Origin of the sequence: Bradyrhizobium algeriense (assembly GCF_003062295.1) — a bacterium.
GTDB lineage: Bacteria > Pseudomonadota > Alphaproteobacteria > Rhizobiales > Xanthobacteraceae > Bradyrhizobium > Bradyrhizobium algeriense.
The window spans coordinates 1-52719 of the sequence record NZ_PYCN01000035.1 but is presented as its reverse complement, the minus strand read 5'-3'; the positions used below and the strand labels follow the sequence as shown (position 1 = coordinate 52719).

Sequence of the window (52719 nt, the reverse complement as noted above, 5' to 3'; positions counted from 1 at the left end):
AACTCGTAAAACAGTGCCGCCTGGTCGACCTGCCGAGGACCCATCATCGATTCAAATCTCCACCCACTAAGGGGAAATGAATCAGCGATCTCCTTCGGCTTCAACAGCCGAGTTTTTCAACAAAATCAGCGCAGAGCGGACCTCGCAAGCCGCCCGGCAGATTTATGGGTTCACGGCCCAGGGACTCATTAGCGCGCAGCCAAATTGGGATGGAAGCGAGTTTGACGAACGCGAGATAATTGGCGGCGAGTTTGTCATATCGGGTGCGCCGATGCCGTGAATTTACTTCCGCTTTCGGCAGCACAACTAATATCGCCGGACTTGCTGCGGACGTCGACGGTCGTCAGCGCCCCTTGCAACCATGCCTACGAGCGTTTGGACGGGCTGCGCCACTGCATGCCGCAAGACAGCGGCGGCCCGCCGCGAAAGGCGAGTCTTAGAACAATGGCGCCCGGGCTTCTGCAACCCCTATGGTCCTGGTTGGATGCATGCTCGGCATGGCCAATGGCCCCATGCGGGCAACCACCTCGTTCGGCACCCCGTAGACCTGTATCACGTGGTCGATTTTGTTGAGACCGCAGGCCTCGCGCTGCACGACGAAGAGCCAAAGCGCATACCCCGCCTGTTCGACGAGACCATCGCGGATTTTTCGATCCGAATTGGCCGTCCGCGGGCATGCGGCAAGTGCCGTCAGCGCAGCCTCAAGCCGCTGTCCAAGCCGCGCGAGCGCTGAGACCCTCTCCTCGGCGATTTCGTATTCGAGAGCCGCGTATCCGAAACGAAGCGGATGCATAGCCGCACTCCGAAAAATGGCCTGCCAATTATCTCTTATATTATTATTCGGCAGGGAGCCGTTCAAGACATAATGCTTTTGCTCATTCCTGGCGCGCGCATTTGCCAACTCTGACGTGCCGCCGTGTTCGGGTCAGAACACGTCGATCGTCGGGAAACGGGGCTCCCCGGTGATGCAATCCCAAAGGTAAACTGCAAGGCCGACGTCGCCGGTCCAAAGCGAATACCGTCCGCGGCCAACGGCCAGCTGAGAGCCGCGATACTGGACGATGGCCGTCATGGCGAACTGGCGTGCGCGATCGAGCCAAATCGGGTCGTTCGTGCGGCGGTAGAGCTTGAGGAACGCGTAGCCATTCCCGCCCGTGCCGTGGCAGAGGTTCGAGCCCTTGGTAAGCGGTCCGGCGGCCCAGCTGAAGCGACCGCCATCCAAAAGAAGTGCGTCAAATTCAGGGGTAGCAAACGGCGCATCCGCAAAGGTCGTCACCATGCCAGGCGCGCCGTGACAATGCTGACACATCTTTGGCGGTGTCTCGCGTTTGCTTCTCGCGCCCCACGTCGTACCAACTTCGGACCGCCACGCATTCGCTGCAAGGGTCTTCGGCACAAACTCCGCCACCTGCGCCTGCTGCGCCGGCGTCAACCAATCCCACCCGCGCAATAACGGAATAACGTTGCCGGCGAAGCCGTGAACAGGCCCGAGAAAACGGTCGCGCTGGCCATAGAGATCCTGTGTCCATAGCGGGCCTTGCGGCGTGTCCTCCAGATCGGCCAGCAGCAGGGCCGCCTGCACCTCGAATAGCCGGCGCCATCGCGTTTCCTGGGTCACCTCGGCCATGTGGATGGCGGCCAGCATGGACCCGGGCATGCCCCACATCAGCTCCCGGATCGGCAGTCCATTATTTGCTTCTGCGCGCGCATGCACCAGATCAGCCAGGCTCGGTGTGGGCGCCAGGCGCATGGCGAGAAGTGCCGCCCCCATGTCGCCACGGAGCAATGAGCCATGTTTCGCGTAATCGGCCGACGAACTGGCTTCGAAATCGGTGATGGTCCGCTCCAGAAGCTTCGGGAGCACAGGTCGAAAGTCTGCAGCGACGCTGACAGCACCGATGCGATGCAAATAATCCAGCGCCCAGATGACGCCGGCCGCGCCCTTGTAGAAACTGGGGTCACCGTCTTCCTCCCGTTCGCCACTGGGGTGACCCGGCCAGAATGTGTCGAGATCGAAATTGGCGATGGCATCGGTCGCGATTTCTTCGATCGCAGCCCGGACCGCCAATTTACTCCAGGCGTCCTGTGCAAGCGCACGATGACGACCGCGGACAATCATGCCTGAGGGCCTCCTGAGCGCGATCCATCTTGTTCTTCGGACGAGGGAGTCAAGGATCGCTGCATTAAATGCAACGTATCCAAAAGCGCTGCGCGCGGCAGACAGCGGCAACCGCAATCATTCGCAGCGTTCCCGCGGGCACGCGACCTCCCATGTCTGATTTGGGTACGCGCCCTAGCAGCCGCGGCAGATGCTCTTGATCTTGCGGTCGAGCGCCGCGTTTTCCTTGCTCAGCGGGTCGTTCGGATCGTTCAGGTTCTTCTCGCTGGGCACATCGCTGGCGCGTGGCTGGCGATGACCGACCGGCGCCTGCGGTATCGGCTTGTCCGGGTTCTTCGTCACCGTCGACGATCCACCTTGCGCAAGGGCCTGCGGGCCGCTGCCGATCAGAAGCATCAGAGCCGCCATCGACAGGATTGTTTTTCGCATCTTGGTTCTCCCGCTTTCTGTTTCTTCCTATCGCACTGGCGCGTCGATCGTTGCGCAATTGCGGCGTCCCTGGGCGGCGCAGTCCTGCGCCTTTCGTACATCGGCCATGGTGCCGAGCAACCAGATTCCGGCGGCCACCAGCACCACGAAGAAGCCGAGCATCACGGCGTTCTCGATGCCGCGATGGCCCTCATCTTCCGACGGCTCCCGCTTCTCCTCGCCGTCCTCCGTCATCACGGGTCACGGCTTTGGTGGATAGAGGTGAACGTCGCCGCAATAGTCAACGATACGATACTGCGTTTCCGAGGATAGATCACTTTCCCTGGAACTTGCATGCGACAAATAATTCGGGCCAATCGGCGCCTTTCCGTGGCCGCCGGGAATATCGAGCACATAATCCGGCTGGCACAAGCCGGAGACACGGCCTCGCAAACGGCGCATCAGTTCCTGGCCTTCTGCAATCGTAGTGCGCAGATGCGCGGTTCCCGGCGCCAGATCGCCATGATGCAGGTAATACGGTTTGATTCGATTTTCGACAAAAGCCCGCATCAGCGCTTCCAGGACTCTAGCATCGTCATTGACGCCGCGGAGCAGCACCGTCTGGCTGACCAGGGGAATGCCGGCATCCGCCAGCCGCGCGCAGGCCAGGCGCGCCTCATCAGACAATTCGCGCGGATGATTGGCATGAACGGCGATCCAGGTCGTCGCGCCGCCAACGCGCAACGCTTTGATCATGTCGCCATCGATACGCGCCGCCGCCGCCACGGGCACGCGGGTATGGATGCGGACGATTCTGACGTGATCGATGGCGGCGAGGTCCGTCATGATCTCGGCCAAACGCCGTGGCGACAACATCAACGGATCGCCGCCGGTCAGGATGACTTCCCAGATTTCCGTGTGCCCACGAATATAGTCCAGCGCGTCTCGATAGGCCGCCTCCGACAGCGCCGTCGCTTTGCCCGGCCCGACCATCTCGCGACGAAAGCAGAACCGGCAATACACCGCGCAGACATGCACCAGCTTGAACAGCACGCGGTCGGGATAGCGGTGGACGATGCCGGGGACGGGCGAATGCGCGTCGTCGCCGATCGGATCGGCGTTTTCGCTTGATCCGCTCACCAGCTCCAGCGCGCTCGGAATGAATTGCCGCGCAATTGGGTCGTCTGGGTTTTCAGTGTCGATCAGGCCGGCGATATCAGGCGTTACGGCGATCGCATAGCGCGCGGCGACCCGCTCGAGGTCGGCGAGATCGGTAGCCTTCGCCAACCCGCGCTCGACGAGTTCGGCGGGCTGCCGCAGCGTTGCCGCCCATTTCGGATCTATCCTGTTCATGTCTCTCCTGCCGGTGGCGTCCACACCACCTGGTCGACCCGCAGCGCGCCTGCCGCCAGCATCACCAGCCGGTCGAAACCGAGGGCTACGCCGCTCGACGGCGGCACCGCGGCAACCGCTGCGAGAAAATCCTCGTCCAGCGGATAGCGCTCGCCGTAGCGCCGCTCCTTCTCGTCCATCGCAGCGGCGAAACGGCTGCGCTGTTCGGCGGCGTCGGTCAATTCGCCAAACCCATTGGCGAGTTCGACGCCACAGGCATAGACCTCAAACCGTTCGGCGACCCTCGGATCAGCCGCCTTCGTCCGCGCCAGCGCCGCCTCCGGCGCTGGATATTCGAACAAGACGGTCAAACGCCCCTGCCCCAAATTCGGTTCGACATGCTCGACCAGCACCTTGCTGAAAATGTCCGACCAGGTGTCATCATCGGTGATCCGCACCCGCGTGCTCGCGGCCGCCGCAAGCGCCGCGCGATCGCCCTCGCCATTGTTGATCGTGGCCAAAAGATCGATTCCGGCAAAACGCTCGAAGGCCGCCGCCACCGTCAACAGTTCCGGCTCAGTGAAGGGATCGGCCGTTCGGCCCCGGAACGAAAACCGGCCGATTCCGGTCGCCTGTGCCGCATGTGCGATCACGACGACGGTGTCGGCCATGACAGCGTCATAGCTTGCGTCGGCGCGGTACCATTCCAGCATCGTGAATTCGGGCAGATGCAGATCGCCGCGCTCGCGGTCGCGGAACACGCGCGCGAACTCGAATATCCTAGTCTCACCGGCGGCGAGCAGTTTTTTGGCGGCGAACTCCGGCGACGTCCGCAAATAACGCGTCGCGCGGGTGCCGTCGTTGCCGGTGATTTCGGTTCGGGGGGCATGCAGATGCGTCTCGTTGCCCGGCGAGACCTGGAGGATGCCGGTCTCGACCTCGGTAAAACCCTGTTCGTCGAACCAGGCCCGCACTGACCGCGTGATCGCGCCTCGCGCCATCAGGAACGGCTTCCGATCGGCGTGCCGCGCAGGCGACCACCATGGCGAAGGCTGGTCGATCCCGACCATCAGCAACGATCCTTGCTGAGCCACGGAGCGACCTCCGCAGCGCCTAAACCGGCATTCAAGGAATCGGAAAATACCATTGAAATCGTTCGACTTTCTCTGTGATGCCCCCTCAAGACGGCAACCTCCCGCGCTTCATCCATCCTGTCATGGCGAAACCCGCTCACCTTGTCCATTCCGCTCGATGGAGGGGCCCCGAGCGCTGATCCTTCTGGCCGGTTCCGCAGTCCAATGGCGAGAATTTACAACAGGATACGAGCATGTTGGTTGGGAAGAACTGCAATTCTTTTGTTAGTCGGCCTTCGTCGCGGTGGCGTCAGCGAGCGCGGATAGTCCCGACCGAAAATTCAAGCCTTTGACGGAAGAGACCTTCACCTCTCCAGAGAGCGCCGACCACAACGCCAAGGCGCCCTCAAACGCGCGATCAGACCAGCCGTAAACCCCCGGCGAAACCGGGTCGCTTGCAGCCTCCGGCGGGCATCGAAACGGTAGTAAAACGGCTGGCATCGACGGGCAAAATCAGTATGTTGCAGCCCGAAACCGCCCGATCGGCCCCGCGGACGCCCATGTCCGGATTCGCCGAAGGCCAGAAATTCAGGAAAACAGCTTTGAAAGTCATCGCCAGTTCTATTCGCAAGGGCAACATTATCGAGCAGGACGGCCGGCTTTACGTCGTCCTCACCGCCGAAAACATCCATCCCGGCAAGGGAACTCCGGTCAGCCAGATCGAAATGCGCCGCATTGGCGATGGCGTGAAGATTTCGGAACGCTACAAGACCACCGACCAGGTCGAGAAGGCGACCGTCGAGGATCACAATTTCAATTATCTGTACGAAGATGCCGACGGCTTCCATTTCATGAATGCCGAGACTTACGACCAGGTCCAGGTTTCCAAGGAAATCGTCGGTTCGTCCGCGCCCTATCTGCAGGAGAACATGACCGTGAAGCTGTCGCTCCACGACATGAATCCGGTCGCGATCCAGCTCCCGCAGCGCGCGACGCTGGAAGTCGTGGATACCGAGCCGGTCACCAAGGGTCAGACCGCGTCTTCCTCCTACAAACCTGCTATCCTCTCCAACGGCGTTCGCACCGCGGTGCCGCCGCACATTGGAACGGGAACGCGGATCGTGGTCATGACCGAGGATGGCTCTTACGTCGAGCGCGCGAAGGATTAATACCGCGCACTGGAAGTAAGGGGCACGCCGGGGGGCGATGCATTGAATACGATGGCTGTCCGCTTGCTCAGGCGTTGGCTGGCAGCCATTTGTTTGCTCCCGGCCGGACTCACCGCAGCCGCCGCCGAGTTCCGGACGCCGTCGATCACGGCCGTCCGCGTCGAATGGCGGGCGGTTGTCGATCGGCTCCGCACCGAGATCGCCACCCAACCGGCGATCGCTTCCCGATTTACGTTCGCCGGCCAGCGGCGTGTGCCGGCATGGGATCCGCGCTCGACGCCCGCGCTGGTGCAACTGAACGCCATCAACGCAAGCCTGTTCGCCGGGATTGGACGCAGTCCAGTGCCGGTGCTGTTGCCGTTCGATACCGCAGGCTATCTCGAAGGCGAGGCCAACGGCACACAGCTGCCGCTGTCGCGCTACCAGGCCGATTTCCGCCCCGCCGACCTGTTCCACGCCGGCCCTTCCGGCTACGACGCGGTGTTTTCGCTGCAGCCCGGCGCAGGCGGCGGTCTGCCGTCGCGAATCTTCGCCAGGCCGGTCGAAGTGCAGATTACCGGCTCGATCCTCGTCTACGATCTCGCCGATCCGCGCGGCGGCAGGGGCGAGCCTGTCAAGGCGCTGGCGTCGCAGTTCCCCGACATGCGCCGCTTCATCCGTGAAGGCTATGTGCGCTACGCTTTCACGCGCTTCGGCGTGCCCTATGTGGTGTCGATCCAGTGTCTCGATTCAACGCCGCGGGCGCGCCGGCTGGCCTGCCGCGAGGCCTATCCCATTGCCGAGCGTTTTCTGAAAGCCTTGCGCATCGCGGGCGGACAACCGGCGCGGCCACGCCACGACATTTCGTCCGACATCGTTGAACGGCCGACCGCGGTTTCGCCCGACTTCACCTATTACCCGGGCGGCGACATCATCGCCCGTAGCAGCGCGCGTCGGCGCGGCGGACGCGCCGATTTCGCCGCCTATTCGCAAATCCGTTTTCCGCTCGCGAAAGCCCCGACCGCCGTCCGCTCGCAATCCTTCGGCAGCAAAAAGTCCGAGGGGGGCCGCGGCGTCTATCCGTGGCGGGACAATTTTTGCGAAGCCCGCAGCTTCCAGGTCGGGCAATGCTCCGCCGGCTTCGGGCATCAGGGTCAGGACATCCGACCCGCGCCCTGCCCGCCGAACAGCAACAGCGAAAGCAGTTGCCATCCGAGGAAGCAGGCCGTCGTGGCCGTCCGCGACGGCATCGTGATCCGCTCACTGAAGCAGCAGGCGGCGACGCTGCAGATCAACACCCGCAACGAGCACATCCGCTTTCGCTACATGCACATGAACCCGTCAGCCATGGATGCGGACGGCATTCTCAACGGGCGCCGGGTCGCCGAGGGCGAAAAGATCGGCGTGGTCTCCAACTATCTCGATTTCCCGAACGGCACCTCGTACCATCTCCACTTCGACATACAGGTGTTCACGCGCGACGGCTGGATCTGGGTCAACCCCTACACCACCCTGATCGCGTCCTATGAACGGCTGATCCGCGGCCGCGGCCGCGAGATCGGCACCGATCCTCCGGCGGTCGCAGCGGTAGCCCACGCTTTGCCCGAGGACGTCCTTCGTCACAACGCACGGGAAGGCAGCGAGAATTGATGATTAGGCAATCAACTCGGCGTCGCGAGATGCAGCCAAATTTGATCGAGATATTACTGAGGCATTAACCCGCCACGTATATCATCGCAGCCGGTTTGAAACGTAAAGCTGTGGTTCCTTCGCAATATGCTCTCCACCTTCAGCTGGTTCTTTCTATCTTTTAGCGGCCGATCGAGTCGCCAGGAGTTCTGGCTCGGCTACATCGGCTCGATCGCGGTATTGGCTGTGCTGATCCGGACATTGCCGAATCTTGTCTTGCCCAGTCCCTTCTACTATTTGCCCGGGCCCGGCAATGAGCTGGACTTTCTACTGAAATTGTCAACCGCCATCGCCCTCTTCATTGTGATTTGGCCACTGACTGCAATTTTCGTGAAGCGATTGCACGATTTCAACGTCTCGGGCTGGTGGCTGGTCGCCATGGCGGCGATCCCCCCAATTTCCAAAATGACGAACATAAATCTGGCAATTCTTCACCTCGTCGTTGTCGCCGTCCTGGGTTTCATTCCGGGAGCGCGGGGAAACAATCGGTTTGGCGTCGATCCGGTCGTTCGCGCGGGAATCTAGCAGGACACGGTTCCCACCGGCTCAGACCGTCCCCGGCCGCGCCGGCGGCGTCCAGCGAAACGCGACGCCGAACCTGTTCCAGACATTGATCGACGCCACCACCGACGTGAGATAGGCGAGCTCCTTCTCCGAAAACTCGGTGCTCGCTTGCGCAGCACGCCAGTGCTCACGGATGCAAGGCGGCCCGATTGTTCAAGGACTCGCAATGAGCAACGGCTGCACGTTTGCTCCGCCTGCCATCAGGGGATTCGACGGCTCGAAGTGCTCGCGCAGTTCTCGCTTCCGGACGAGCGCGCGCGCAACAACAAAGGCTTCCTTCAGGCTTCTGGCTTGCCGGAGCGCAACGTTGAAAAAGGCATCGCCGAAATAGGTCCACTTGGCCTTGTCCTGGCAGCCGAACGATGGATGGTCGGCATCGGCCGCGGTGATGACCAGGACATCGGGGTTAGCAAGACGAGGGATAAAGACGCCGGAATAGCAGGCCGAGATGACCACCACCTTGTGTCGCACGCGCGTCCGCGCCAACATATCGGCGAGATTGGCCGGCGTGAGCGTTTGCGTGAGTCGCCCCGCTTTGACTGCAAGACCGTCGCGGGAGCCATGCGAGGTCAGAATCAAGAACAGAACGTCGTTCTCGGCGTCCATCCCATTGGCTGCCGCTTGCAACGACATGGCCAGGGCCTCGATCGTTGCGCCGCCGCCTTTCTTCGAATTGTATTGCACGTTGACTGGGCCGCTCCCGAAACGGCCCGCCACGACCTGTGCTGCGCCGGTCGCCTCGCGTCTGAACACGCCTTGATCGCCGAAAAGGCCAAAGGACACCACGCTCACCCTGGGAGCGTCCTCAACCGCGTGCGACGGCGAAACCGACGGCACGACCGTCAGGACGAGCGCGATGAGCGGTGCGCCGAGCCGGCTGATCCAGGAGTTGGACGTCATTGCGAACCTTGTCTCGTCATGGCTACAATAGCATAGCAGCCCAGTCCGCAACACGCGCTGTTGGCCAACTATCTGGCCTTCATCAAACTTACACCAATCAGCATCCTGTTCGGCGGCGCTGGTGAGTCCGCGTCCTGAATTCTATGACGCTGCCGCGTCCACGGCCTGTTTCCGCGCCGGAGGTGTCCAACGAAAGGCGGCGCCGAACCTGTTCCAGACATTGATCGACGCCACCGCCGACGTGAGATAGGCGAGTTCCTTCTCCGAGAACTCGGCGCTCGCCTCTGCATAGACCTCGTCGCTGACGCCCTCGCTGAGCAAGGTCAGCGCCTCGGTCCATGCCAGTGCCGCACGCTCGCGGGCCGAGAATTGCGGCGCCTCGCGCCAGACCACCACGAGATTGAGTTTATCAGTGGGCACGCCGAGCTTCTCGCTTTCCAGGATGTGATACTGCACGCAGAAGGCGCAGCCGTTGATCTGCGAGGCGCGCAGCTTGATCAGTTCGAGCAGTTGCTTGTCGATGCCGGCCTTGCCCGCGACCTGGCTCAGCGCCAGCACGGCCTCGTAGGCGTCCGGCGTCAGCGACATGAAGTCTCTGTATTCTTTGCGGGCGTGTGACATCTCTTGTGCCTCATGTTATCAGTGCTCTGATTTATTATAAGAGCACTGACATGCTGCGCAAGGCACCACGGGACACGGCGGCGCGATCGCAAAATGCTCCGGCGAAAAATCCACAGCGGGCGCCAAAACCGGTAGCCGGGAGCGCCGGCCGACGGTCGCGGCAAACATCCGCCGGCAACCCCGCCCCGTTGATGCTTCGTCCGCCGCCGCCCGGCGAAGGCAAACGCGGCGAGCAAGGCTACCTCGCCTACCTGCTGCGCCAGGCCCAGGCCGCGACGCGGCTCGCAATGGAGCGGTCGCTGGCCGACCTCGGCGTAACCCCGCCGCAATTCGTCGTACTGACCATGCTCAAGGCCTATCCCGGCCTGTCCGGCGCCGAGCTTGCGCGGGTGGCAATGCTGACGCCGCAGACGGTTGGCGTCATCATCCGCAATCTCGAGCGCGACGACGCCATCAAGAAGACCCCGCACCCCGTTCATGGCCGGGCGCTGCAGTGGACGGTGACGCGGCGGGGTGCTGCCTTGCTCGACAGGTGCAAGCGACACGCGCAAGTGATCGAGCAACGGCTGACGGCCGGGCTGTCTGCGAGGGACCAGACCATGATCCGCCGCTGGCTCGCCAAAATCGCCGCGGATTTGTGAGGGAATCGCCGGTTCCCGCGGCGTCATGGCTTTTGGCACCGGCCCGCCGCGCCGCTAGACTGCCGGCATGAAACAGCCCGATTCCCCTGATGCCCCGACCCGCCGTGCCGTGCTGAAGGCCGGCATCGGCGCAGGCACCCTGCTCGCCACACCGCTTGCCGCGCTTGCAGCCCCACCCGGCTTCGACCAATGGCGCGACAATTTTCGCACGCGCGTACTTGCAAAAGGCATTTCGGACGCGACCTGGACGCGGGTGATGGGCCGCATCGAGCCCGACATGAGCGTGTTCCGGCAGATGCAGAAGCAGCCGGAGTTCCACGAGCAGATCTGGCAATACATCAATCGCCGCGCCTCGGACTGGCGCATCATCAACGGCCGTGAAGCCCTGAAGAAGCACGAGGCGCTGTTCGCGCGGATCGAGCAGGATTTTGGCGTCGAGCGAGGCACGCTGCTGGCGCTGTGGGGCGTTGAATCAGCCTATGGCGATCCCCTGGTGCAGCAGAACCATATGCGCCCGATTTTTCCGGCGCTTGCGGCGCTGGCCTGGAACGAACCGCGCCGCCGCGCCTATTGGGAAACCGAGCTGATCAACGCGCTGAAAATCGTCGATCGCGGCTGGGGCACGCCGGCGGAAATGCGCGGCTCCTGGGCCGGCGCGATGGGCCATACGCAGTGGATGCCCGAAGTCTGGCTCAATGTCGGCATGGACTACGACAAGGACGGCCGCGTCTCGCCGTTCGGCAAGCCCGACGACGCGCTCGGCTCCAGCGCGCGCTATCTGCTCAACCGCGGCAAGTATCATCGCGGCGAACACTGGGGCTATGAAGTCCGCAGTTCCGGAGGGTCTTCGAGCGGCAGCCGGACCTACGCAGCATGGGCCAGCGCCGGCGTCACGCGCGCCGATGGCAAGCCGTTCCCGCAGCCGAACGCATCCGCGCAGATGTGGGTGCCGGTCGCCGGCGGTCCTTCGTTCCTGTTGGGCCCGAATTTCTATTCGGTGAAGAGCTACAATCCATCGATGAACTACGCGCTGGCGATCTGCCATCTCGGCGACCGCATTCTGGGCGCGCCGCCTTTCATCCAGCCCTTCCCCGGCTCCGAACGCGCGCTGACGCTTCCCGAAGTGCAGGAGCTGCAGACGCGATTGACAAAAGCCGGCTTCGACACCGGTGGCACCGACGGCCGCGTCGGGAACGACACCATGAAGGCGGTGAAGGACTATCAAACCAAGATGGGATTGCTGCCGGCTGACGGTTACGGCGGACTGAAGGTGCTGGCGCGGTTGAGGCAGGGCGGGTAAACCGCTTGCCGCGCCTCCGCCAGCCGGTCGACCAGTTCATCAACGGCGCCTTCCGCCGCCGCAATCGACGCCTGCAATCGATCGCCGCCGAACTCGTCATACTCGATTGCAACGCTGTGGAACGCGGTGACGCCTAGAAAGGCGAAGACATCGCGGATAGCACCCTCCACATGATTGATATGAGCGATGCGGCCGCCCGGATCGTACCCGTAATCGCCGCGGGAACCGAGCAGGATGAGACGCTTGTCCATCCCCGCCAGCAGTGGCGTATAGGGATCGTCAGGCCGTGAACGATCAAAACCGAACGTGCGCCCGACCCGCACGACGTTGTCGATATAAGCCTTGAACTGTGCGGGCATCCCGAAATTGTACATCGGCACGCCGGCCACGACCAAATCGGCTGCGATCAGCTCGTTGATGAGCGCATCGCTTTCGGCCAGCGCCTCGTTCATCCAGGGCTCACGTTGGTCGGGCTTGGTGAAGGCGGCGCCGATCCATTTTTCGGCGACCGGATGCGGCGGTGATTGGCCGACATCGCGACTGATCAGAACATCATTCGGCCGCTGTTGCAGCCAACGGCGAGTAAACCGCTCGGTGAGCCTGCGCGTATGCGATCCGCGCGAACTTCGGTCTGAGGCTTGGGAACGCGCGCTGGAATCAATTCGTAATAGCTTCATGACATATCTCCGTTCATCTGTTAGCGGCTTAGATCGGCGCAGCGGGCCGCATTGACAAACGCAAATTACTCAGCCTATGGATGAGCTAAATTCATCTATAGGCCATAGCAATGCGACGTCTGCCTCCATTGATTGGCCTGCGCGCGTTCGAGGCCGCCGCGCGACATCTGAGCTTCAAGCGCGCGGCGCACGAACTGCACGTCACGCCGACGGCGATCAGTCATCAGGTGCGGCAGCTGGAGGAAGCGATCGGCGTAAGCTTGTTCGAACGGCGCACGCGCCAGGTGCTGCTCACGGCGGAGGGGCAAATATTGCTGCCGGTTCTCCGCGACGGCTTCGATTCCTTTGCGCGCGTTATCGATGGCTTGAGCCGCACGCGGCGGCGCACCGTGGTGACGCTCTCCGCGACACCTGCTTTCGCGGCCAAGTGGCTGGTGCCGCGCATCGCGGCATTTCGCAAGGCACGACCAGACATCGATCTCACGTTGCTCGCGACGCTGGAAGCCGTCGACCTCGGTTCGGGCGTCGCTGATCTCGCCCTGCGCTATGGCCCCGGACCCTACCCCGATCTGGTCGCTGAGACCCTTACCGTCGATCGCTTTGCGCCGGTCGTAAGTCCGCGCCTCGGTATCAAGAAAACGAGCGACCTGCGGTCAGCGACCTTGCTGCATTTCGACTGGTATCGTCGCGATCCCGGCAATCCGACCTGGCGTCGCTGGATGAAAATTGCCGGCATTGACGGCATCGATGCGCGGGCGGGCCTGCGCTTCAGCGATGAGACCCATGCGATCCAGGCGACGGTCGCCGGCGCCGGGATCGCGCTGCATAGCCTGCTGCTTGTCTCCGACGAACTGGCGCAGGGCACGTTGGAGGTCCCGTTCGGACCGGAGCTTGAAGGCTTCTCCTTGCACCTGGTCCGCGGCCGCGACAGGCCGCTGAGCGAACCGATCGAGGCCGTGCAGGCTTGGTTGCGGGCGCAATTCACCGCAGCGCCCCGATAGTGCTCTGACGCGTATCACACCGAAGAAGCGGATTTCGCCACCCTCACGCCCTCCGCGCCACCCCGCCCGCATTCATCCCGCCATCGATGACGAGCTCGGTTCCGGTCACATAGCGCGAGGCATCCGAGGCGAGATACAAAACTCCCTGCGCGATCTCTTCAGCGTGGCCGGCACGCCCGAGCGGTGTCACCATCTTCGCACGCTCCTCGGGATCGATCGGCGCGTTCTGCCCGCTGCCTGTGGCTCCCGCCGGAATCTTGCCCCAGATCGGCGTGTCGATGATTCCGGGATGCACCGAGTTGACGCGGATGCCGTCGCCAAACGTAGCGCACTCCATCGCGATCGACTTGGCGAACAGCCGGACACCGCCCTTGGTCGCGGAGTAACCGGAAAGACCGGCCGCGCCGCGCAACCCCGCCAGCGACGACATCATGATGACGGAGCCGCCGCCGGTCTTGCGCATCGCCGGCAGGCAATGCTTCACGGATAAAAATACGCCGTCGAGATTGACCGCGTTCTGCCGCCGCCAATCCGCCAGCGACATCTCGGTGATCGTCGGAACGGAGATTCCGATGCCGGCGTTGGAGACCAGCACGTCCAGCCGCCCGTAGCGCTTCATCACGTCAGCCACGACCTCGATCCAGCGTTCCTCGCTGGTGACGTCGTGATGCCAAAAGCTCGCCTCTCCACCCGCCTTCTTGATCCGCGCTACGACCTCGGGACCTTTCAAATCGTCGACGTCGGTTACGGCAATCGAGGCGCCTTTGCGCGCCAGCAACTCGCAAACCGCTTCGCCAATGCCGGACGCACCGCCGGTCACCAGCGCGACCTTGCCCTGAACCTGCCCTGTCATTTCTTCTCCCGTTTGTTGTTCTTGGTTGTTCGAATTACCTGATCAAGGCGGGTCCCGGATCCGGCACTGCGACGTCGGTCACGCGCAACTGCACGCGTTCCGAGCCCTGAAAGCGATCGACCGCGAGCGAGCCTGCTACATGCAGCGGCTGGCCGCGGTTCTGCGTCAGCGCGTGGCCGAGCTTCTGCCCGACCGAGCGAAACGCAATGCCGTTGACGATGGCGCCGTCGCCGGACTTGAAGCGCAGGCGCAGATGCGCTTGCCCCACTTCGTCGGCATAGACCAGCTGATGCGCCGGCAGCGCGATCACGGGCTCCGGATTGGCCGCCCCGAACGGCCCGGCGCGGTTCAGCATCGTCGCGAATTCCACGGTCACACTGCGCGCGCTCACCGCGCCGTCGATGAACAGCTCGTGCTCGTGACGGGAATTGGCGACGTCCTCGGCCAGCGCGCTTTCCATGAAGGCACGAAATTCCGCAAGCTTCTCCTTGCGCAGCGTCACGCCCGCGGCCATGGCGTGGCCGCCGCCCTTCATCAAGAGCCGCTCCTTCACCGCCTGCCGCACCGCCTTGCCGAGATCGACGCCTGAGATCGAGCGGCCCGAGCCGGTGCCGATGCCGCCCGGCTCCAGCGCAATCGCAAAGGCGGGACGTGCAAACTTCTCCTTCAGCCGCGAAGCAACCAGGCCGACGATGCCGGGATGCCAGCCCTCGGCGGCGGTCACGATCACCGCGCCCTTGTCTTCGAGCCCGAGCGAAGCCAGCGCTTCGGCCTCGGCTTGCGCCTCCGCCGCCTGCTCGATGATGCGGCGCTCGCTGTTGAGCCGGTCGAGTTCGGCTGCGATCCGCGCGGCCTCCGAGATGTCGCCTTCCAGCAGCAGCCGCACCCCGAGATCGGCGCGGCCGATGCGACCGCCGGCATTGATGCGCGGCCCCAGCATGAATCCGAGGTGCCAGGCTTCCGGCGGCCCGTTCAGCCGCGCCACATCCATCAGCGCGGTATGGCCGATATGGTCGCGGCGGCGCATCGCGATCAGGCCCTTGGCGACGAAGGCGCGGTTGAGCCCGGTCAGGGGCGCGACGTCGGCGACGGTGCCGAGCGCCACATGGTGCAGCATGCCGAGCAGATCCGGCTCCGGCCGCTCGGCATTCCAGAAGCCGCGGCTACGCAATTCCCGGTTCACCGCCACCAGCGTAATCAGCACCAGGCCGACGGCAGCGAGATGACCGAGGCCGGAGAGATCGTCAGGCCGGTTCGGGTTCACCAGCGCATCGACCTCGGGCAATTCGTCGCCGGTCTGGTGGTGGTCGATGACGACCACGGACATGCCGAGCTTCCGTGCTTCCGCCAGCGGCTCGAGGCTAGTAGTGCCGCAATCGACGGTGACGAGCAGCGTCGCGCCTTTGCCGGCGAGCCCTCGCACCGCGTCGACATTGGGGCCATAGCCTTCGAAGATGCGGTCGGGGATGTGGATCAGCGGATCGAGCCCGCAATGGCGCAGATGCCAGGCCAGCAGCGCCGCCGAGGTCGCGCCATCGACATCGTAATCGCCGAAGATCGCGACCTTCTCGGCGCGCGCGGCGGCGTCGGCAATGCGCCTCGCCGCCGTCTCCATCTGCGTCACGGTGTGGGGATCGGGCATCAATTTGCGGATGGTCGGATCGAGGAAATCCTCGACCTCGTCGATCCCGACATCGCGCCCCGCCAGCACGCGCGCCAGCATCTCCGGCAACTGGTAGCGCTGCGTGATCGCCAGCGCCCGCGCCGCCCCCCTGGCATCGAGCCGGTCGCGCCACAATTTGCCGGTCGCCGAACGCAAGACGCCGAGAAACGCCGGCGGCAGTTCAACGGGAAGTGCGGATACGGGGAGCGTCATGATTCCTTCGAGTGATAGGGACAAAGCCGCCGATCGGCAAACCGGGACCATGGCGTGGTGCGGCTCCGCGCGAATCACTGCGGCCAACGCGACACAATCCCGGCCGCGCCGGCTTTGAGCCTATGCCGATAAAAACGACTTGCACAAAGAAGATGCAACTTGTCCCCGCAATACTACCCGCGGGAGGCAGAAATTAAACCAATCGTTAGCCATGATCCCCGACAAAGGAGTCAAATACGCACTCGTTGAGTCTCGCCGATCCGCAGAAGATCGACATCCGCACAAAGACTGAGGAATTCCCCGCCAATGTCCGTCGCGCTTCGCTCCCAAACAGCAACGATCGCAAAACAGCCAGCCAATGCAGCGGGCGCCGAGGACGAGGCCGACGTTTCCGCGCTGATCGCGAGATTGACCGCCGAGGTCAATCAGGTCGCCTGCGAGAAGACCAAGTCGATCCAGAAGATCACCAACCAGATGAAGATGCTGGCGCTGAACGCGCTGATCGAGAGCTCACGCGCAGGCGCCCAGGGCGCGGGCTTTGCCGTGGTGGCGCAGGAAGTCCGCAATGTCGGTCAGCAGGTCGAGACCATCGCCCGCGAGCTCGAAAGCCAGCTCACCAACCGCACCGGCAATCTGATGAATTCGATCGCGCAGATGGCCGACCGCTCGCGCGGCGAGCGCATGGTCGATCTGTCGCTGAACGCCATCGAGCTGATCGACCGCAATCTCTATGAGCGCACCTGCGACGTGCGCTGGTGGGCGACCGATTCCGCCGTCGTCGATTGCGCAGCGGCGCCGGAGGCTGCCGCCGTCGCCCATGTCTCGGAACGACTGGCCGTGATCCTCGGCGCCTATACCGTCTATCTCGATCTCTGGCTGTGCGATCTCGACGGCAATGTGCGCGCCAACGGCCGCGCTGACCGTTTCAACGTCGTGGGCCAGAACGTGGTGCACACAAAATGGTTTCGCGCCGCGCGGGACCTGCGCTCCGGCGACGATTACGCCGTCGGCGACGTCGAATGCCAGCCTTTGCTTGGCAACGCCCAGGTCGTGACCTATTGCGCCAGCGTTCGCGCCGGCGGCAAGGCCAACGGCAAACCGACCGGCGTGCTGGCGGTCCATTTCGACTGGGAGCCGCAGGCCCGCGCCATCGTGCAAGGCGTGCGCGTCGGCGCCGCCGACAAGGCGCGCGTGCTGCTGGTCGATTCGAATTTCCGCGTGATCGCCGCGTCCGACGGCCAGGGCCTGCTCACCGAGCGCGTCTCGCTTCCACTGGAGGGACGGCGCTCCGGCTTCCATCAAGACCGCTCCGGCGCGCTGGTCGCCTTCCACGCCACGCCCGGCTACGAGACGTATAAGGGGCTTGGTTGGTTCGGTGTGATCCAAGGCGGCGCGGGATAGGCTGCGCAGCAGCGGCAGCGCGTAGGATGGGTAGAGCGAAGCGAAACCCATCAACCACAGTGCGCGACGGTGATGGGTTTCGCTTCGCTCTACCCATCCTACGAACTACACCCCGCGGAAATCGCTAGCACCCCAACCTATCGGCGATGCCGCCAAAATCCTTGGCGACGATGTCCCAGTCGCCCTTGGCCTCGAAATCATATTTCTGGTGCGGGCCGTATTCGGTGGGACGCGCGACGAACGCGGTCTTCAGGCCGTTCTGCTGTGCCGCTTTCAGATCACCGTTGTGCGCAGCGACCATCATCACCTCACACGGCGGCAGGCAAAGCAATTTGGCGGCACCGAGATAGGTTTCGGGATCGGGCTTGTAGTGCTCGAACAACTCCGCCGACATCACGAGGTCCCACGGCAGGCCGGCGAACTTTGCCATGTTGGTCAACAGCGCGACGTTGCCGTTGGAGAGCGGCGAGATGATGTATTTCTTTTTCAGCCGCGTCAGCCCCGGCACGCTGTCGGGCCAGGGATGCAGGCGGTGCCAGCCCATCGTCAGGTAATGCAGGTCAGCGTCGCTCAAGCCCTGTATCGAAAACTGCGCCACCAATTTTTCCAGCGACCGCCGGTGCAGCGTATCGAGGATCTGATAGCCGCGTTCGGGGTGTTTGCGCACCTCGTCCATCGAGGCCATGTAGACGCCGCGCCAGCCATCGACCAAAGCGGTCCAGTCGGCCTCGATGCCTGAGGTCTCAGACCATTTGGTGAAATCATTGATGAGGCTGGTGCGCCAGTCGACGACGGTGCCGAACACGTCGAACACCAGCGCCTTCACCGCGGAAATGTCGGACATGCGAGCCTCTCCCCTGTTCTTATTGTTCGTCATTCCGGGGCGATGCGCAGCATCGAACCCGGAATCTCGAGATTCCGGGTTCGCTTCGCGCCCCGGAATGACAGCAGCCGCTAGTCCAAATGGAACTTATCCAACTGCCGGTGCTCGGCCTTGATGTAGCGCACCGTGCCGGTCACCGAGCGCATCACCACCGTTTCGGTCTCGATCACATCATCCTTGCGGAATTTGACGCCCGTGAGCAGCGAACCCGTGGTGACGCCGGTGGCCGCGAACAGACAGTCGCCCCGCACCATGTCCTCGATGCCGTAGATCATCTTCGGATCGGTCACACCCATCTTGTGCGCGCGCTCGCGCTTCTCCTCGCTGTCGAGGATCAGCCGGCATTGCATCTGGCCGCCGATGCAACGCAGCGCCGCCGCGGCCAGCACGCCCTCAGGCGCGCCGCCAGTGCCGATATACATGTCGACGCCGGTGTTGTCAGGATCGGCACAATGGATCACGCCCGCCACGTCGCCGTCGGTGATCAGCCGCACCGCGGCGCCGGTCGAGCGGATGCTGGCGATGATATCGGCGTGGCGCGGGCGGTCGAGTACCAGCACCGTGATCGCGCCAGGCTCGACGCCTTTGGCTTTGGCGAGCCGGCGGACATTGTCGGCAGGCGACGCGTCGAGCTCGACCACGCCCTTGGTGTAGCCCGGGCCGACCGCGAGCTTCTCCATATAGACGTCGGGCGCGTGCAACAGCGTGCCGCCATCGGCCATCGCCATGGTCGCGATCGCACCCGGCATGTTCTTGGCGCAGAGCGTGGTGCCTTCCAGCGGATCGACCGCGATATCGACCTGCGGACCGGCGTTGAGCCCGACCTTCTCGCCGATGAACAGCATCGGCGCCTCGTCGCGCTCGCCCTCGCCGATCACGACGGTGCCTTCGATCGGCAGCTTGTTGAGTTCGCGACGCATCGCGTCGACGGCCGCCTGGTCGGCGGCCTTCTCCTGGCCATGGCCGCGCAGCCGCGCCGCCGAAACAGCCGCGCGCTCCGTCACGCGCACGATCTCGAGCGTGAGAATGCGCTCGAGCAATAGCTGCGGCGGAACGGAAATATGGGTCGACATCGGCTTACTCCTTTAAACCTGCACGGGGCCCCGGCCCGATCTATCGTTCAACGCGCAACTCATGCAAATCGCGCGCTAGTTTTTCTCGATTCGTATCACCTGCGGCCGGCCGCTGATCACCTTATCGCGCTGTACCGCCTCTAGCGCACGGTACACCGCATCCTCGGAGGTTGCGTAGGTAATCAGGATGACCGGAACCGGTGACGCTTTTTTCGTGGCGCCATTCAGGTCGACACCTTCGGGATGACGCTGCACGATCGATTCCAGTGAAATCTTCTGTTCGGCGAGGCGGGTGGCGATGGTGGCGGCGGTGCCGGCAAGATCGCGCGCCATCAAGCGGATGTAGTAGCCGCCCTCATGGCGCTCCATCGGCGCCTTGGTGGTGTCGCGCAACCGCTCCACGGGACGTCCGAACGGCCTTGCGCGAATACCGCGCGCCACATCGGCGATGTCGGCCACGACGGCAGACGCCGTCGCCGCACCGCCGGCGCCAGGCCCCACCAGCGTGATCGGCGGGATACCCTCGCCGTCGATAGTCACCGCGTTTGTAACACCCATCACCTGCGCAATCGAGGATGATTTCGGCACCATGGTCGGATGCACGCGCTGCTCGATGCCCTTGGCGGTCCGCACCGCCACGCCAAGCAGTTTGACGCGGTAGCCCAGTTCCTCAGCCGCACGCAGATCTTCCGGCGCGATCGAGGAGATGCCTTCGACATAGACCGCGCTCTGCGCCACCTTGGTGCCGAAAGCGAGGCTCGCCAGGATCGCAAGCTTCTGCGCGGTGTCGTGGCCGTCGACATCGAACGACGGATTGGCTTCGGCATAGCCGAGACGCTGTGCGTCCTTCAGGCATTCGGCAAACGATAGCCCCTCCTGCTCCATCCGGGTCAGGATGTAATTGCAGGTGCCGTTGAGGATGCCGTAGACGCGGTTGACACCGGTGCCGGCAAGCCCCTCGCGAAGGGTCTTGATGACGGGAATGGCCGCGCCAACGGCGGCCTCGTAGTTGAGCGCGCCGCCATGCTTCTCCGCAGCCTTCGCCAGCCGGATGCCGTGCTTGGCGATCAGCGCTTTGTTGGCGGTCACCACCGACTTGCCTGACTTCAGCGCGGCCTCGATCGCCGACAGCGCCGGCTCGCCGGAGCCGCCCATCAGTTCGACGAAGCAATCGACGTTGGGGTCATTGGCCAGTGCCAGCGGGCTTTTCGCCCAGTCGATGCCGCGCAAGTCGAGCGAGCGCTTTTTCGCCTTCGAACGCGCGGTGACGGCCACGACGCGCACGCCGCGTCCGCTGCGCTCGGACAGCGTCCGCGACTGCTCTTCGATGAGGCGGACGACTTCGGCGCCAACAGTGCCGAGCCCCGCGATACCCACTCTCAGGGGTGCGACCATGAATGAGAGAACCTGCAATAGAAGGAATTAGCGCCGGTTGGCGAGAGGAACCACGTTGTGCAACGTTTCAATGCCGCTTTCAAGGAAGCGTCGCACCCCGCGGGCCGCCTGGCGGATACGTTGCTCGTTTTCCACCATGGCGATGCGGACATAGCCCTCGCCATGCTCGCCGAAGGCGACGCCGGGCGAGACCACCACGCCGGATTTCTCCACCATCAGGGTCGCGAACTGCATGCTGCCGACGCTCTCGAAGGTCTTGGGCAGCGGCGCCCAGGCGAACATCGAGGCCTGCGGCGGCGGAATCTCCCAGCCCGCCCGGCCAAACGATTCGACCAGCGCGTCGCGGCGCTTGCGGTAGGTGTCGCGCATTTCCTTGATGCAATCCTCCGGCCCGTTCAGCGCGGCGGTGGCGGCGACTTGAATGGGGGTGAACGCGCCGTAGTCGAGGTAGGATTTCACCCGCGCCAGCGCCGCGATGATCCGCTCGTTGCCGACGGCAAAGCCCATGCGCCAGCCCGCCATAGAGAACGTCTTCGACATCGAGGTGAACTCGACGGTGACGTCCATCGCGCCGGGAACCTGCAACACCGAGGGCGGCGGATTGTCGTCGTCGAAATAGACTTCGGCATAGGCCAGATCCGACAGGATGAAGATCTCGTGCTTCTTCGCGAACGCCACCAGATCCCTGTAGAAATCGAGGTCGGCGACATAGGCGGTCGGATTGGAGGGATAGCAGACGATCAGCGCGATCGGCTTCGGGATCGAGTGGATGATCGCGCGTTCCACCGCCTCGAAGAATTGCGGCGTCGGTTCCGAGGGCACCGAGCGGATCACGCCGCCCGCCATCAGGAAGCCGAAGGCATGTATAGGATAGCTCGGATTGGGGCACAGCACGACGTCGCCGGGCGCGGTGATCGCCTGCGCCACGTTGGCAAAACCTTCCTTCGAGCCGAGGGTTGCCACGACCTGGGTGTCCGGATTGAGTTTCACGCCGAACCGCCGCCCGTAATAGGCGGCTTGCGCCTTGCGCAGGCCGTTGATGCCGCGTGAGGCCGAGTAGCGGTCGGTCCGCGGCTTGCCGAGCGTCTCCTTCAGTTTCTCCAGCACATGGGGCGGCGTCGGCAGGTCCGGATTGCCCATGCCCATGTCGATGATGTCGGCCCCGGCATTGCGCGCGGCCGCCTTGGCCTGGTTGACCTTCTCGAACACGTAAGGCGGCAGACGGCGGATGCGATAAAAATCTTCCATGGGACCCTTGCTCCGACAACCGGCAGGACAGAATCGAACGGAACCTTCGCGGCTATCGAAACCGGAACCGGGTTTCGGTCAGAAGTCGCGCTCAATCAAGGATTTAGAGCGAATTCAGGCGCGAGATCCCTGAGCTCTGGACCCGCAATGCGGTTGAATTGGGTTCTTTTACCACGGGAGCCCGGCAGCGCCAGTTTTTATGGCGTTTTCAAGCAGCCCCGGACCTGGTCCGGGTTTGGCCGGTTCGCGCCAGGAGAATGCGCCAGGATAGCGCGTCAAACCGACGAGCCCCTCACTTCTTGGCTGGTTTTGCCGGGGTGGAAGCCGTTGCCTGACGGTCGCGGGCGGCTGTCAAATCTGACTGAATTTTAGCCAGTTCGGCCGGCTTGATCGCCTCCTCGTTGCGGTCCGGCGGCAGGTCATGCACCGGTAGATAGCCACCGGCTTCCTTCGGACGCTCGGGCGCGTCTGCCGGCACGCCAAGGGCCGGCATATCCGCGATCTGCGTCGAGCAGCCGCCAAGCGCGAATGCCGACGCAAACAGCGCGGCAATCGACCACAGCCTTATCGTTCGATCTGCCGGCATCCGTCCGGAAATCCCCAACTACCTGCGCACCCCCGCATCGCGATGGCATCTATGCGCTGGTACGAGCTTTGCAACGCAGAATCGTCCCGCTGCGTTGATTTCGCTAGAACCGTTCAAACCATTGTCGCCTGAAACGATTAAAGCCCAAAGAGCAAATGTGATCGGTGCGGCTGCAATGTGTGCAACATGCGTGAACACGCAAACTTTATCGCAGTGCAACAGGGTTAACCCCAACCCTCTCGCCGTCAATCGACGCGGTGACGAACGCGAAATGAAGTTATAGTGTCCTTGATATGAGCGACGTCAACACCGAAACCCAAGGTTTGAAGACCTTCAACGCCGAAGCCTTCGCCATGAACATCGCCAAGGCGATGGAGACGAGCGGTCAGGCGCTCGCGGCCTATCTCAAGCCGCGCGAGGACGGGGAACCGAAGGACAAGCCGCCCAGCGAGATCGGTGAGGTCATCAAGACCTTCACCAAGGTGGCGGAATACTGGCTGACGGACCAGCAACGCGCCGAAGACCTGCAGACCCGGATGGGCAAGGCCTATCTCGATCTCTGGGGCCAGGCCGCGCGCCGCATGGCGGGCGAAGCGGTCAAGCCTGCGATCGAGCCGTCGCCGCGCGACAAGCGTTTCAAGGATCCGGAGTGGAGATCGAACCAGTTCTTCGATTTCGTGCTGCAGCTCTATCTGCTCACCGCGCAATGGGCGCAGGAACTGGTGAAGAACGCCGAAGGCGTCGATCCGCACACGCGCAAGAAGGCCGAGTTCTACGTTCAGCAGATCACCAACGCGATCGCGCCATCGAATTTCATTCTCACCAATCCCGAAGTGCTGCGCGAGACGCTGGCCTCGAACGGCGACAATCTCGTGCGCGGCATGAAGATGCTCACCGAGGACATCGAAGCCGGCCGCGGCACGCTTCGTATCCGCCAGTCCGACCCGACGAACCTTGTCGTCGGCGTCAACATGGCGACGACGCCCGGCAAGGTGATCTACCAGAACGAGCTGATGCAGCTGATCCAGTACACACCGACCACGGAGACGGTGCTGCGCACGCCGCTCCTGATCGTGCCGCCCTGGATCAACAAGTTCTACATTCTCGATCTCAAGCCGGAAAAATCCTACATCAAATGGTGCGTCGACCAGGGAATCACCGTGTTCGTGATCTCCTGGGTCAACCCCGACAAGGAACTCGGCAAGAAAACCTTCGACGACTACATGAAGGAAGGCCCGCTCACCGCGATGGACATCATCGAAAAGGTGACGGGCGAGATGAAGGTCCATACCGTCGGCTACTGCGTCGGCGGCACCCTGCTTGCCTCGACGCTGGCCTGGCTCGCCGAGAAGCGGCGCCAGCGCGTCACCTCGGCGACATTCTTTGCCGCGCAGGTCGACTTCACCCATGCCGGCGATTTGCTCGTGTTCGTCGATGAAGACCAGATCTCGGCGCTCGAGCGCGACATGCAGGCGGCCGGCGTGCTCGAAGGCAGCAGGATGGCGATGGCCTTCAACATGCTGCGCTCCAACGACCTGATCTGGTCGTATGTCGTCAGCAACTATCTGAAGGGACAGGCGCCCTCCTCCTTCGACCTGCTGCACTGGAATTCCGACGCCACGCGGATGCCGGCCGCCAACCATTCCTATTACTTGCGCAACTGCTATCTGGAAAACCGGCTCTCCTCCGGCAGCATGGTGCTCGACAACACGCTGCTCGACCTGTCGAAGGTCAAGGTGCCCATCTACAATCTCGCGACGCGGGAGGACCACATCGCGCCGGCGGATTCAGTTCTCTACGGTTCGCAGTTCTTCGGCGGCCCGGTCAAATATGTGCTGTCCGGCTCCGGCCATATCGCCGGCGTGGTGAACCCGCCGGAATTGGGCAAATACCAGTACTGGACCAACGACAACATCAAGGACATCACGCTCGCCGACTGGATGAAGAACGCGACCGAACACAAGGGCTCGTGGTGGCCCGACTGGCGGCAATGGCTGGAGAGCCTGGACGCCGAGCAGGTGCCCGCGCGCGCCGTCGGCTCCGAGGAGTTGCCACCGATCGAGGACGCGCCCGGCAGCTACGTCAAGGTCCGCGCATAGCGCGGCCGCGGGCGGTTGGGTATAACCTGATATCCCATGCCGGGAATCGAAATCGATTGAGGGAGACCGATGACGCAACCAATCACGCGCGAATTGTTCTGGCTGACTCTGACGGTGATTTTGACCGGGCTGATGTGGATTCCCTACATCATCAACCGCTGTCAGGTGCGCGGCCTTTCCGGTGCCATGGCCAATCCCTCGCGCAACGACAAGCCGCACGCCGATTGGGCCAACCGGCTGATGTTCGCCCATGACAACGCGGTCGAGAACCTCGTGATCTTCGCGCCGCTGGTCTTGATACTGCACGCCATCGACTATTCCGACAGGTGGACCGTGCTGGCCTGCGCCGTCTATTTCTGGTCGCGTGTCGCGCACCTGATCGTCTACACGCTGGGCCTGCCGGTGTTCCGCACGCTGGCCTTTACCGTCGGCTTCCTGGCGCAAGCCGCGCTGGCGCTCGCGATCTTCAGGGTGGTTTGAGGCGACCAGCCCTCAGGAATCCATCTCCTTGCATCGTTATCCGGGGCGCTGAGTGGCCACTCCGAAATCCTGAGATTCCCGGTTGGGTTATGGTGAACCCACTCCGGGCCTTTATAGACAGGCCGCGGCGGCGTCGCACCGAGCGGCCCCATTGAGGCTGGCTCAGACCGGTCAGGAGACAAATTTCACGTTGTCGACCGCACGGCGGTAGAACATACTATCCAAGCTATTGGAGGAATTGGGCTGACGGCATTCCAACAAAATTCATTTAGCCCGGTTTAGGGCGACACGTCTTGTAAACATCCGCTGCATGAATTGTTCATGGCGGAAAAGAGCCCCTGCTCTGACGAAAGCTTTTTTATTGGAATTGAACAGCATAGCCCATCGTTATCCATGACGACACAAGGCGAAATGAAAACATCGACCGCACGATTTCAATTGAGGGTGCTAGGGTCGATAGAGCTTGCTGCAGAGGAAACCGGCGAGCCCATTCCACTTCAGTCCGCCAAGATGCGCGCCCTGCTCGTCTATCTTTCCGCGGCGCCCAACTTCAGCGAAAGCCGCCGAAAGCTGGCGTCGCTATTATGGAGCAGAAGCGGAGAGGAGCAAGCGCGTCAAAGCCTGCGACAACTCCTGAGCAACTTCCGGCGAGGCGCTGCTTCGGGGGCTACCGACATCATTGCGTTCGACGATTCGACCGTAGGGCTCGACACGTCCCTGTTGGCCATCGATCGGGCGGCGCTGGCGGACTGGCGTTCGGCGTCTGAAGCTTCGGAAATCCGGCGAATTGCCGATTCGTATCGGGGCGACTTTGGCAGCGAGGCAGAAATCGGCGAGGCCGAGTTTGATGACTGGCTGGCCAATGAGCGTTTGCGAACCAGGGAGATTGCAATCGCGGTTTTCGACCGCTTGGTCCGCATGTTGGCCGAACGCGGGGAACCCGCCGAAGCTTTATCGGTCGCCAATCGGTTGGTGGAAATCGACCCGTTGAGAGAGGAAACTCAGCGCCTTGTCATCGCGCAAGAAGCTGCAGCCTCAGGACGGGCGTCCGCCATGCAGCGGTATGAGACATTCCGGATTCTTCTTCGGGAAGAACTGGGCGTTCGCCCTGAGGCGGCGACGCAAGAGTTGATCGAACAGCTTCGGCGAAAAAAGGCATCGGCGCCTGAGAGCATCAACGAACCGTCCGGTGAAATTCCGGATCCGGCCCCGCTTCCCGTGCTGCCGGGGCCCGGCGCTTCGGCAGCCGGCCGAACATACAAATACGCCGTCGCGGCCCTTATCGTCGCAGCCTTGGCTGTAGGTACATCGATCGGCTATCGATCATGGAACAGCTCCACGGATCCGATCTCTTATGTTGGTGAAAACTCCGGCCGGGTCTCGGTCGTTGTCCTGCCATTTGAAACCGCAGGAGGCCGCAACTTGCCGGAGGTCCAAACCGCCGGTCTTGAGGCGGAGACGGTTCTTGCCTTTGCACGCAATAATCGCCTTTCGATCGTTGCCGTGCAGGGCGGTACCTTGCCCCGCGATCCAATTAGCCTCGGACGCTCCCACCGTGCACGCTATGTGGTGCAGACCAGGCTCAAGGAATCTCAGGCCGAGATCCAGGCAGATATCAACTTGTTTGACGCGACAACCGGCGTCAGCGTCTGGGCCGGGCCACTGTCCATAACCGCAACGGAGTCCGCATCGGTCAGATTTGCACGCCAGTTCTATCGGTATGTCTACGCCGAAATTACGCTACACCGCGCCAAGACATTATCCGATACCGCAGCCGACTCGATCCCGGCGCTGCTATGGCGGGCCGAAGCTGCCCGAATTCGGACACGGGTGGGTAACGCAGATACATCTGAAGTCGCGTTGTTTGAAGAAGTCCTCAAGCAGGATCCAAACCAGCTCTATGGCCTCCTCGGACTATCGGATCACTACATCCTGAAGGTCGCGCGCGAACAGAGCCAGGCGCGCGCGCAGGATATCGAGCGCGCCAACAGCCTTTTGCTTCGTGCGCGAGAGCAGGCCCCCAACCTGGCCGAAGTAGCCTTCAGCATGGGCATGATCAACAAGCTGCAAGGCAGGTTCGAGCAGGCCGGCCTCGAATTCGAACGCGCCTTTCTGCTGGATCGGACCCACTGGAATGCCGCCGCCCAGGCCGCACATATCAAGCTGTTTCTGGGCCGGTTTGAGGATGCCTACGCGCAAATGGAAGGGGTAACGAACTATCTGCTGCCGGACATAGCCTCGGCTGAGACTGCCTATATCGCCGGCGAAACGGCGCTCATGGCCGGATATCCGGAGCGGGCGATCACATATCTCGACCTCGCCATCAGCGGCAACCCCACCGTCTCCCGCATTCACGGAATGCGGGCGGCCGCTCTTCACAGCGCCGGCCGAAAGTCCGAGGCGGCCATCGCCGCTGCGACATCCAGGAGCCTGTCGCCGACCTATACGCCCGAAATGATGGCCCGCCGGGGCGGGATCAACGCCAGTGCCCGGTACAAATCGGCTCGTGACGAATATGTCGCTGCCTTCAAAACGGCCCTGGCGGCAGAGCCGACCAACTAAATCGCGGCATGCGCGAGAAATTTCCCCGATTGACGGCACTTTGACGGTCACTTGACGGTGCCTGTGCTGGCCTCTGTTGCATGACACAGGGGGCTTAAAATGAAATCTCGCCTATTGGGCGCGCTTGCGGGCGCGGCGCTATGTTCGATTGCCTCGCAGGCATCCGCCACCATCGTCAATGTCACCTACACGGGGATCGTGACCTATGATCGCGACCTGACTGGCATTTTCGGAACGGTCGGCGGAAACAATGATCTGGTCGGGCAGTCCTACACCGCCAAGTTCACGTTCGATACCTCGCTTGGGGATGCCAATAGCAGTCCAGGCCCCTATCCCTATCAGGAAACTTTCGGCGGCACGGGTTACTTAGGCAGCCCCACGTCACCCGTGACCAGCGCGACCGTTACCATTGGCAGCGTGACGGTCTCCGTCCCCGCGACATATCAGGGCTTTGCGGGCGCCGTCCAATATGACGATGGCTTTGGCCGACAATTTCATTATGCGCGCGCGAACGACGCTTCTTCGGTTGTGTATTCGCAAGCGCATGTTTACGCCTACGATGGCAGCGTTCCTTTCTCGCTCACCGGCCCGTTTACCTACACTCCGACCTACGGCGGCACTCTGCAATTTTACAGCCACGACTACACTCTCGGTCAAGTTATTCAAAACACCTCTGTCTATGCCAGCGTGACCAGTCTCACCGTCACCTCGGGCGTCCCCGAACTCTCTACCTGGGCCATGATGATCCTGGGCTTCGCAGGTGTCGGCTTCGCTGCCTACCGGCGCGGGAGCAATTCCGTTCGTTGGGTGTAATCGAGCCGCCTTCGGGCGGCTTTCGTTTGCCCGGACATTTTTATCTTGGGGTTGAACAACGCGAATTCGAAAATATGGAGTCTTGAAATGATTGGACGCTTGGTGATCGCAAGTTTGGGGGCCCTGCTCGCCTACGCTCCGGCTTCTGCAGCACCGGTCTACAGCCAATTTATTGCGTTCGGTGACAGTACGCTCGACAGCGGCTGGTGGAAGGGGGCTCTCGCAACGCCTGGCCAGTGCGACGGTGCAGCCTCGCCTTGCGGGACCGGCAATCCCACCCGAGACACGCTCATACGCAATGCTATCGCCAACGGGGGCACAGGTGCCCCGGTGGGTGTCGGCCTGATGCACTCTGAAGTGCTTGCCGGGAAGTTTGGGCTGACGGCCATTCCCGCGAACCAGCCCGGAGGCACGAATTATGCGATCAGCGGATCAAAGACCGCCGTATTTGCCGGAACCGGGAACCTTTATCCCAACGCCAATCTTCCATCCACCGTCGGCCAAATAGACAACTATTTGACGAGCACCGGCGGGACTGCAAATTCCAGCGCGCTCTACGTCTTCAGTTCAGGAGGTAATGACCTTACCTACGCGAATCAAACATACGATGCGGACTTTGCTGCCAAGCAGGCGTACCTGACGACCCAAATCAATGCGTATGTAAGCAAGATCGATTTCCTCCAGAGCGTCGGCGCCAAGAACATTCTTGTTGAGGGTGTGCAACCCAGCGGACCGTTGGGCATCTATTACAACGACACGCTTCGCGCCGCGCTGAACAGCGCTGAAGTTGACTACATATACGCCGATGTCGCCGGGCTCATAGCGACAGTAACAGCGAATCCAACGGCGTATGGATTTACCGCGGATACGGTCAAGCCTGGAATCAATGGTCCAACCACGGGCTCCGCCTGCGTTGCCGGCGCCGGATCGGGATGGGGTCAATGGTGTGCCAACAAGACCAGTAACGGTCCTTACGCGCGGCTGAGATCAGTGGATTCCGAGGAAACCAGCTTTTTTTCTGACGATGCGCATCTGTCCGCAGCAGGGCAACGAATCCTGGCCGAGTACGAATATGGTCTGTTGCAAGCCGCCGTCCCCGAGCCCTCGACATGGGCGACGATGATCCTTGGCTTTGCTGGCATGGGCTTCATGGCCTATCGGCGCAAGACAGGACGGCCTGCTCTTCAATAGCCGTCAGGTCGCAGCAGTCGCTCCGATTGTCGGGAGGCGACGGCTGAGCCAAAGCAAGATCAAGAAGGCACCACACGAGACCAAGGAGCGCGTTGCTGCCAAAAATGCGTCAGCAAGCCGACGAGAACGGGAGGCGAAACAGCGGAGATCAGATTAAGCGGCAGCGTTAGAGGTTCTTCCGGGCCACGACGAACAGCATCGATGCCATCTTGTCGTCGAAGCCTATGACTTCGCCGCTATCGATCGACAGCGCGTTCCATTTGCCTGCGTCGGCATAGGTCGCACGCAGCCATTCGGGCGAGGGATAATTGTAGTAGCGATCGAGCGTATCGCGGCCGGCGCCATCGCCTTCCTTGTAGCTTGCGAAGAAATAGCCCTCGGCCTTCAGCGCGCGCCAGATTCTCGCCAGAACATCCGCGAGCTCCGCCCTCGGGACATGAAGCAGGCAGGCATTGGCCCAGACGGCGTCATAGGCCTCGATCTCGTCGAGCTCATGAAACAGCAGCATCTCGACGGGGCGGCCGAGATGCCTTGACGCGACGGCAGCCATTTCCGGCGACCCGTCCGTCGCGCGCACATCGAACCCGCGCGCCAGCATTTCCGCCGTGTCGCCGCCGGCGCCGCATCCGAGTTCGAGGATGCGAGCGCCCGGCGGAAGCTGCGCCAGAAACGCCATCAGCCGCGCCTGGCGCGAGGTAAACGTGCGCTTGGCGTAGGCCTCGGCATTGCCGCGGTAAAATCGCAGCGTCGCTTCGTCCACTGCGGCACCTCGCGTCACGGGAACAGCGCGATCTGCTCCAGCCCCGCTGTCTCCGGGAGCCCGAACATCAGGTTCATGTTCTGGATCGCCTGTCCGGCCGAACCCTTCACCAGATTGTCGAGCGTGGAAATCACGATCGCCCGGTTCTTGATGCGGTCGGCGACGACGCCGATCTGCACATAGTTGGAGCCGCGCACGTTCTGGGTCTGCGGCAGCACGCCCTTCTTCGCGACATGCACGAAAGGTTCGTTGGCGTAAGCCTTCTCCAGCGCGGTCCGCAGATCGTCCGGCGTCGCGCCATTGAGCTTGACGTAGGACGTGCAGAGTTCGCCACGCGCCATCGGGATAAGATGCGGCGTGAAGTTGACCGTCACCGCCGAGCCCGCGGCGACGCCGATCTCCTGCTCGATCTCGGGCGCGTGCCGATGGGTGCCGACCGAATAGGGCGACAGCCCCTCGCCCGCCTCGCTGAACAACGTGTTCTGCTTCAATCCGCGCCCGGCGCCGGTAACACCCGATTTTGCGTCGATGACGATATCGTCGACGTCGATCAGTTTTGCCTTTGCCAGCGGCACCAGCGCGAGCAGCGCAGCCGTCGGATAGCAGCCGGGACAAGCGACCAGCCGTGCGGAAATGATCTTCTCCCGGTAAAACTCGGTGAGGCCGTACACGGCTTCGCCCTGCAGTTCGAGCGCCCGGTGCTCGTGGCCGTACCATTGCGCATAGGTGTCCTTGTTGCGCAGCCGGAAGTCGGCCGACATGTCGAGAACCTTGATCTTCGGGTTGGCCTTAAGGACGGCGGCGATGATCTCCTGCGTGGTGCCGTGCGGCAGCCCGCAGAACACCGCATCGAGGCTGGTCCAGTCGACTTTCTCCCATTCGACCAGCTTCGGCAGATCCAGCATGAAGAAGTGCGGAAACACTTCGCCCATGGCCTTGCCGGCGTGGGTATTGGCTGTCAGAGCCGTGATCTCGGCATTCGGATGCCGCGCCAGCAGGCGCACCGCGTCGGCTCCGGTGTAGCCGGATGCACCGAGAATGCCGATCTTCTTCTTCGCGCTCATCACACGCTCCTTTCAGGCGTCATCGTTTGCTTGTCTTGTACCGCGTCCGCAGCGAAAGCCAGCGGCCGCGCTTCGCGCATCAGGCCTGCAATCGCGCCCGCATCGGCGTCGGGTTGCGAGGCCAGCGCGTGGGCGAGCGCCGTATAATCTGCGTCTGACTTGTGCTGGTTCAGCTTGAAGCTGCCCTCCACTTCTTCAACCGTCATCTCCATGCCCACGATCGCCTTCTTCATCGCTTCCAGCCTCCCGGCGGTCATCTTCGACGACAGCCACGGCTTTTTCGGCAGCAGCCGCTGTTCGAACTTGGCGCTCAGCGTGTCGATCTGCACGGCGAGTTCGTCGTCGGACAAGACACGCACCGGGCCGGTCAGGTGCACCGCCTGATAGAGCCACGTCGGCACCTGGTCCGGCGAGACGTACCAGTCCGGCGACACATAGGCGTCCGCGCCCGTCACGGCCATCAGCCACGACGCCTTCCCGTCCGCCAGCTTTACCAGCGGATTATGACGCGCGACGTGAAACAACGCGCGCGGCGTACCGTCATTGGCCGAGGTCAGATAAAACGGCAGCGACGAGGCGACCGGCTTGTTGCCGTCCCACGCACAAGCCAGGCCAAAGCCGCGCGCTTCCGCGAACGCGAGGCTCGCGGCGCGGTCGGACTTGAACGGTGGAGGCGTATACATCTCAAACTCCTGCTTGACGTAGGAGCCGCCAGTTCAGACCGCGTTTTCTGGAAAAGGAAGAAGCCGCGGGACCCGATCCGGCGGCAGGGGCGACAGTCTCAAACGCAGACGTCCGCCCATACCGCGATAATGCGGCGGCGGCGAGCGATGGTCATGGTCGCGACGATAGTCATGGGCGCGGCTATAAGGCGGCGCCCGCGCGGCGTCAAGGTATACCGGTCATTCCGGGGCGCACGCGAAGCGGGCGAACCCGGAATCTCGCGCCACAAGCTCTCCAGAGATTCCGGGTTCGATGCTGCGCATCGCCCCGGAATGACACTGCTCGCGCGTCAGATCACCGGATTCCACGGCGCCGGGATCAGCCGGTAACCGTTGCCGTCCTTCTCGACGAAGCCGTTGGCCGGGAACGGATAATGGAAGCCCTGGACCCGCATCTTGTCGGCGACCAGCATGTCGTAAACCCGGCGGCGGGTCTTCTCCGCCAGCGCCGGATCCTGGTCGAACATCAGGTGCCAGCCCGGATTGGTGACGAACAGCGCCGGCAGGTTGGTGACGTCGGACTGGATGAACACCTTGTCGGAGCCCGATGAAAGAACATAGGAGGTGTGGCCCGGCGTATGGCCGATGGTCTCCACTGCCGTCAGTCCGGGGGCGACTTCCTTGCCCCACTCATAGGGCGTGACCTTCTTGTTCAGCCCCGCTTCGAACACGCGGCGGGCGTTCTTGAAGTTGTTCTGCATCCGCCCCTCGGGCGCACGACTCATCTCGCCGTCATCCATGAAGTATTTCCATTCCGCCGCCGGCACCAGCACCTCGGCATTGGGGAACGCCGGCGTGTTCTCGGCGGTCAGGAGGCCGTTGATGTGGTCGCCGTGGAAGTGCGAGATCACCACCATGTCGACCGCCTTGGGGTCGAAACCCGCGGCGACCATGTTGGCCCCGAACTGTCCGACATTGCCCTTGCTCGACGCAAAGGCGGCCGCGCCGTTGCCGGTGTCGACCACCACCAGCTTGCCGCCGGTGTTGATGACGAGCGGCGCGAACTGGATCGACATCTTGTCCTTCGGCATGAAGTTTTTTTCGAGCGCCGCGTTGACTTCGTCCTTCTTCGCGTTGAGCACGAACGTATCCGGCAGCGCGAAATTGTTGACCCCGTCGGAGATCGCCGTCACCTGGGCATCGCCCACCTTGTAGCGATAGAAACTCGGCGCCTGCTTGTCCGCCGCCGGCGCGGCGGCCTTGGCGGGTGTTTGCGGCAAGAGCGGCGTTGCGGCGAGCGCGGCGGCTCCGGCGAGTGCGTGACGACGTGTCAATTCCATAGTGATGTGCTCCCAGTGAGACGATAGATGCAGTTTGATGCGTGCCTTGGTTCGGTTGCTGCCGAATCTACCAGCGTTTCTGCGATAGCACGACGACGGCCAGACAACGGCAATGCGAAGATGCTCCGGTTACGTATGTTGGGGCTAACACCCCCGTCATCAGCTTATTCCTGCCTGTCCTACGCCACCCGCCACAGCCATTCGGCGAGCTTCCCCATCACGTCACCGACCAGCAGCAGGACGGCCGACCAGATCAGCGCCGAGACGAAATTGGCGATCTGGAACGGCCAGTAGGACATCTCGAAAATGCCGGCGGCGAGCGGCACCGAGGCGCGCAACGGCCCGAAGAACCGGCCGATGAAGATCGACGGTACGCCCCATTTTTTCACGAAGTCCTCGCCGCGCAGCAGGATTCCCGGATAGCGTGACAGCGGCCACATCTCTGCGACGTGTTCCTTGTACTTGAAGCCGATCCAGTAAGAGACCCAGTCGCCGAGCGCAGCACCTATGCCGCCGGCCAGCCAGACCGGCCAGAAGCTGATGCCGCTGACGCCAATCAGAGCGCCGATTGCGACCAGCGCGCCCCACGCCGGCACCAGCAGCGAGATGAAGGCGAGCGATTCGCCGAACGCCAGCAACAGGACGATTGGGACGGCCCAGGCCTGATTGTCGCGCACGAAATCAGCCAGAGCACGCACATAATCATCCATTCCGAGCCCTTTCCGCCCCCGATTCCTGTCCTTGAACCCTTCTACCGGTTCCGCCGGGAAGAACAGGTAAGCTAGCCCCTTCCGCGACATCAAGTCACAAAGGCGGGCACGGGATGTGATTACAGGCGGCCTGCCCCGGGCACCTCGAAACCCCTCAGCTCTAGCTCTGGGGCGACGGCGCCCGTCTTGGCGGCCGTGGCCGGCGGGCCTGCGGCGCGACCGGTTGCAGGGTCACGATGACCGGATTCGGCTTGTGATCCATTGCGGCGCCGGTGGCGGCGTCGACGCCCATCCCGACCAGGCCGCCGAGCAAAAGGTTGCCGGCGAAGCCCGCCGCGCCCGTGCCCGGAACTTCCTTGGTGAGCGGGATGATCTGCGGCTCATATCCCTCCTTGTTGACGGTCACCGTGATGTCGGCGCTGCGCTTGGCCACGACCACGCATGGCGTGACGCAGGCGGTCGGAACATCCAGCCCGGATACCTCGGCGGTGGCGCCTGACGGCGTGCTCGAAATGGAAATGTTCTCGGTCGTTCCACGCGTTACCGACGCGCAACCAACACATGGCGCCGCGAGTGCGGCGGCCAACAGCAATCTAATCATTGGACTTATTCCCCCTGCCGCCGCGACCATCACGCAACCCAAGGATGAACGCAAGTCCGGGTCACGCCGGTCGGCTGGTTATTGTTAATCGGACGCGGTCCGCTTATTGGCTGCGCTTCCGCAGGACGGACCCTGCTGCCCGGCCTGAGCCGTCACTTTTTGAGCCCATCCGTGGCATAGTCACAGCAACCGATTCGCTGCCGCGCTCCGCGCGCAACACACGAAGAGCCATGTCCAAGCCATTGAAATCAGCTACAAAACCCAAATCCGCCAACGATCTCTTTGGAACGGAACCGAAGGGCCGCGCTGCGCCCAAGGCCACCTCGCGGGCGACCAGCGCCGAGGCTGGCTATACCGCCGCCGACATCGAGGTGCTGGAAGGATTGGAGCCGGTACGCCGGCGCCCCGGCATGTATATCGGCGGCACCGACGAAAAGGCGCTGCATCATTTGTTCGCCGAAGTCATCGACAACGCCATGGACGAAGCCCTGGCCGGGCATGCCTCGTTCATCGAGGTGGAATTGAGCGCCGACGGATTTCTGACCGTCACCGATAACGGCCGCGGCATCCCGGTCGATCCGCATCCGAAATTTCCGAAGAAGTCCGCGCTCGAAGTCATCATGTGCACGCTGCATTCCGGCGGCAAGTTCGACTCCAAGGTCTACGAGACCTCGGGCGGTTTGCACGGCGTCGGCGTCTCCGTGGTCAACGCGCTGTCCTCGCGTCTCGAGGTTGAAGTCGCGCGCAGCCAAAAGCTCTATCGGATGAGTTTCGAGCGCGGCCATCCCAAGGGCAAACTCGAAGACCTCGGCAAGATCAACAACCGCCGCGGCACCCGCATCCGCTTCAAGCCCGACACCGACATCTTCGGCGCCAAGGCCACCTTCAAGCCGCAGCGCCTGTTCAAGATGACGCGCTCGAAAGCCTACCTGTTCGGCGGCGTCGAGATCCGCTGGCGCTGCGATCCGGCGCTGTTGAAGGGCATCGAGGATGTGCCGGCCGAAGATAGTTTCCATTTCCCGGGCGGCCTGAAGGACTATCTCGCCGCCGCCATTCACGCCGACACGCTGGTGCATCCGGATATCTTCTCCGGCAAATCGGGACGCAACGGCGCGCATGGCGCCTGCGAATGGGCGGTCGCCTGGACGGCAGACGCCGACGGCTTCCTCTCCTCCTATTGCAACACGGTGCCGACACCCGACGGCGGCACCCATGAATCCGGCATGCGCAGCGCGATGCTGCGCGGCCTGAAGGATCACGCCGAGCGCATCGGCCAGGGCAAGCGCGCCGCCCCCATCACCTCGGAAGACGTCATGGTGGGAGCTGCCGTCATGCTCTCGGTGTTCGTGCGCGAGCCGGAATTCCAGGGCCAGACCAAGGATCGGCTTGCCACCGCGGAAGCCCAGAAGATCGTCGAACAGGCGATCAAGGATCCGTTCGACCACTGGCTGTCGGGCAATCCGCTGCAGGCCAACAAGCTCTTGGATTTCGTCATCGAGCGCGCCGACGAACGGCTGCGCCGCCGCGCCGAAAAGGAAATCTCGCGCAAGACCGCGGTGAAGAAGCTGCGCCTGCCGGGCAAGCTTACGGACTGCACCAATACGGCCGCGGAAGGCTCGGAACTGTTCATCGTCGAGGGCGATTCGGCCGGCGGCACCGCCAAGCACGCGCGCGACCGTAAGACCCAAGCGATACTCCCCTTGCGCGGAAAAATCCTCAACGTTGCATCCGCCGGCAAGGACAAGCTTACCGCCAACGCCCAGCTCTCCGACCTGATGCAGGCGATCGGCTGTGGCACGCTTGCGCATTATCGCGAAGAGGATTTGCGCTATTCGCGCATCATCATCATGACCGACGCCGACGTCGACGGCGCGCATATCGCCTCGCTCTTGATTACGTTCTTCTACCGGCTCACGCCGCGGTTGATCGACGAGGGCCACCTCTATCTGGCGGTGCCGCCGCTCTACAAGCTGACCCACGGCAGCAAGACGATCTACGCCCGCGACGACGCCCACAAGGAAGCGCTGCTGAAGAGCGAGTTCAACGCCAATGCCAAGGTCGACGTCAGCCGGTTCAAGGGGCTTGGCGAGATGATGTCGGCGCAGCTCAAGGAAACCACCATGGACCCGGCCAAGCGCACGCTGCTCCGCGTGGTGCTGCTGGCCGACGACCGCGAAGGCACCGCCGATTCTGTCGAGCGGCTGATGGGAACCAAGGCCGAGGCCCGGTTCGCCTTCATTTCCGACAAGGCCGAATTCGCCAGCGACGACCTGCTGGACGTCTGAATCAGCCGCATACAGGCGATTTTCGGGCTATTTCCGGCCATTTAGGCCGGTTGGCGCCGAAAACTGCCCGTTATTCCGGTATTTTTCCATCGTTCGTTTGTAGGAATGTGTGCTCCCCCCGCAACAGCTTTTTGGACTGAACTGCGTATAGTCACCGTACTGGGTTTTGGGAATCGGGTGCTCGCGCATCGTTAGAGCGATCAGATTTGACGCTTCTGGACTGAGGGACTGAATATGAAAAAGGTACTGCTCGCTCTGACCGCGCTGGCGGCTTTCACTGGATCGGCCTCGGCGGCTGATCTCGGAGCACGCCCCTATGCCAAGGCGCCGGCCCCCGCGGCCGCCGTTTACAACTGGACCGGCTTCTACATCTTCGGTGGTGGCGGCGGCGGGCTCTGGAGCGCTGATAGCAACGTGAACACGTTTCCCGGCGGTGTAGCCATCACCCGCGACCAGCGGAATGGCGGCAGCGGCTGGTTCGGAACGGTCGGCGGCGGCTATGACTGGCAGTTCGGCGGGCGATGGGTGGCTGGTATTTTCGGTGATGCGCAGTTCGGAGATATCCGCGGCTCCCTCACCGATCCTTTGTTCGGCACCGAGGGCCGTATGAAGCTCGAGACGAGCTATGCCGCTGGTGTGCGACTGGGCTATCTGGTTGCTCCCAATGTGTTGTCTTACGTTAATGCTGGCTACACTGGTTCAGAGTGGTCGGGCACTACTCACTCCACTCTCTTCGCACCCGGTGGCGCTGGATTTTACACCACGCCTTCCTTCGATCGCAATGGATGGTTCATTGGCGGCGGCGTCGAGAACAACCTGGACTTTTTCGGCATTGCGGCTCCCGGCTGGTTCATGAAGACAGAGTATCGCTCTGCTTTCTATGACCGCGTCACCTTGCCCGGGACGGTCACGCCTGCCTTCGGCGGTGGTCCGACCGGCACTGCGATTACCTTCAAGCCGTGGACGCAGACCATCAGCACCTCGCTGGTCTACCGCTTCAACTGGGGCGGCGCGCCAGTACAGGCCAAGTACTGATCTCTGCTAATTCAGCAGCTCAAAAGCCCCGGCATCGTCCGGGGCTTTTTTGTTGTCTGGAACACGAGGACTTTCGGAACGCATCAGCCGCCCGCCACCGCCGCCTTCAGCGACCGGTACGCGCGGCGCAACCAGCACTCGATCTCGGACCAGTCCGGATCCGTCATCGCCTGCCCACGCGCGTCGCGATAGGCCATCGCCTCGGCGCGGCCGATGCCTGATATCAGGAGCGACGGGTCATCCGCCGGCTTGCCGTAGGTGATGGCGGCGACGCGGGCGACCGTCACGCCGTATTGCCATGGGCTTACAGCTTCGCGCCTCGCCTGCCACCAATCGAGCTCAAGCCGCGCCGCCTCCCTGGCATCGAAGCCGCCGGGCGTGGCGGATGCGAGCAGGCGGTAGTAGCTCACGAGCGCCGGCAGCGCGGCGTTGGCCGCCTCGCGGGAGCGCGTCGGCTGAAAGGCTTTCGCGGCCTGAGCAGCCGCCAGCGCGATCCGAACACTGTCCAGTGGCGAGAAGCCGAACTGCGTCCGCGACAGTTCGTAGAGATGGCAGAACAGCGCGACATAGCGCTTCTCGTAATAGTCGCGCCACATCGCCGTCTCCAGCCGTGCGATGTCAGCCGGCTCGAAGCGGCGCAAATCCGCATGCCGCGGCCACGCCGCGTAGATGCCGATGGCGGCCAGGAAAAACGCGAAGACAAGCGCGAGAATGACCGGCCGGCGGTTCATGATGGCCCCTGGGATCGCAGCGTAACGATTTCCGGCCTTGCGAAGCCGGCCGGCTTTGTATTCGATCGGAAGCTACGGCCGCCGCAGGCAACGGTTTCCTCGCAGCGACGCATAACAAAGCCGCGGCCGCGCCCAGGTCCGAGACGGCAACAGGGAGAAATCCATGGCCAGATCGCTTTCGATCATCGGCTTTCTGGCGCTTGCGATCGGCCTGTTGTGGATCGGCCAAGGCACCGGCGTGATTCCTTGGCCGCCATCGAGCTTCATGATCAATCAACTGCAATGGGCCGGATATGGCGCCGTGCTCGCCGCCGTCGGCCTGATCCTGATCTGGCAAGGCAATCGCTAGATTCGTAGGATGGGTGGAGCGCAGCGATACCCATCAACTCTATGCGTTGTGATTGATGATGGGTATCGCTGCGCTCCACCCATCCTACAGAACGGGACAACAGCTATGGCAGCAAAACCCTTCGATCTCTCAAGCAAGGTGGCCATCGTCACCGGCGGCAATGGCGGCATCGGGCTCGGCATGGCCAGGGGGCTTGCACAGGCCGGCGCGGCGATCGCAGTGGTGGGCCGCAACGAAGCCAAGTCGGCGGCTGCGGTCGCGGAGCTTGCGCAAGCCGGCGCCAAGGCGATTGCGGTCGCGGCCGACGTCACCGACAAGGAAGCGGTCGCCGCCATGGCCAGCCGCGTCGCCGACGAGCTCGGCCGAATCGATATCCTCATCAACAATGCCGGCATCAATATCCGCAAGCCGCCGCACGCGCTCGATATCGCCGAATGGAACAGCGTGATCCAGACCAACCTCACCAGCGCCTTCCTGTGCTCGCAGGCAGTCTATCCCGCCATGAAGGCGGCCGGCGGCGGCAAGATCATCAATATCGGCTCGATGATGTCGATCTTCGGCGCCAGCTTTACGCCGGCCTATGCCGCCAGCAAGGGCGGCATCGTGCAGTTCACCCGTTCCTGCGCCTGCGCGTGGGCCGCCGACAACATCCAGGCCAACGCCGTGCTGCCGGGCTGGATCGATACCGATTTGACCAAGCGCGCCCGCAAGGAAATCGACGGCCTGCACGACCGGGTGCTGGGGCGCACGCCCGCGGCGCGCTGGGGCGGCATCGATGATTTTGCCGGGATCGCGGTCTTCCTCGCCTCGCCCGCCTCGGATTTCCTCACCGGCACGGCGATCCCGGTCGATGGCGGATATTCGATCATGGGCTGACGTCACAGACCTGACGTACGAAAAAAGCCCCGGACGATGCCGGGGCTTTTGTTTGCAGGGAAGCGTGAAAGCTTGGTACTTGCTCAGTACCTGACTTGCTCAGTACCTGGCGACCACCGGAGCGCCGAACTTGTAGCTCAAGCGGACGACAGCCGACTGAATGTCGCGCGGCTTGGCATCGAAGGTGTACACCCCAGCTGCGACGCCATCGAGCTGATAGCTCTTGGTCTCAAAAGCCGCGTAGTTGTATTCAAGCCCGAAAATCCAGTTCGGGGTGAAGCCGTATTCCCAGCCGGCGCCGACGGTCCAGCCGTTGTGCCACTGCGTCTGCGATCCCGAACCCGTCAACGGTACCGCGTCAACTACCGACAAGCGGTTGTTGACGCCGGCGTAGCCGCCCTTGACGTAGAACAGGTTGTTATTCACCGCGATACCGGCACGGCCGGTGATCGTCGCCATCCAGTCGGCGCGCCAGCTAAACTGGTCATCAAGCCCGGCGCCGAAGACGGTGTTGAGCACGGTGCCATGGTTGTCGAGGCCCGAGACGGTGCCCTCGAGACCGAACACGAAGTTGCTGGCTTGCCAGTTGTAGCCCACGTGGCCACCACCGAAGACGCCCGAGCCGCGCTGACGGAAACCGTCGCCGGGCGAGAGATCTCCAAACCCGGTGGTGTTAGCGGTATTGACCCACTCCTGGTTTGTCCAGGCGCCACCGACGTGGCCGCCGATATAGAAACCGCCCCAGTTGTAAACGGCGATCGGAGCCGCAACAGGTGCCTTGGTGTAAGGCCGAGCCGCCAGATCGGCGGCCGAAGCAGACATAGAGCCCATCACAAGGGCAGTAGCTGCGATAGCAATCTTTTTCATTGGTCTTTTAATCTCCCCAAAGCGATAAAATTTAAATGCTGCCGCGAGACTAACCGGAAGCGTTGAAAGCGGCTGTAACGTGCCAGCAACAATGACGACAATTCGACTTTCACACGTCTTGATTGAGACTTTGCAACTCAGCTTGGTAAATGATTCCTGGCTTTGCTGGCGTGCACCCCGCGGCGCCATCGATGTTTTTTTCGGGATCGCTGTATTCCTCGCCTCGCCCACCTCGGATCTCGTCACCGGCACCGCGATTCCCGTCGCGGGTATTTTCGTCATGGGATAGGCGGCCTCGTTAGCCACCCTTTAACGTTCTCACGCAAGCGATTTCACCTGAAGGCTTCTCTACGCGCCGCCCGAGCTCCGCGAAATCGTCGATGTTTTGCCCTCTATGAGCCGAAACGAAAAGGGGCAGCCTAACGGCGATGGCTTGGTGTGGAAGTGACGAAGATCTGCCCCTGTGGCGTCCAGGTGACAGCATTGCCAGAAGTTCCCGATTACAACGCGGTCGGAATCAACCGCTCGCGTCATTTGTTTAATTGAGGAAAATCATGAAGAAGATCGTTCTGGCCGCTGCTGCCTTGGCCATCGGCACTGTCAGCGCATCCGCTGCAGATCTGGCCGCTCGGCCGTACACCAAGGCGCCTGCTCCGGTTGCCGCCGTTTACAACTGGACCGGCTTCTACATCGGCGCCGACGTTGGCTACGGCTGGGGCCGCTCGACCGGCACCTTGACCAACGCCGCTGGATTTTTTCCGGCGCCCTACAGCCTTGATCCCAGCGGCGTGATCGGCGGCGGATTTGTTGGCTTCAACTATCAGATCAGCAATGTCGTGCTCGGCGTTGAAGCGGACTGGCAGGCGTCGGACCTGAACGAGAGCGGCAACTTCCTGCAGGGTGGCGTTCCCACCTATACCATCCGAACCAGCGTCAATGATTACGGCTCGATCCGTGGCCGGCTCGGCCTTGCCTTCGACCGCTGGATGGTATTCGGCACGGCCGGCTACGCTTGGGGTAGCTGGGATACCTCCTATGGGTTCATCGGTGCGCCTCCGTTCGTCACTGCGAGCGTCAGCTCGCATGATGGCTGGACGGCCGGCGCCGGCGTCGAATACGCCTTCGCCGATAACTGGCTGGGCCGTGTCGAATATCGTTACACCGACCTCGGTCGCGCCAGCTTTGTTTCCCTCCTCACGAACAGTGCGGAAGTCGGAAACCGGGTCACGATCAACGACGTTCGCGTGGGCATCGCCTACAAGTTCGGCGCCCCCGCCCCGGTTGTTGCGAAGTACTGATCTTCGCCAACCCTCAACAGCTCAAAGCCCCGGCATCGTCCGGGGCTTTTTGTTGCGTGCCGGGCACTCAACCAACCGCCGGCGACTGCACATGCTCGGGCCGCACGCCCAAGCCGACAAACCGCGCCGTGATGCCCTGCAGCCAGGGCACGGCCGTGAGCAGCCGCATGACGAACGGGGCCTTCAGCGGCTGATTGCCGGGCTTCAGCGCAGCGTTGATGATATTGTTCTGCACCACGACCTGCATCCGCTGCGTCATCTTCACCGGGAATTCGCGGCGCCGGCGGACGGCATCGAGCTCGTCCTCCGATGGACATCCATGCGCCAGCTTCGCTGCCAGCAAGTTCGCGGTCGCGACCGCGTCCTGCACCGCGAGGTTGACGCCGCCGCCGCCGATCGGCGACATCGCATGCGCGGCGTCGCCGATGCACAACAACCCCGGCCGCGTCCAGCGCCGCAGCCGGTTGACCGCAACCGTCAACAGCTTCACCTCATCCCAGCTCTTCACCTCTGATAGCCCCGATTTCAGGATCGGCGCCATCCGCGCGATGTCGTCGAGCAGCGCGGGCAGCCCCCTCGCCTTCACCGCGTCGTACTGCCCCTTGGGAATGACATAAGCGCATTGCCAGTAGTCGCCGCGATCGAACGTCACCATCATCTTGCCGGGATCGACCCGCGCAAACAGGTTTTCGTTTTCGTCTTCCCGCTTGCCGGCGCGAAACCACAGCACATCCATCGGCGCGCCGATTTCCTCGACCTCGAGGCCCGCGCGTTCACGCACCAGCGAATGGCGGCCGTCGCAGGCAATGGTCAGGTCGGCCTCGATATCGATGACGCCCTCCGGCGTCTTCGCCCTCACGCCCGTGACGCGCTCGCCGTCACGGACGAGATCGATCGCCTCCGTCGACATCATCACTTTCAGCGAGGCAAACCGTTTGCCGCTCTCGCGCAGAAAGTTAAGAAAGTCCCACTGCGGCATGAAGGCGATGAAGGGATATTTGACGTTGAGCCGGCCGAGATCCGCGATCCGCACCGTCTCGCCGCCGAACATCCCCTCCATCTTCTGCAGGCGCTGATGCGGCAGTTTCAGGAAACCGTCGATCAGCCCGAGTTCGTCCATCACCTGCAGCGTGGAGGGGTGCACAGTGTCGCCACGAAAATCGCGGAAGAAATCCGCGTGCTTTTCCAGCACGACGACGTCGACGCCGGCACGCCCGAGCAGGTAACCGAGCATCATGCCAGCCGGGCCGCCGCCGACGATACAGCAACGTGTTTTCATCGCTCGCTCCCTCGCTTCGGTAGAGCCGAGCCTATGCTACCATCAAGCCTATTCAACCATATTGTGTTGCTGCCAGCGCAGCAGATGGGCCTGTAACCGCCAGATCACAGCCGAAAGCGCCACGCCCACCAGCATCAGCACGATCACCGCGACCATCATCCCCGAAGCTTCCGCCCGTGCCTCGGACTCGATGATCAGACGGCCGATACCACGCTCCGCGCCGATGAATTCGCCGACGATGACGCCGATCAGCGCAAAGGAGATCGCCGGCGAGAGCGAGGCAAACACCCAGGCCATGGTCGAGGGGATCACGACGGTGCGGGTGATCTGCCATTCGCTCGCGCCCAGCAGCCGCGCGGCATTGATGAAGCCTTCGTCGATCGAGCGCGCGCCCTCGAAGGTATTGAAGAACACCAGGAACACCACCACGATCCACGAGGTCACGATTTTCGAGGTGTCCCCGATCCCGAATGCCAGCACGATGATCGGCGCCAGCGCGATCCGGGGTATGGAATTCACCGCCGTAATGAAAGGCTGAAAGATCGCGCTGAGCCGGTCCGAACGCCCCAGAATAAGCCCCGCGACAAAGCCGCTCGACACGCCCGTGACGAAACCGAAGAAGGTGTTCTTCAGCGTGATCGCGGTCGCGATCCAGAGGTTGTTCTCGTTGCGGACCATGCACTTGGCAAAGTCGCCATTGAACCAGCCGTTGAAGGCGCCGAGCTTGGATTTGAGGCAGCTCAGGATCAGGAAGTGCTCGAAGATCTGCGAGGGCTTTGACACGAAATAGGGATCGAGCAGATCGGGGACCAGCCAAGGGACTTTGGCATGGAAGTCATATCCCCATTGCCAGATCGACAGCACGGCGACGCAGATAAAGATCTGCCAGGCCAGCGTATTGCCGATGCGACGATTCCTCATGGGTGACGTGCCCTCATGGCTTGCGTCCCTTGACGAACTCCTCGCCGAGCGAGTGCCAGATGTGCTGGAACAGCTCGGCATAGCGCGGCGTCTCGCGCACCTTGACCGCATCGCGCGGCCGCGCAAAGTCGACCTCGAACATGTCCTTGATCCGGCCGGGACGCGCCGAGAACAGGATGATGCGGTCGGCCAGCGTCAGGGCCTCGCCGAGGTCGTGGGTCACGAACAGAACGGTTTGCTGCTCGCGCTCCCAGATCCTGAGCAGCACGTCATGCATGTCGATCTTGGTGTGGGTATCGAGCGCGCCGAACGGCTCGTCCATCAGCAGGATCTGCGGCTCCACCACCAGCGTTCGCATCAGCGCCGCGCGCTGGCGCATGCCGCCCGACAGCGCCGAGGGATAAGCATGTTCAAAACCCTGCAGGCCCGCCTGCGCCACGCAGGCCGCGATGCGTTCCTTGCGCTCCGCTTCCGCAACGCCAGCGAGCTCCAGGCCGTAGCCGATGTTGTCAGCGACCGTGCGCCAGGGAAACAGCGTATCGCGCTGAAAGATGTAACCGACATTGGGCGTCGCCTTGCCCGCAACGACCGGCACGCCATCAATCAGGATTTGACCGCTGGTCGGCTTTATCAAGGTCGCGATCATGTTGAGAACGGTGCTCTTGCCGGAGCCGGACGGCCCCAGCAGCGCAACGAACTCGCCGCGGCGGACACCGAAGGAAACATCCCGCACCGCCTCGATCGCGGTGCCTGCGAGCTGAAACGATTTGCTCAATCCCCTGACGTCAATGCGCTGGAGATTTGATTGTCCATCCGGCAGGGCTGCGGAAAGGTTCTGGACGTTCAAGCCGGATACGCCTTTCGGGCTGCCTCGATGAAGCTCGGGCTGACCAGATCGGCCGGCGTCAGCGGCTTGATGCCGGTCATTTCCCGGAACCAGACCTTCTCGCCGCGGGCGAAAGCCGCAGCATCGATCGACGCATCGTAATCGGTGACCTTTTGCAATGCCGTGATCTCGAGAATGTTGGCGGCGCGCGAGGTGCTGCCGACATATTGCTCGATCGTGTCGTGAATTTCGTCGGGCGAATGTCTCCTGATCCATTGCGTGGCGCGCCAGATCGCGGTGACAAAGGCCTGCATCTTGGGCGGGTCCTTGTCGATCGTCGCCTGCAGCGTGAAATGCGCCGTCACCGGGACCTTGCCGCCGATATACTTGTTCCAGATCGTCTCATCGGTGCCATCGAACAGCAGCGTGCCCCAACCCTGTTCCTTCGAATCGTTGAGCAGCGACAGCGAGCTGACGAGGACATCGACCTGTTTGGTTTTCAGAGAACCCATCATGGTGTCGACATTGCCGGTGCCGATCCAGGTGACCTTCTGGTCGAGCCCCATCGTCTCCATGTAATAGGATGACCAGACGTGGTTGGTGCCGCCCAGCGACGACACCGAGACGATCGGCTTGCGCCCGTCGGGCCGTTTCCATTCCGTCAACTTCTCGAGCGAGGTGATGCCCTGGTCCCAAAGATCCTTGCGGATGATGAACATCACCGAAGAGGAACGGGTGTCGACCGGCATCAGCACGCGGCCATGGCGGCCGCGATTAGAGAGTTGCATCGGATGCGTGATATCGCCGATGCCGATGTCGCCCTGCGCGGAGGCGATGATCTCGCGCGTCTTGACGCCGCTGCCACCCTGGATCAGCTTGCAGTCGAGGCCGGCCTCTTTGAAGTATCCCAATCTGTCGGCGACGAATTGCGTCTGATAGACCGGCACCGCGACGGGATAGATCACGCGGCCGGGCTTGTCCTCGGCCCACACTTTGCCTGAAGCGATCGAGGCGCCGCCGGCCGCGATGACCGTCAGCGCCGAACGTCTGGTGAAATGTGCCATCACGCGCGCTCCTTTTCCCTGTCTTTTTCTTTGCCGGCGACCTTCTCCAGCGCGTTCAGCACCGCGTCGCCCATTTCCTGCGTTGAAAGTCGCTTTGCTCCCGCCTCGGCAATGTCGGCGGTTCGCGCGCCGCCCGACAAGGCACCCGCCACAGCCTTTTCCAGCAGGTCCGCATCCTCGGGCCGGTTCATCGTCATGCGCAGCATCATCGCGACGCTGAGGATGGAGCCAAGCGGGTTGGCAATGCCCCTGCCCGCGATATCGGGTGCGCTGCCATGGACCGGCTCGTAAAGCGCCTTGCGCCGGCCGAACTTGTCGACCGGGCCCAGTGAGGCCGACGGCAGCATGCCGAGCGAGCCGGACGCCATCGCCGCGCAATCGGACAGGATATCGCCGAAGATATTGCCGGTGACCATCACGTCGAATTGCGCCGGCTCCCGCACGATCTGCATCGCGGCATTGTCGACATACATATGCGTGAGCTCGACATCGGAAAATTCCGCGGCGTGCAAGGCAATGACTTCCTCGCGCCACACCACGCTGGTTTCGAGCACGTTGGCCTTGTCGACCGAACAGACCTTGTTCCTTCGCGTGCGCGCCAACTCAAAGGCGGAACGCGCGACGCGGCGAACTTGATCGCTGGTGTATTGCTCGGTCTTGAAGCCACGGCGTTGCCCGTCGGCGAGCGTCTCGATGCCGCGCGGCTCGCCGAAATAAATGCCGCTGGTCAGTTCGCGGATGATGACGAAGTCGACATCCCTCAGCACGCTGGCCTTGAGTGGCGCCGAGTCCGCCAGCGCCGGATGGGCGACGATCGGCCTGAGATTGGCGTAAAGATCGTATTTGCTGCGCAGGCCCAGCAGGCTCCCCGCCTTGCGCGCCGCCGCGGGAACTTCCTTCGTCTCCGGGCCGCCGGTCGCGCCCCACAGGATCGCGTCGGCCTCCTCCATCGCCTCGACGGTGTCAGGCGGCATCACCTTGCCGGTGGCAAGATAGGGAATGATGCCGTATTGCGCTTCGCGCAACACCATGGGAACGCCGCGCCTGGCGGCAAACCAGTTGAGCACGCGCTGCGACTGCGCGGTCACTTCGGGGCCGATGCCCTCGCCGCCGACCACGGCGACCTTGATCATATTGGACCGATCATTCATGCCGCATTTCCTGACGTTTTCCCTGCGAAGTGGATCCAGGGCCGCTCCGCCCGGTCGGCCGCCTGAAAGGCGCGGATTTCGTCATCGCGCTGCAATGTCAACGCGACTTCATCGAGACCTTCCAAAAGCCCGGCGCGCCGGCGCGGATCGATCGCAAAATCGTGTCGCTGTCCCGAAGGCGAGGTGATCGTCTGCTGCTGCAGGTCGATGCTGATGCGCCCCGCTCCTTGCGTTTGCTGCACCTCCGCAGCAAGGCCATCGGCGATGGCCTTGTCGACGACAACAGGCAGGATGCCGTTTTGGAAGCAATTGGCAAAGAAGATGTCGCCAAAGCTCGAGCCGATGACGGCGCGGATGCCCATTTCCTGCAGCGACCAGACCGCGCCTTCACGCGAGGACCCGCAGCCGAAATTCGGACCGGTAATGAGAATTTCCGCCTGCCGGTAAGGCTCACGGTTCAGGATGAATTCGGGGTTTTCCGAACCGTCGGGCAGATAGCGAAGTGCGCCGAAAGCCCATTTGCCGAGCGTACCGCGAACGGAGTTTCCGACCAGCCGCTCGATGCGGATGATGACGTCGGTATCGATGTTGCCGCGCATGATGGGAGCGGCAATCGCCGTCAGGGTGTTGAACGGTTTCGGCATGTCAGCGCCCCATCGTTCGCACGTCGGCGATGGCGCCGGCGATGGCGGCTGCGGCCGCACTGGCCGGGCTGGCCAGATGGGTACGCGCCCGCGGGCCCTGGCGGCCGACAAAATTGCGGTTGGAGGTCGAGACCGAACGCTGACCGGGGGCGACGGTTTCGCCGTTGGCGGCAAGACACATCGAACATCCCGGCTCGCGCCATTCGAAGCCGGCATCGGTAAAGACCTTGTCTAGTCCTTCGGCGACCGCATCGCGCTTGACGGTCTCCGAACCCGGCACGACCCAGGCACGGACGCTGGAGGCAACCTTGCGGCCGCGCGCGATCTCGGCCGCAGCCCGCAAATCACTGAGCCGGCTGTTGGTGCATGACCCGATGAAGACCCAATCGACCGGTGTGCCGGCGATCGGTGCGCCGGGTACCAGACCCATATAGTCAAGCGCCGTTTCGATCGCTTGGCGGCGCGCGGGATCTGTGACCTCGCCCGGATCAGGCACGCGGCCATCGACGCCGATGACGTGCTCCGGACTGATGCCCCAGGTCACCTGCGGAATGATCTTCTCGACATCGATGACGACTTCGCGGTCGAACACCGCATCGGGATCGCTGGGCAGTCTTCGCCACGCCGCAACCGCCTGCTCCCACATCTCCCCCTGCGGCGCATAGGTACGCCCTCGCAGATATTCGAAAGTTTTCTCGTCCGGCGCGATCAGGCCCATTTTTGCGCCGAGTTCGATCGACAGATTGCAGATGGTGAGCCGGCCTTCAATCGGCAGATCGCGAATGGCGCTGCCGGCATACTCGACCGCATAGCCGGTGCCGGCCGCAGCGCCGATATGGCCGATCAGTGCGAGGATGAGATCCTTGGCCGTGACACCGGCCGGCAGCCGGCCTTCGAACCGCACGCGCATGGTTTTTGGCCGCCGCTGAATCAGCGCTTGCGTCGCGAGCACATGGGTCAACTCGCTGGAGCCGATGCCGAACGCCAGCGCACCCAGCCCGCCATGGGTGCAGGTATGGCTGTCGCCGCAGACGATCAGGCAGCCGGGAAGGCTGAGGCCAAGCTCGGGTCCGATCACATGGACGATGCCCTGCCCGGGCTCATCGACATCGAACATCCGGATGCCGGTTGCCGACGTCTCGGCCCGCAGCCCCGCCAGAAGCTCCTGTCCGACCTTGCTGGTGCCGGCCCGTCCGCGCGCCGTCGAAATCGCATGATCCGGCGTTGCGAACGTCAATTCCGGATTGTGCACCGCCAGGTTGCGGCTTTTGAGATCGAGCAGGCCACGCGAGCCGCCCAGATCGTGCAGCAGATGACGGTCGACGTGAAGCAGATCGGTGTCGTCGCTGACGCGAGCGATGACGTGCTGGTCCCAGATCTTGGCCAGCAAGGTTCGGCCGGGCGTTTGCACTGCCGTATCCTCCCGTTTTTTCTTGTTCTATGGCAGGTTGATGCACCGCCACCAGCCGTTTTGCGCGGCCTGCTATTCAGGTCTCCGCCCGAACTCGCTTCCGATGATCAAAACATATTGGAGCGCTTGGGCCAATGTCTGATTTGGTGGGCCAGCTCCCACACTGGCGCGGGACGCCGCCAGATCGAAGCGGCGCACAAATCCATCCCGTCCGCGGAGATACTGTACCGGTCTGGAGCTCGCCACATCACGAGGCCGGCTGGAATTGCACGAGAGCGGCACGTTCGTGAAGCTCACGCAAAGCGGCGCGGACCTGTTCGCCTATGCTGTCCGAGTTCCAGAATTAACCTGCGCGACGAACATCAAGCTTAACATGCGAGTTTCGTTGCGGCCGATCTAAACAAGTCTAGCGTGGCTGCAGTCGCGCAGATTGGCCAGTCCCCAAATTTAGCCTGCGTACTGCGCGATCAGGGGCCGCCTCGTGCCCTAGAGGCGGCCCCGCCCCCAAAGACAAAGGCCATGCGGGCATTACACCGCATGGCCTGCTGGCCGGAGACGCCCTCTTCAATGAACCTTTAAGAGCTTTCGGCGACCTACTCACTGCTTGGGTCTGCTGAGGAAGCTTTTGGCGATGGTTCGGAAATCTTGGTCCTTCAAGGACGATCGTCGCTTGCTGGAATTAGCCAAATCTAAAAAGACGCATGAGCAGATAGCAAAGGCGATGGATCGATCACCGGAACGCATACGGAAACGGGCCATGCGACTCGGCGTCTCGATCAAATCGCAAGCTGCCAGCAGGTGACGCGGATCGCTTGATGCCTGACAAGGGTTGGATTTCGACCGTTCGCTGGTCGCGCTAAAGCGGAGATCCCAGCGGCTCGCGCGGGACTCGCGCTTCTTAAACTTTACTTGCCTCAACGACGTGGCAATTGTTGAATTCCGCTCACCTCCAGCTACCTTACTCACATGATCCTGACCCTGATATTGCTGGCAGCTATCGGTGTCATTGTGCTGGCAGAACGCAGCGCCGAGCACCTGCCATTCGCAATCTCGATGCTCTTCCTTAGCGCGGCCGCAATCTCATTCATCGTTGGCGATTTCGACAGAGCGATACTGCTGGCCAGTGTGCTGGCCGCAGCAATCACCGCCGCATCGACCATCAAACATAATTACAGCGCGCTTAAGCTGATTGTAACCGACGTGCCACTGATGTTTGCAGGCACAGTTCCCTTTTTCGCATCGCAGTACCCGCGCGCCGTATTGACCGTTCTGACTGGAACTGCCGCGCTCATCCTGGCTGTATCAGCTACTCTGATCCACGGAACCGGGCCATCAATTCCCCTGGATGTCAGAGTTTCCTTATTCAGCGTTGCGCTTGTTTGCGTTGTAACGGCCTTCAGGATGAGCGGCGGCGGCATTTCCTTCCAGCGGATCATGGCCCAGCGTCGGTGCTTTTACTCGACCTTCATGGCTTCGCTAATCGATCCACATTCCTGGCGGCAAGTCGGCGGATTGGCTCTGAGCGATATTGCAAATGACGCGTTGCCGCTAATGGCGGCCGTACCAGCGCGCACCATCGAGTATCCCGACATTATCGTCATCCAGCATGAATCGATTTTCGATCCTCGCATTTTTGGACTTCCGATTGAGCCGACTGTCGAAGCGTTCCTGTCCCCAAAGAATGGCCTCCATGGAATCCTTAACGTCGACATTTTCGGCGGAGGTTCGTGGCAATCCGAATTTAGTTTGTTGACCGGTCTTTCAAGTGCAAGCTTCGGTTCAAATGCCTATTACCTTTTCAAGCAGGGCGCGGGCCGATTTCACAACAGTCTTCCCCATGCGCTGGCTGCGCTTGGGTACAGGACCATGCTCGCGTCGAGTTGTCGTCGCAGCTTTCTCAGCTACGATGAATTTTATCGTTCGATTGGCATTAGCGAACGCATCTTTACGGACGATTTCCCTCCACCGTTCGACCTCCGCCAGTTCGAGACGACAAATTCCGATGCAATTTTTCTGGAAGCGGCGTTCGCGGCCCATAGGAAGGGTATTGCTGACGACCCGGCGCCCCGCTTTCTATATGCACTGACTAACTTCAATCACGGCCCCCACAACCGAAGGCTGGCAGCACCCGGACAGTTTGAGAGGGAACGTGCCTTTGCCGCATCAAGCCTTCCCGATGCTCAATATGCCGAATACTACGCAAGGCTCGCGGAGACAGCCTCAACCTGGAACAGGCTCAAGTTTGAGCTGACAACGAATTTTCCCAAACGTCCTGTTCTCATCGTGCACTACGGGGATCATCAGCCCGTCGTGGCGAAGCGGATCGATCGGCAACTCAAACTCCCCAACGATGCACGGCGCGCGTTCCGCACATTTTATGCAATGGAGGCGCTAAACATCGTACCTGATCGCCTTGCTTCCGGACCGGGTGCGGACCTGGATATTGCTTTTCTTGGGACCGTCGCCCTGCAGCAAGCAGGTCTGCCGCTTGATCCGATATTTGCCACCCGCGCCAGCTTGCTCGAGCATTGTCGGGAAACCTACTTTGCATCTCCCTCCGAACAGAAGCGCCGATTCCATCGCACGCTTGTGGATCTGGGCATGATAGACACGGGGCCACGCGTTCCAAATGGCTGCTACTCGCCCACGCCGACGAAGTGATCGAATGAGCCCGCTATGTCCGCCGTTGGCACTTTTTGGAAGTGACGCGTGAGGCTGACGAATTCGGCTCATCGGCGAAGAGCGGACATCGCGATTGCGTGTGCCGAGGTCCGAAAATGACCCGAATGTATGGTCCGGCCGCGCGTTGCAAGAGGTTTCGTCAACCTGGCAGATGCGGTCTTGCATCAATGTATCCGGCCTCTGATTGGAGCGTGTGGTGCTCCGGGCCATCATGGATATCAGCGCGCACG

The 52719-nt window shown here is 62.4% G+C and carries 49 protein-coding genes and 2 pseudogenes; 18 read left to right on the top strand and 33 right to left on the bottom strand.

Going from position 1 to position 52719, the window contains the following annotated elements; all coding sequences use genetic code 11:
• Positions 1-181: 181 nt before the first annotated feature.
• The 7 genes and pseudogenes from C7G61_RS36315 to epmA form a co-directional block, all read right to left on the bottom strand.
• Positions 182-277 (bottom strand): annotated as a pseudogene (locus tag C7G61_RS36315) (IS5/IS1182 family transposase); the annotation flags it as partial.
• Between the two features lie 159 nt (positions 278-436).
• Positions 437-793, bottom strand: a complete 357-nt coding sequence (locus C7G61_RS36310) for a DUF6665 family protein (RefSeq protein ID WP_190242131.1) — start codon at positions 791-793, stop codon at positions 437-439.
• Positions 794-925: 132 nt separating this feature from the next.
• Positions 926-2119 carry a lanthionine synthetase C family protein gene (locus C7G61_RS36305; RefSeq protein WP_108522502.1) on the bottom strand — a complete coding sequence of 398 codons (1194 nt, stop codon included), beginning with the start codon at positions 2117-2119 and terminating at the stop codon, positions 926-928.
• A 174-nt stretch (positions 2120-2293) separates the two neighbouring features.
• A complete protein-coding gene (locus C7G61_RS36300) occupies positions 2294-2548 on the bottom strand; it encodes a hypothetical protein (protein ID WP_108522501.1) in 255 nt (84 codons plus the stop codon).
• Between the two features lie 27 nt (positions 2549-2575).
• On the bottom strand, positions 2576-2782 hold the full coding sequence (locus C7G61_RS36295; protein WP_108522500.1) for a hypothetical protein: 207 nt from the start codon (positions 2780-2782) through the stop codon (positions 2576-2578).
• Between the two features lie 6 nt (positions 2783-2788).
• A complete protein-coding gene (locus C7G61_RS36290; RefSeq protein WP_108522499.1) occupies positions 2789-3880 on the bottom strand; it encodes a lysine-2,3-aminomutase-like protein in 1092 nt (363 codons plus the stop codon).
• Complete coding sequence (gene epmA / locus C7G61_RS36285; RefSeq protein ID WP_108522498.1) at positions 3877-4929, bottom strand: EF-P lysine aminoacylase EpmA; 1053 nt, start codon at positions 4927-4929, stop codon at positions 3877-3879. The genes C7G61_RS36290 and epmA overlap by 4 nt, the downstream gene beginning before the upstream one ends.
• 605 nt (positions 4930-5534) lie before the next feature.
• On the opposite strand from epmA, the gene efp reads away from it, so the two are divergent.
• From efp to C7G61_RS36270, 3 genes are all read left to right on the top strand, one after another.
• Positions 5535-6101 carry an elongation factor P gene (gene efp / locus C7G61_RS36280; protein ID WP_108522507.1) on the top strand — a complete coding sequence of 189 codons (567 nt, stop codon included), beginning with the start codon at positions 5535-5537 and terminating at the stop codon, positions 6099-6101.
• 51 nt (positions 6102-6152) lie between these two features.
• Positions 6153-7730 carry a M23 family metallopeptidase gene (locus C7G61_RS36275; protein WP_108522497.1) on the top strand — a complete coding sequence of 526 codons (1578 nt, stop codon included), beginning with the start codon at positions 6153-6155 and terminating at the stop codon, positions 7728-7730.
• 126 nt (positions 7731-7856) lie between these two features.
• A complete protein-coding gene (locus C7G61_RS36270) occupies positions 7857-8294 on the top strand; it encodes a DUF805 domain-containing protein (protein WP_108522496.1) in 438 nt (145 codons plus the stop codon).
• 21 nt (positions 8295-8315) lie between these two features.
• Here C7G61_RS36270 and C7G61_RS47620 read toward each other — a convergent pair.
• The 3 genes and pseudogenes from C7G61_RS47620 to C7G61_RS36260 form a co-directional block, all read right to left on the bottom strand.
• Positions 8316-8444, bottom strand: a pseudogene (locus C7G61_RS47620) (carboxymuconolactone decarboxylase family protein); the annotation flags it as partial.
• Positions 8445-8486: 42 nt separating this feature from the next.
• A complete protein-coding gene (locus tag C7G61_RS36265; protein WP_108522495.1) occupies positions 8487-9233 on the bottom strand; it encodes a C13 family peptidase in 747 nt (248 codons plus the stop codon).
• Positions 9234-9374: 141 nt separating this feature from the next.
• Positions 9375-9854, bottom strand: coding sequence for a carboxymuconolactone decarboxylase family protein (locus tag C7G61_RS36260; protein ID WP_108522494.1), 480 nt, complete (start codon positions 9852-9854; stop codon positions 9375-9377).
• A gap of 50 nt (positions 9855-9904) precedes the next feature.
• On the opposite strand from C7G61_RS36260, the gene C7G61_RS36255 reads away from it, so the two are divergent.
• Positions 9905-10495, top strand: coding sequence for a MarR family winged helix-turn-helix transcriptional regulator (locus tag C7G61_RS36255; protein ID WP_420836824.1), 591 nt, complete (start codon positions 9905-9907; stop codon positions 10493-10495).
• Positions 10496-10562: 67 nt separating this feature from the next.
• On the top strand, positions 10563-11795 hold the full coding sequence (locus C7G61_RS36250; protein WP_108522492.1) for a lytic murein transglycosylase: 1233 nt from the start codon (positions 10563-10565) through the stop codon (positions 11793-11795).
• Here C7G61_RS36250 and C7G61_RS36245 read toward each other — a convergent pair.
• Positions 11750-12472, bottom strand: a complete 723-nt coding sequence (locus C7G61_RS36245; RefSeq protein WP_108522491.1) for an FMN-dependent NADH-azoreductase — start codon at positions 12470-12472, stop codon at positions 11750-11752. The two genes, C7G61_RS36250 and C7G61_RS36245, sit on opposite strands and share 46 nt — an antisense overlap.
• A gap of 110 nt (positions 12473-12582) precedes the next feature.
• Here C7G61_RS36245 and C7G61_RS36240 point away from each other — a divergent pair, with 110 nt between their 5' ends.
• Complete coding sequence (locus C7G61_RS36240) at positions 12583-13473, top strand: LysR substrate-binding domain-containing protein (RefSeq protein WP_108522490.1); 891 nt, start codon at positions 12583-12585, stop codon at positions 13471-13473.
• Positions 13474-13516: 43 nt separating this feature from the next.
• Here the strand turns inward: C7G61_RS36240 and C7G61_RS36235 are convergent, their stop codons facing one another.
• Together C7G61_RS36235 and recJ are read right to left on the bottom strand one after the other, a co-directional pair.
• Complete coding sequence (locus C7G61_RS36235) at positions 13517-14326, bottom strand: SDR family NAD(P)-dependent oxidoreductase (RefSeq protein ID WP_108522489.1); 810 nt, start codon at positions 14324-14326, stop codon at positions 13517-13519.
• A 34-nt stretch (positions 14327-14360) separates the two neighbouring features.
• Complete coding sequence (recJ, locus tag C7G61_RS36230) at positions 14361-16202, bottom strand: single-stranded-DNA-specific exonuclease RecJ (protein ID WP_108522488.1); 1842 nt, start codon at positions 16200-16202, stop codon at positions 14361-14363.
• Positions 16203-16508: 306 nt separating this feature from the next.
• Between recJ and C7G61_RS36225 the strand changes: the two genes are divergently transcribed.
• Positions 16509-17603 (top strand): methyl-accepting chemotaxis protein, encoded by a 1095-nt coding sequence (locus tag C7G61_RS36225; protein ID WP_108522487.1) that lies wholly within the window; start codon positions 16509-16511, stop codon positions 17601-17603.
• A gap of 124 nt (positions 17604-17727) precedes the next feature.
• On the opposite strand, the gene C7G61_RS36220 is transcribed toward C7G61_RS36225, so the two are convergent.
• From C7G61_RS36220 to C7G61_RS36200, 5 genes are all read right to left on the bottom strand, one after another.
• Positions 17728-18447, bottom strand: coding sequence for a haloacid dehalogenase type II (locus C7G61_RS36220; RefSeq protein WP_108522486.1), 720 nt, complete (start codon positions 18445-18447; stop codon positions 17728-17730).
• 110 nt (positions 18448-18557) lie between these two features.
• Positions 18558-19559 (bottom strand): class II fructose-bisphosphatase, encoded by a 1002-nt coding sequence (glpX, locus tag C7G61_RS36215; protein WP_108522485.1) that lies wholly within the window; start codon positions 19557-19559, stop codon positions 18558-18560.
• A gap of 75 nt (positions 19560-19634) precedes the next feature.
• Entirely contained in the window at positions 19635-20954 is a 1320-nt protein-coding gene (locus C7G61_RS36210) for a homoserine dehydrogenase (RefSeq protein WP_108522484.1), read from the bottom strand.
• A gap of 27 nt (positions 20955-20981) precedes the next feature.
• Positions 20982-22202 carry an LL-diaminopimelate aminotransferase gene (locus tag C7G61_RS36205; protein ID WP_108522483.1) on the bottom strand — a complete coding sequence of 407 codons (1221 nt, stop codon included), beginning with the start codon at positions 22200-22202 and terminating at the stop codon, positions 20982-20984.
• A 292-nt stretch (positions 22203-22494) separates the two neighbouring features.
• On the bottom strand, positions 22495-22788 hold the full coding sequence (locus C7G61_RS36200) for a hypothetical protein (RefSeq protein ID WP_108522482.1): 294 nt from the start codon (positions 22786-22788) through the stop codon (positions 22495-22497).
• Positions 22789-23081: 293 nt separating this feature from the next.
• Between C7G61_RS36200 and C7G61_RS36195 the strand changes: the two genes are divergently transcribed.
• The 5 genes from C7G61_RS36195 to C7G61_RS36175 all read left to right on the top strand — a co-directional run bounded on the left by C7G61_RS36195 (position 23082) and on the right by C7G61_RS36175 (position 29933).
• Positions 23082-24887 (top strand): PHA/PHB synthase family protein, encoded by a 1806-nt coding sequence (locus C7G61_RS36195; protein WP_108522481.1) that lies wholly within the window; start codon positions 23082-23084, stop codon positions 24885-24887.
• A gap of 81 nt (positions 24888-24968) precedes the next feature.
• Positions 24969-25367, top strand: a complete 399-nt coding sequence (locus C7G61_RS36190) for an MAPEG family protein (protein WP_108522506.1) — start codon at positions 24969-24971, stop codon at positions 25365-25367.
• 321 nt (positions 25368-25688) lie between these two features.
• Entirely contained in the window at positions 25689-27929 is a 2241-nt protein-coding gene (locus tag C7G61_RS36185; RefSeq protein WP_108522480.1) for an AfsR/SARP family transcriptional regulator, read from the top strand.
• Positions 27930-28028: 99 nt separating this feature from the next.
• Positions 28029-28742, top strand: coding sequence for a hypothetical protein (locus tag C7G61_RS36180; RefSeq protein WP_145963750.1), 714 nt, complete (start codon positions 28029-28031; stop codon positions 28740-28742).
• Positions 28743-28829: 87 nt separating this feature from the next.
• On the top strand, positions 28830-29933 hold the full coding sequence (locus tag C7G61_RS36175; RefSeq protein ID WP_108522505.1) for an SGNH/GDSL hydrolase family protein: 1104 nt from the start codon (positions 28830-28832) through the stop codon (positions 29931-29933).
• 166 nt (positions 29934-30099) lie between these two features.
• Here C7G61_RS36175 and C7G61_RS36170 read toward each other — a convergent pair whose 3' ends face one another.
• From C7G61_RS36170 to C7G61_RS36145, 6 genes are all read right to left on the bottom strand, one after another.
• A complete protein-coding gene (locus C7G61_RS36170) occupies positions 30100-30693 on the bottom strand; it encodes a class I SAM-dependent methyltransferase (RefSeq protein ID WP_108522478.1) in 594 nt (197 codons plus the stop codon).
• 14 nt (positions 30694-30707) lie between these two features.
• Positions 30708-31757, bottom strand: a complete 1050-nt coding sequence (gene argC / locus C7G61_RS36165) for an N-acetyl-gamma-glutamyl-phosphate reductase (protein ID WP_108522477.1) — start codon at positions 31755-31757, stop codon at positions 30708-30710.
• Positions 31757-32440 carry an FMN-binding negative transcriptional regulator gene (locus C7G61_RS36160; RefSeq protein ID WP_108522476.1) on the bottom strand — a complete coding sequence of 228 codons (684 nt, stop codon included), beginning with the start codon at positions 32438-32440 and terminating at the stop codon, positions 31757-31759. Before C7G61_RS36160 ends, argC begins: the two co-directional genes overlap by 1 nt.
• Before the next feature lie 329 nt (positions 32441-32769).
• Positions 32770-33759, bottom strand: a complete 990-nt coding sequence (locus C7G61_RS36155) for an MBL fold metallo-hydrolase (protein WP_108522475.1) — start codon at positions 33757-33759, stop codon at positions 32770-32772.
• A 179-nt stretch (positions 33760-33938) separates the two neighbouring features.
• Positions 33939-34469 carry a DedA family protein gene (locus tag C7G61_RS36150; protein ID WP_108522474.1) on the bottom strand — a complete coding sequence of 177 codons (531 nt, stop codon included), beginning with the start codon at positions 34467-34469 and terminating at the stop codon, positions 33939-33941.
• Positions 34470-34629: 160 nt separating this feature from the next.
• Positions 34630-35070: a PEGA domain-containing protein gene (locus C7G61_RS36145; RefSeq protein WP_190242130.1), complete on the bottom strand. Its 441-nt coding sequence runs from the start codon at positions 35068-35070 to the stop codon at positions 34630-34632.
• A gap of 230 nt (positions 35071-35300) precedes the next feature.
• Here C7G61_RS36145 and parE point away from each other — a divergent pair, with 230 nt between their 5' ends.
• Positions 35301-37355, top strand: coding sequence for a DNA topoisomerase IV subunit B (parE, locus tag C7G61_RS36140; RefSeq protein ID WP_108522473.1), 2055 nt, complete (start codon positions 35301-35303; stop codon positions 37353-37355).
• Between the two features lie 234 nt (positions 37356-37589).
• Positions 37590-38390, top strand: coding sequence for an outer membrane protein (locus C7G61_RS36135; RefSeq protein WP_108522472.1), 801 nt, complete (start codon positions 37590-37592; stop codon positions 38388-38390).
• Between the two features lie 83 nt (positions 38391-38473).
• Here the strand turns inward: C7G61_RS36135 and C7G61_RS36130 are convergent, their stop codons facing one another.
• Positions 38474-39121: a hypothetical protein gene (locus C7G61_RS36130; RefSeq protein WP_108522471.1), complete on the bottom strand. Its 648-nt coding sequence runs from the start codon at positions 39119-39121 to the stop codon at positions 38474-38476.
• A 163-nt stretch (positions 39122-39284) separates the two neighbouring features.
• Here C7G61_RS36130 and C7G61_RS36125 point away from each other — a divergent pair, with 163 nt between their 5' ends.
• Together C7G61_RS36125 and C7G61_RS36120 are read left to right on the top strand one after the other, a co-directional pair.
• Positions 39285-39470: a hypothetical protein gene (locus tag C7G61_RS36125; RefSeq protein WP_108522470.1), complete on the top strand. Its 186-nt coding sequence runs from the start codon at positions 39285-39287 to the stop codon at positions 39468-39470.
• Between the two features lie 105 nt (positions 39471-39575).
• A complete protein-coding gene (locus C7G61_RS36120; RefSeq protein ID WP_108522469.1) occupies positions 39576-40346 on the top strand; it encodes an SDR family NAD(P)-dependent oxidoreductase in 771 nt (256 codons plus the stop codon).
• 99 nt (positions 40347-40445) lie between these two features.
• Here the strand turns inward: C7G61_RS36120 and C7G61_RS36115 are convergent, their stop codons facing one another.
• Positions 40446-41495: an outer membrane protein gene (locus C7G61_RS36115; protein WP_420836823.1), complete on the bottom strand. Its 1050-nt coding sequence runs from the start codon at positions 41493-41495 to the stop codon at positions 40446-40448.
• A gap of 272 nt (positions 41496-41767) precedes the next feature.
• Here C7G61_RS36115 and C7G61_RS36105 point away from each other — a divergent pair, with 272 nt between their 5' ends.
• Positions 41768-42511 carry an outer membrane protein gene (locus C7G61_RS36105; protein WP_108522467.1) on the top strand — a complete coding sequence of 248 codons (744 nt, stop codon included), beginning with the start codon at positions 41768-41770 and terminating at the stop codon, positions 42509-42511.
• Between the two features lie 67 nt (positions 42512-42578).
• Here C7G61_RS36105 and C7G61_RS36100 read toward each other — a convergent pair whose 3' ends face one another.
• The 7 genes from C7G61_RS36100 to leuC are packed head-to-tail and all read right to left on the bottom strand — an operon-like array spanning position 42579 to position 49807.
• Positions 42579-43790 (bottom strand): FAD-dependent oxidoreductase, encoded by a 1212-nt coding sequence (locus tag C7G61_RS36100; RefSeq protein ID WP_108522466.1) that lies wholly within the window; start codon positions 43788-43790, stop codon positions 42579-42581.
• Between the two features lie 48 nt (positions 43791-43838).
• Positions 43839-44711 carry an ABC transporter permease gene (locus tag C7G61_RS36095; protein ID WP_108522465.1) on the bottom strand — a complete coding sequence of 291 codons (873 nt, stop codon included), beginning with the start codon at positions 44709-44711 and terminating at the stop codon, positions 43839-43841.
• A gap of 13 nt (positions 44712-44724) precedes the next feature.
• Positions 44725-45558, bottom strand: coding sequence for an ABC transporter ATP-binding protein (locus C7G61_RS36090; RefSeq protein ID WP_190242129.1), 834 nt, complete (start codon positions 45556-45558; stop codon positions 44725-44727).
• Positions 45555-46601: an ABC transporter substrate-binding protein gene (locus C7G61_RS36085; RefSeq protein ID WP_108522464.1), complete on the bottom strand. Its 1047-nt coding sequence runs from the start codon at positions 46599-46601 to the stop codon at positions 45555-45557. The genes C7G61_RS36090 and C7G61_RS36085 overlap by 4 nt, the downstream gene beginning before the upstream one ends.
• The gene (gene leuB / locus C7G61_RS36080) at positions 46601-47752 is read right to left on the bottom strand and encodes a 3-isopropylmalate dehydrogenase (RefSeq protein WP_108522463.1); all 1152 of its coding nucleotides are present in this window, start codon (positions 47750-47752) and stop codon (positions 46601-46603) included. Before leuB ends, C7G61_RS36085 begins: the two co-directional genes overlap by 1 nt.
• Complete coding sequence (gene leuD, locus C7G61_RS36075; RefSeq protein ID WP_108522462.1) at positions 47749-48396, bottom strand: 3-isopropylmalate dehydratase small subunit; 648 nt, start codon at positions 48394-48396, stop codon at positions 47749-47751. The genes leuB and leuD overlap by 4 nt, the downstream gene beginning before the upstream one ends.
• A gap of 1 nt (position 48397) precedes the next feature.
• Complete coding sequence (gene leuC / locus C7G61_RS36070; RefSeq protein ID WP_108522461.1) at positions 48398-49807, bottom strand: 3-isopropylmalate dehydratase large subunit; 1410 nt, start codon at positions 49805-49807, stop codon at positions 48398-48400.
• A 966-nt stretch (positions 49808-50773) separates the two neighbouring features.
• Here leuC and C7G61_RS36065 point away from each other — a divergent pair.
• Positions 50774-52468: a sulfatase-like hydrolase/transferase gene (locus tag C7G61_RS36065; protein ID WP_108522460.1), complete on the top strand. Its 1695-nt coding sequence runs from the start codon at positions 50774-50776 to the stop codon at positions 52466-52468.
• Positions 52469-52719: the final 251 nt, after the last annotated feature.

Coding starts and splice junctions, on each gene's coding strand:
- C7G61_RS36180 (WP_145963750.1), top strand. CDS start 28,029: ATGAAATCTCGCCTATTGGGCGCGCTTGCGGGCGCGGCGCTATGTTCG.
- parE (WP_108522473.1), top strand. CDS start 35,301: ATGTCCAAGCCATTGAAATCAGCTACAAAACCCAAATCCGCCAACGAT.
- C7G61_RS36155 (WP_108522475.1), bottom strand. CDS start 33,759: ATGGAATTGACACGTCGTCACGCACTCGCCGGAGCCGCCGCGCTCGCC.
- C7G61_RS36185 (WP_108522480.1), top strand. CDS start 25,689: ATGGCGGAAAAGAGCCCCTGCTCTGACGAAAGCTTTTTTATTGGAATT.
- recJ (WP_108522488.1), bottom strand. CDS start 16,202: ATGACGCTCCCCGTATCCGCACTTCCCGTTGAACTGCCGCCGGCGTTT.
- C7G61_RS36220 (WP_108522486.1), bottom strand. CDS start 18,447: ATGTCCGACATTTCCGCGGTGAAGGCGCTGGTGTTCGACGTGTTCGGC.
- C7G61_RS36125 (WP_108522470.1), top strand. CDS start 39,285: ATGGCCAGATCGCTTTCGATCATCGGCTTTCTGGCGCTTGCGATCGGC.
- C7G61_RS36255 (WP_420836824.1), top strand. CDS start 9,905: ATGCTGCGCAAGGCACCACGGGACACGGCGGCGCGATCGCAAAATGCT.
- C7G61_RS36200 (WP_108522482.1), bottom strand. CDS start 22,788: ATGCCGGCAGATCGAACGATAAGGCTGTGGTCGATTGCCGCGCTGTTT.
- C7G61_RS36310 (WP_190242131.1), bottom strand. CDS start 793: ATGCATCCGCTTCGTTTCGGATACGCGGCTCTCGAATACGAAATCGCC.
- C7G61_RS36105 (WP_108522467.1), top strand. CDS start 41,768: ATGAAGAAGATCGTTCTGGCCGCTGCTGCCTTGGCCATCGGCACTGTC.
- C7G61_RS36100 (WP_108522466.1), bottom strand. CDS start 43,790: ATGAAAACACGTTGCTGTATCGTCGGCGGCGGCCCGGCTGGCATGATG.
- C7G61_RS36120 (WP_108522469.1), top strand. CDS start 39,576: ATGGCAGCAAAACCCTTCGATCTCTCAAGCAAGGTGGCCATCGTCACC.
- C7G61_RS36235 (WP_108522489.1), bottom strand. CDS start 14,326: ATGACAGGGCAGGTTCAGGGCAAGGTCGCGCTGGTGACCGGCGGTGCG.
- C7G61_RS36250 (WP_108522492.1), top strand. CDS start 10,563: ATGAAACAGCCCGATTCCCCTGATGCCCCGACCCGCCGTGCCGTGCTG.
- C7G61_RS36240 (WP_108522490.1), top strand. CDS start 12,583: ATGCGACGTCTGCCTCCATTGATTGGCCTGCGCGCGTTCGAGGCCGCC.
- C7G61_RS36160 (WP_108522476.1), bottom strand. CDS start 32,440: ATGTATACGCCTCCACCGTTCAAGTCCGACCGCGCCGCGAGCCTCGCG.
- C7G61_RS36130 (WP_108522471.1), bottom strand. CDS start 39,121: ATGAACCGCCGGCCGGTCATTCTCGCGCTTGTCTTCGCGTTTTTCCTG.
- C7G61_RS36225 (WP_108522487.1), top strand. CDS start 16,509: ATGTCCGTCGCGCTTCGCTCCCAAACAGCAACGATCGCAAAACAGCCA.
- C7G61_RS36195 (WP_108522481.1), top strand. CDS start 23,082: ATGAGCGACGTCAACACCGAAACCCAAGGTTTGAAGACCTTCAACGCC.
- C7G61_RS36300 (WP_108522501.1), bottom strand. CDS start 2,548: ATGCGAAAAACAATCCTGTCGATGGCGGCTCTGATGCTTCTGATCGGC.
- C7G61_RS36115 (WP_420836823.1), bottom strand. CDS start 41,495: ATGACGAAAATACCCGCGACGGGAATCGCGGTGCCGGTGACGAGATCC.
- C7G61_RS36150 (WP_108522474.1), bottom strand. CDS start 34,469: ATGGATGATTATGTGCGTGCTCTGGCTGATTTCGTGCGCGACAATCAG.
- leuB (WP_108522463.1), bottom strand. CDS start 47,752: ATGAATGATCGGTCCAATATGATCAAGGTCGCCGTGGTCGGCGGCGAG.
- C7G61_RS36245 (WP_108522491.1), bottom strand. CDS start 12,472: ATGAAGCTATTACGAATTGATTCCAGCGCGCGTTCCCAAGCCTCAGAC.
- C7G61_RS36205 (WP_108522483.1), bottom strand. CDS start 22,202: ATGGAAGATTTTTATCGCATCCGCCGTCTGCCGCCTTACGTGTTCGAG.
- leuD (WP_108522462.1), bottom strand. CDS start 48,396: ATGCCGAAACCGTTCAACACCCTGACGGCGATTGCCGCTCCCATCATG.
- C7G61_RS36065 (WP_108522460.1), top strand. CDS start 50,774: ATGATCCTGACCCTGATATTGCTGGCAGCTATCGGTGTCATTGTGCTG.
- C7G61_RS36270 (WP_108522496.1), top strand. CDS start 7,857: ATGCTCTCCACCTTCAGCTGGTTCTTTCTATCTTTTAGCGGCCGATCG.
- C7G61_RS36135 (WP_108522472.1), top strand. CDS start 37,590: ATGAAAAAGGTACTGCTCGCTCTGACCGCGCTGGCGGCTTTCACTGGA.
- glpX (WP_108522485.1), bottom strand. CDS start 19,559: ATGTCGACCCATATTTCCGTTCCGCCGCAGCTATTGCTCGAGCGCATT.
- epmA (WP_108522498.1), bottom strand. CDS start 4,929: ATGGTCGGGATCGACCAGCCTTCGCCATGGTGGTCGCCTGCGCGGCAC.
- C7G61_RS36095 (WP_108522465.1), bottom strand. CDS start 44,711: ATGAGGAATCGTCGCATCGGCAATACGCTGGCCTGGCAGATCTTTATC.
- C7G61_RS36085 (WP_108522464.1), bottom strand. CDS start 46,601: ATGGCACATTTCACCAGACGTTCGGCGCTGACGGTCATCGCGGCCGGC.
- C7G61_RS36210 (WP_108522484.1), bottom strand. CDS start 20,954: ATGGTCGCACCCCTGAGAGTGGGTATCGCGGGGCTCGGCACTGTTGGC.
- C7G61_RS36305 (WP_108522502.1), bottom strand. CDS start 2,119: ATGATTGTCCGCGGTCGTCATCGTGCGCTTGCACAGGACGCCTGGAGT.
- C7G61_RS36265 (WP_108522495.1), bottom strand. CDS start 9,233: ATGACGTCCAACTCCTGGATCAGCCGGCTCGGCGCACCGCTCATCGCG.
- C7G61_RS36290 (WP_108522499.1), bottom strand. CDS start 3,880: ATGAACAGGATAGATCCGAAATGGGCGGCAACGCTGCGGCAGCCCGCC.
- argC (WP_108522477.1), bottom strand. CDS start 31,757: ATGAGCGCGAAGAAGAAGATCGGCATTCTCGGTGCATCCGGCTACACC.
- C7G61_RS36260 (WP_108522494.1), bottom strand. CDS start 9,854: ATGTCACACGCCCGCAAAGAATACAGAGACTTCATGTCGCTGACGCCG.
- C7G61_RS36295 (WP_108522500.1), bottom strand. CDS start 2,782: ATGACGGAGGACGGCGAGGAGAAGCGGGAGCCGTCGGAAGATGAGGGC.
- C7G61_RS36275 (WP_108522497.1), top strand. CDS start 6,153: ATGGCTGTCCGCTTGCTCAGGCGTTGGCTGGCAGCCATTTGTTTGCTC.
- C7G61_RS36175 (WP_108522505.1), top strand. CDS start 28,830: ATGATTGGACGCTTGGTGATCGCAAGTTTGGGGGCCCTGCTCGCCTAC.
- C7G61_RS36145 (WP_190242130.1), bottom strand. CDS start 35,070: ATGATTAGATTGCTGTTGGCCGCCGCACTCGCGGCGCCATGTGTTGGT.